Raw genomic sequence first — 55,420 nt, forward strand, 5'->3', positions numbered from 1 at the left:
GGCCAGGGCCCGGCGGTCGGTGAAGCGGTCTTCAACGGCCTCGAACTGAGCGGCAACCACGAGGACATCCGGAACAACACGACCACGTTCGACCTCGTCATCAACTAGCGGAAGGGAGCGGGCCCCGCCGAGGCGACTCGGCGGGGCCTCTTCGTGCGGCTAGTGCGCGCGCGGGCGCTCGACGACGGCGTTGCCGAAGGGGGCGAGGTCGACCGTCTCGCCGCCGGCCTCGACGCTGACCGCGGCCGGGGTGAAGTTGAGCACGAACACGAAGTCCGTGGTCCCGTCGGTGCGGACCTGCGCGGTGACGCCGGGCGGGAGGTCGGCGTCGAGCGCGCGCTCCACGCCGGTCTCGGCGACCAGGCGGCCGTAGAAGTCCGCGAGGAAGTCGTCCCCGGTGCGGGCGGCGATGAAGTACGCCCTGCCCTCGCCGCGGCGGTTCACCGTGAGCGCCGGGCGGCCGGCGTAGAAGTCGGACCCGTAGGCGCCCAGGGTCTCCGCGGTCTCGGCGTGGATCAGTTCGCACAGCTCCACGGCCTCGTACGCGGTGCCGTCCCACTCGATCGCGTTGCGGTCCTCGGGGTAGAGCGCGTCGATCTCCTCGGCCCAGATCCCGAGCGTCTCGCGGAGCGGGCCGGGGAAGCCGCCGAGGAACGTGCGGTCGTGCTCGTCCACGTAGCCGGTGGCGTACGTGGCGACGAAGGTGCCGCCGCGCCGCACGAACGCGTCGATCGCCTCGGCCACGCCGGGGCGGAGCATGTAGAGCATCGGGGCGACCAGGACCTTGTAGCGGTCGAGGTGGCCGGGCGAGGCGATGAGGGAGGAGTCGATGACGTCGGTGGGGACGCCCTGCTCCCAGAACGCGCGGTAGTGCGCCACGACCGCGCCCTCGTAGTCGGTGCGTCCCTGGAGCATGCCCTTCTGGTCCTCCAGGGCCCAGCGCAGGTGCCAGTCGTAGACCACGGCCACCTCGGCGGGGGTGTCGGTGCCGACGACCCCGTCGAGTTCGGCGAGGCGGGCGCCGACCTCGGCCACGTCCTGGAAGACGCGGGTCCGCTCGGTGCCCTCGTGGTCGACGACGGCGCCGTGGAACTTCTCGGAGCCGCCGCGGCCCTTGCGGAACTGGAAGTACTGCACGGTGTCCGAGCCGTGCGCGACGGCCTGGAGGGACTGGAGCAGGTGCACGCCGGGCCGGTGGAGCTTGGCGACCGGGCGCCAGTTGGTGGCCGAGGGCGAGGACTCCATGAGCATGAACGGCTTGCCCTTGAGGCTGCGCGTCAGGTCGTGGAGGAAGGAGGCGCGGGCGCCCTTGGCGGCGTCCTTCTCGGTGCCGGTCCACTCGGGGTAGGAGTCCCAGGAGACGACGTCGAGGGCCTGCGCGAGCCGGAAGTAGTCGATGCCCGGGTAGGTGCCCATGAGGTTGGTCGTGCGCGGCACGTCCGGGGTGATCGCCTTGAGCGGCGCGGTCTCGTGCTCGTAGAAGTCCACGAACTGCTCGGTGGTGAAGCGCATCCACTCCAGTTGGAGGCCGTGGATGTCCTGCTCGCCGCGCCCGTGCTCGGACGGGGACTCGATGTGCGACCAGTCGCCGTAGGTCTTGGCCCAGAACGCGGTCCACCACGCCTCGTTCAGCTCCTCGAGGGAGGCGAAGCGGGTCTTGAGGTACTCGCGGAAGCGCTCCTGGCACAGGTCGCAGTGGCACTCGCCGCCGTACTCGTTGGAGAGGTGCCACAGGCCCAGCGCGGGGTGGTCCTTGTAGCGCTCGGCCAGCGCGGTGTTGACCGCGGTGGTCTTCTCGCGGTACACCGGCGAAGTGAGGCAGTGGTTGTGCCGGCCGCCGTGGCGGTTCCTCGTGCGGTCGCGGTTGACGCGCAGGACCTCGGGGTAGGCGCGGCTCATCCAGCCGGGGCGGGCGCCGGTGGGGGTGGCGAGGACGGCGGTGATCTCGTTCTCGGCCATGAGGTCGAGGATCTCGTCGAGCCAGCCGAACTCGTAGCGGCCCTCCTCGGGTTCGAGTGCGGCCCAGGCGAAGATGCCGACGGAGAGGGTGTTGATCCCGGCGAGGCGGGCGAGGCGCATGTCCTCCTTCCAGGTGGTCTCCTTGGAGGCGCGCCACTGGTCGGGGTTGTAGTCGCCGCCGTGCAGCAGGTGCGGGACGCCGGGGACGATTGGCGCGTGGCGGACGATCGGTCGGTTCACGGGTGGGTGCTCCTTGGGCCTGGTCGGCTTTACCGGTATAACGCTTGCCAGTACAAGCTAGGTCGCGTCAGGCGGCATGTCAATGCGATCCCAGGGTCCGGACCGGCGCCCCGGGTCGGGGCGCCGGTCGCGGGGCACCGGTCGGGGGGATTCAGTCGAGGCCGGGGCGCGGGGCGTCCGCGAACTCGCCGGGGCGGGCGCCGCGGCGGTTCGGGGGCTCGACCTCGGCGGCGTCGAGGAACGCGCGGGCGAGGACGCGGCCCTCGTCGTCGGCGAGCCACACGAGCAGGCGCGCGGGCCCGTCGACCGCGGGCACGGTCAGCGGGACGGCGGGCGAGAGCCGGAACGGCTCGGCCTTGACCGGGTCGGTCGTCGCGGCGGGCGCGGGGACGGCGGTGCCGTGCGGGGTCCCGGCGGGGACCCAGGCGGCCTGGACGGTGCCGGAGGCCGCGGTGGGGCCGTGGTGCGAGACGTGGACGTCGACGGTGAAGGGCGCGGCGGGCGGCTCGATGTCGGCGCCCGCGGCGAGCGGCACGAGGTCGAGCACGAGCACGGTGTCGGCGTTGACGTCGGCGGGGACGGCCCCGCCCCAGTCCTTGGGGCGCCGGTCGGCGTCGAGGAGGCCGGCGGCCTCGTGCTCGACGTCGGCGAACTCGGTGTAGACGTACCCGGCGAAGCGGTCGTGGCGGCGCAGCTCCTGGGTCTCCCAGCGCAGATGCCAGGCCCGTTCGAGGCTGGTGAAGCCCTCGCCGTACTCGCTGTTGACGATGGGGACGCCGAAGCGCGGGAACGCGGGGTCGCCGTAGAGGGACTTGTCGACGGTGAAGTCGGGGCCGAGGCGGACCGGGAACGCCTCCTGCTCGCCGGAGGCGAGGCGGGCGACGGCGTCCTTCCACTCCCCCAGGTGCGGTTCGTAGTAGTGCCAGTCGAGGAGGTCGGTGCGCACGTGGGACCAGCCGGAGTTCTCCACGATGGGGCGGGTGGCGTCGAGTTCGCGCAGGCGCTCGTAGGCGTGGACGGCGGCCTCGGCGCGGGCGGCGCTGCCGGGGATGTCCCAGTCGAGGCCCCACTCCTCGTTGTACAGGCCCCAGATCACGATGCCGGGGTGGTTGCCGTCGCGTTCGACCATGGCGGGGAGCTGGGCCTCGAACGCGGCGGCGGCCTCGGGCGAGAAGCGGCTGGGGCAGGCGGGCTCGGCCCACACGAGCATCCCGGTGCGGTCGGCCTCGTGGAGCCACAGGGGCTCCTCGAACTTGAGGTGCTTGCGGACCAGGTTGTAGCCGAGGCCGCGGGCGAGGTCGAGGTCGCGCAGGAGCGCGGCGGCGTCGGGGGCGGTGAGGCCGGTGTCGGGCCAGTAGCCCTGGTCGAGGACGCCGCGCAGGTAGATCCGCTCGCCGTTGAGGTACAGCTCCTCGCCGCGGGCCTCGAAGCGGCGCAGGCCGGTCGTGGCGGTGACGAGGTCGGCGCCGTCCCCGTCGCCGGTGCGGACCTCGACGCGGTACAGGTGCGGGCGCTCGGGGCTCCACAGGACGGGGTCGGCGATGTCGATGCGGCCCTTGGCGACGCCGTCGGCGTCGGCGGTCACGGTGACGGTCTCGCCGGTGTCGGCGGTGGCCGTGACCCGGGTTCCGGCGGGGGCGTCGCCGGCGAGGACGGCGGTGACGTCGATGCCGGTGAGGGAGTCGCCGCGCAAGGCCACGGAGGCGGCGTGGGTGCGGCCGCGGGCCTCGATCCACACTGTCTGCCAGATCCCGGAGGTGGGCGTGAAGGACACGCCGTCGTAGTCGTCGCGCGGGAGGGACCGCTGCTTGCCGTGGGCGATGGCGCGCTTGTCGGCGGGGGCGCGGACCTCCACTTCGAGGGCGGCGGGGACGCCGGGGGCGAGGGCGCCGGTCACGTCGAACTCGAAGGACTCGTAGCCGCCGGTGTGCTCGCCGACCACGGCGCCGTCGATGCGCACGACCGCGTGGTGGTGGACGGCGCCGAAGCTGAGCACGACCCGCGATCCGGCCCACGCGGCGGGCGCGGTGACGGTGCGCCGGTAGGTGCCGTGCTCCAGCCAGGTGCGGTGCACGCCCGAGGCCCGGCTCTCCCACGCGAACGGGACCGTGATGGGGCCCTCGTAGCCGTCGGCGGCGAAGTCCCAGGCGCCGTTGAGGTTCAGCCAGCGCGCGGAGCGGTCCCGGTCGGGGCGGGGGTACTCGGCTCGCGGAGGCAGGGCCTCGGGGCGAGGCGTCTCGGGTGGGAGGGTCATGCGTCAGCCTTTCACGCTGCCGGCGAGGATGCCGTTGATGAAGTGCCGCTGGAGCAGGATGAACAGCACCAGCAGCGGGACGAGTGCGACGGAGCTCGCCGCGAGCAGTTCGCCTGTGACGGTGGCGTAGTCGGCGCCGATCCGGTTGCCGGTGATGTTCTGCGCGAGAGTGGAGAGCACGACCTGGAGGGTCGCCATGCGCTCGGAGCTCGCGGCCACCACGGGCCAGACGAAGTCGTTGTAGATGTTCATGACGGTGAGCACCCCGAGGCCGGCGAGGCCGGGGCGGATGACGGGGACGACGACGCGCCAGAAGATGGCGAACTCGCCGCAGCCGTCGACGCGGGCGGCGTCGAGGAGTTCGTCGGGGACGGCGCTGATGACCTGCCGCATCCAGAAGATCGCGAAGGCGTCGACCGCGCCGGGGAGGATGAGCGCCTGGTAGGTGTTCACCCAGCCGAGCTCCTTCATCTCCAGCAGCAGCGGGATGATGAGGACGATCGTCGGGAGCATGAGCGTGACGAGCACGGCCCCGAAGACGAGGTTCTTGCCGATCCACTGGTACTTCGCGAAGGCGAAGGCCGCGAGCGGGGCGAGGAACATCGTGGCGGCGCCCTTGAACAGGAGCACCACGGCGGTGTTGACGAAGCCCTGTCCGATGGGGACGTCCTGGAACATCGCGGTGTAGTTGTCGAGCGTGAACGCGGAGAGGTCGAAGGTCAGCGGGGACCTGACGATGTCGTCGGCGGGTTTGAATGACGAGAGCAGCGCCCAGGCGACGGGGAAGAGGAAGGCCGCCAGCAGGAGCATCAGGAACAGGTGCGAGCCGATGCGGGGCCGGGTGCGCTCGGGGGCGCGTTGGATCGTGGCGGCCATCGTCAGTCCTTCGCTCGCAGCAGGCGGACGAACAGGAGCGAGAGCGCCATGACGAGGACGACCAGGAGGAAGGAGTTGGCCGCGCCGGTGCCCAGGTCCGCCCGGGTGATGTGGTTGTAGAGGTAGTAGCCCGCGGTGGTGGTCGAGTTGTACGGCCCGCCCTGGGTGACCACGAACGGCTCGGCGAACATCTGGAACACCGCGAGGGTCTGGAGGACCACGGCGAACCCGATGGTGCGCCGCAGGAGCGGCACCGTGATGCTCCAGAGCTGGCGTCCCTTGGAGGCGCCGTCGAGGTCGGCGGCCTCGTAGATCGAGGCGTTGATCGACTGGAGGCCCGAGAGCAGGATGATGACGATGAACCCGGTGGTCTTCCACAGGAACAGGAGCGCGAGGGTCGGCTTGGCCCAGGCGCTGGTGGTGAGCCAGCCGGTCTCGGGGAGCCCGAAGAGGCCGAGGAACGCGTTCACGGCGCCGTAGCGCTGGTCGAACAGGACGACCCAGATCTGGGCGACGGCCACGAGCGGGGTCACGAACGGGACGATGAACGCGACCCGGTAGAGCCCGCGCAGCCGCAGCTTCGCGTTGTCGAGCAGGACCGCGACGAGGACGCCGAGGACCATCTGGACCGGGACGATGAGGAGCCACAGGACCGCGGAGTTCCCCAGGGAGGACCAGAACGCGGGGTTGGTGAGCAGGTAGGTGTAGTTGTCCCAGCCGACCCAGGTGGCCGCGCCCGTGCCGCGCCAGTCGGTGAAGGACAGGCGGGCGGTGAAGAACAGCGGGTAGACGCTGAAGGCGGCGAAGACCGCGACGAAGGGCAGCACGAACACGTAGGGCGCGAGGCGCCGGCGCATGCGGGGCCCGCGCCCGGCGCGAGGGGCGCGCCGGGTCGCGGGCGGTGCGGCGAGGGCCGTCACTGGCGGTCGACCAGGTTCGTCTGGATGTCCTCGCTGGACTGGGCGAGGACCTCCTGCGGGGTCATGTCGCCGTCGAGCATCCGCTGGACGTTGTTGCCGAGGTAGTCGACGGCGCCGGTCCACCAGGCGGGGGTGGGCGTGCCGCCGGGGATCTGGGCGCCGGCCTCGGTGGCGACGGTCCACAGGTCCTGGCCGCCGAGGGCGGTGATCTCGCTGTAGAGGGGCTTGGCGGGGTCGGCGGCGGGGCCGTAACTGGGGATGGAGGTGGCGAGGCCCTCGGGGTAGACGTCGCCGGGACCCCAGACGGCGGCGTAGCCGGCCTCGTCGAACATGAGGAACTCGTAGAAGAGCCAGGCGAGGTCGGCGTTCGGGCCGTCCTTGGGGAGGACGAACGAGGAGCCGCCCATGGCGCCGGAGCGGGCGCCGCCGGCGTCCCAGGCCGGGAGCTGGGTGGCGCGCCAGTCGCCGCTGGTGGCGGTGAGGACCTGCTGGGGCGCGAAGGAGAACCAGATGGCCCAGGGGTAGAAGACCTGGTTGCCGTTGTCGAGTTCGGCGATGTCGGTGGGCGTCAGGTACTCGGCGCGGGTGCCGAGCCCTTCGGTGCGGACGGTGTCGAGGAACGTGAGGATGCGCTCGAACTCGGGGGTGTCGAGGCGGAGGTTCCCGTCGGCGTCGGCGATGGAGGTGCCGAGCTGGCTCGCGTACATGTCCAGCTGGAGCTGGCCGAGGAACGCGGACTGCTCCAGGTGGATGGGCGCGGCGCCGGGGACGGCGGCCTGGTAGTCGCGGGCGGCCTGGAGGAGGTCGTCGTAGGTGGCGATGGCGGCCACGTCGATCCCGGCGGCGTCGAGGGCGGTCGCGTTGTAGAACAGCAGGCCGGGGTCGAGGTCGAAGGGGACGCCGTAGACGCCGCCGGCGACGGTGTTGACGTCGAGCTTCTGGGGGGCGATGTCCGCGGCGTAAGGGGCGAGCACGTCGCTGAGGTCCCACAGGTAGTCGGTGAAGCCGCCGACCTTGGCGTCGTCGAGGAAGACGCCGTCGGGCACGTCGGCCCCGGTGATGAGGGTGTTCTGGAGCTTGGCGTCGATGTCGACGGCGACGTGGTCGACCTTGATGTCGGGGTACTTGGCGTTGAAGTCGGCGATGACGCCTTCGAAGACCTCGAAGAGGTCCCCGGAGCGGTCCCAGATCGTGATCTCGCCTTCGGTGCGGTCGGGGGCCTTGAGCAGGCGCGACGCGTCGGACCCCTCCTCGTCGGAGGCGATGTCGGGTCCGCAGGCGGCGAGGGCGGGTGCCGCGGCGGCGAGCCCGGCCGACGCGAGCAGGGCGCGTCGCCGGAGGAGATGGCGGTGCATGGAACACTCCCTTGTGTGATTTTCCAACGTGTGCAAAACCTAGCACCCCTTTGCCGACGTTGCAAACGGTAGGATGGGCCGTATGCCGGCAACACTTCGCGACGTCGCCGAACTGGCGCAGGTCTCCGTCCGCACCGTCTCCAATGTCGTGAGCGGGTACGCCCACGTCAGCGAGCGCATGCGCCAGCGCGTGCTCGCCGCGATAGAGGAGCTCGACTACCGCGCGAACCCCGTCGCGCGCACCCTCCGCACCGGACGCACGGGGATGCTCGCGCTCGTGGTGCCCGAGATCGACGTACCGTACTTCAGCGAACTGGCCCGGGACGTGATCGACGCGGCCGCCGAGTTCGGTTACCGCGTGATGATCGACCAGACCGGGCACGACCACGAGCGCGAGCGGCGCCTGCTCATGGGCGACGACCGCACGATGCTGTTCGACGGCATCCTCTTCAGCCCCCTCGTGACCAAGTCCGAGCTGCTCGACATGCACCGCTCCGAGCACATGCCGCTGGTGCTGCTGGGCGAGCACGAGTTCGACGGGCGCTTCGACCACGTGGCGATCGACAACGTGCGGGCCGCGCGGGACGCGGTGGCGCACCTGGCGGCGTCCGGGCGGACCAGGATCGCCGCGATCGGGGCGCAGCCGCTGGAGGAGTACTCCACGCCGCTGCTGCGCACCGCCGGATACGAAGCGGCCCTTGAGGAGGCGGGGCTGGAGGCGCCGCCGGAGTACGCGACGCCGGCGCCGCACTACAGCCGCACTGACGGGTACGGGGCGGCGACGGCGCTCCTGGCGCTCTCGCCGCGGCCGGACGCGATCTTCTGCTTCTCGGACCTGCTGGCGGTGGGGGCGATGCGGGCGGTGTTCGACGCCGGGCTCAGCGTCCCCGAGGACGTGGCGGTGATCGGGATCGACGACATCGAGGAGGGCCGGTTCGCGCGGCCGTCGCTGTCGACGGTCTCGCTGGACACGCCGTTCATCGCGCGCGAGGCGGTCCGGCGGATCGCGGCGCGGATCGACGACCCGTCGGCCCCGGCCGAGGAGGTCGTGGCGCCGCACCGGCTCGTGGTCCGCGAGAGCACGGCGGCCGTGTAGCGGGCACCGGGACGACCGGGAGCACGCCCCGCATCGAAGAACGTCGACGCCCCCGCCCGCCTGGGCCGGGGGCGTTTTGTCATGGAAACCGCCTCTTGCAACGTAGGCAAATTCCTGGCATGGTGTTTGCAACGTCTGCAAAGCAGCAGGCGCTCCATCTCCACAGGAGGCAACCCCCATGACGGTGACAAGACAGTGGGCCGCCAAGGCCCGCCGCTGGGCCGCCCTGCTCGCGGTCGCGGTGCTCGCCGCGGCCGGGGCGCAGGCCCTCATCGCCGCCCCGGCCGGGGCCGCGTACCCGGGCACGGTGCTCTACTCCCCCAACCTGGGGACCTACCCGAGCGGCACCGCCGGCTACCCGCGGGCCATCGGCCTCGAACACGACGGCTCCGCCAACGAGACCATGCTCGCCACGTTCGCCAAGGGCGGGCACAACGCCCCCACGAACCTGCCGATCTACCGCAGCACCAACGGCGGGACGAGCTGGACCCAGATCAGCACCATCAACTCGAACACGCCCGGCTGGGACCTGGAGGCGCCCACGCTGTTCGAGGTGCCGCGCAACATCTCCGGCCTGAATGCGGGCGACCTGCTCGCGGCCGGCACCGCCTGGGACGTCGGGAACTACTCGGCGCAGAAGGTGGAGGTCTTCAAGAGCACCAACGGCGGCACCACCTGGACGTTCCTGTCGAACTGCACCCAGACCTCGGGCGAGCCGAACACGTGGGGCCACGGCATCTGGGAGCCCACGTTCCTGGTGGCCGACAACGGCACCCTCGCGTGCTTCATCTCCGACGAGCGCCCTTCCAACGGCGCCACCAACAACCAGAAGATCGCGCACTACACCTCCACCAACGGCGGCGCGACCTGGAGCTCCGGCATCCAGGACGACGTGGTCTTCCCGGCCGACAACCTGCTGCGCCCGGGCATGCAGACCTTCGCCGAGCTGCCCGACGGGCGCTTCGTCATGAGCTACGAGCTGTGCCGCGACGCCACCAACGCCGACCACGCGTGCGAGGTCTACATCAAGTACTCCGACGACGGTCTGAACTGGGGCGCCGCGGGCGACCGCGGCACCCTGGTGCAGACCTCCGACGACCGGGAGCTGCTGCACACCCCGTACGTCTCGTGGACGCCCGCGGGCGGTCCGAACGGGACGCTGCTCATCTCGGGCCAGCGCGTGGTCGCGGGCCCGACCGGGAACAAGGCCGTCCTCGCCGAGTCCGGGACCGTGCTGTTCGCCAACCGGAACCTCGGCGCGGGCGACTGGTTCGAGGCGACCACGCCGGTCACCGTGAACCCCACGGGCGGCTACGCCTCCGGCGTGCCCTCGTGCCCCGGCTACTCGACGCCGGCGATCCCGCGCGAGAACGGCACCAGCTACCTGTACCTGGCCGCGACCTGGCTGGGGCAGAACAACCAGTGCGAGGTGCGGTTCGGCATCGGCACGGTGCCCGGCGCGACGGGCGCGGTGGTGAACCCGCAGACGGGCAAGTGCCTCGACGTGGACACCAACACCGCGGCGAACGGGAACGCGGCGCAGATCTACGCGTGCGGGGTGGCCTCGGGCCAGGACTGGTCGCGGTACGCCGACGGCTCGCTCCGCGCGTTCGGCAAGTGCCTCGACGTCGACGCGCAGGGCACGGCGAACGGCACCAAGGTCCAGCTCTGGGAGTGCAACGGCTCGGGGGCCCAGATATGGACGCCGCAGTCGAACGGCTCGCTGCTCAACCCGCAGTCGGGCCGCTGCCTGGACATCTCGGCGGGCGGCACCGCCGACGGCACGAAGCTCCAGATCTACGACTGCAACGGCCTCTGGACGCAGGTGTGGAACCTGCCCGCGTAGGAGGGTGAACTGAAGGGCGGGCCGCATCCGCGGCCCGCCCTTCAGTGTCGATCAGCGGGCGCCGGTCTGGGTCAGGTGCATGTGGGCGTAGCGGCCGTCGGCGTCGAGGAGCTCGGTGTGGGAGCCCTGCTCGGCGATGCGGCCGCGGTCGAGGACGACGATGACGTCGGCCTGGCGGATGGTCGAGAGCCGGTGTGCCACCACCAGGGTGGTGCGGCCCCGCATGAGCCGGCCCAGGGCCTCCTTGACCAGCTCCTCGGCCTCGGGGTCGAGCGCGGAGGTGGCCTCGTCGAGGAGGAGGACGCGCGGGTCGCGCACCAGCGCGCGGGCGATGGCGAGGCGCTGGCGCTGGCCGCCGGACAGCCGCGCGCCCCGCTCGCCCACGACGGTGTCGAGGCCGTCGGGCAGGTGGCGCACGAACTCCCAAGCGTTGGCGTCCTTGAGGGCCGCGACGATGCGGTCCTCGCCGGCGTCGGGCATCCCGTAGCCGACGTTCTCGCGGATGGTGCCCTCGAAGAGGACCGACTCCTGCGGCACCACCGAGGTGAAGCGGCGGGCGGTGCGCAGGTCGAGCTCCTGCATGTCGGTGCCGTCGAGGAGGATGCGGCCCGAGGTGGGCCGCACGAACCCGAGGACCAGGTTGAGCAGGGTGGACTTGCCCGAGCCGGAGGAGCCGACGAACGCGACCGTGGTGCCGGCCGGGATGTCAAGCGAGACGTCCTGCACCGCTTCGGTGTCGGCGCCCTCGTAGCGGTGCGAGACGTGTTCGAGGACCAGGCGGCCCTCGACGGCGGCGACGGGGCGCTTGCCCTCGTTCTGCTCGATGTCGGGGTCCTGGAGCACCTCGGCGATGGACCGCACGGACTCCATGCCGCGGGCGCCGATCGGGATGAGCATGAGCAGGTTCGTCAGGCCCTGGGTGAGCAGCGCGAAGTAGGTCGACAGGAGCACGACCTCGCCGGGGCTGATGGGGAGGAACCCGGTGAGGGCGAAGACCGCGGCGAGGCCGAGGCAGCCGACGCCGAGGACCTGCATGGTGACCCACGAGATCGAGGCGACGTGCCCGTTGAGCATGTCGAGGTGGAGCCCGGCGCGGCGGACGCCGTCGGCGCCGCTGGCGACGCGCGAGACCGCGGTCTGCTCCAGGCCGTGCGCGCGCGTGACGGGGATGAGCGAGGCCATCTCGCCGACCTGGGCGGCGAAGCCCTCCATCTCGCGGCGGAACCGCTCGTTGCGGGCGCGCGAGCGGCGCTTGAGGGCCGCGCGCAGGCCGATCGCGATCGGGACGGTGAGCGCGTAGATCGGCAGGAACTGCGGGACGGCGATGGCGGTCATGGTGATCGCGCCGGTCAGGACCATGACGGACGACAGCAGCGGGTGGGTCATCTGCTGGAGCATCTGCTCGATGTTCTCGACGTCGCGCACGACCTTGTTCTGGACGATCGAGGCGCTGGTGCGCGTGTAGTAGCCGATCGACAGGCTCTGGAGGCGCGCGGCGAGGGCGTTGCGGAGGTCCGCGCCGGTGTCGCGCACGACGGTCATGAAGTTGCGGGTGTACACGATGTGGTTGGGGTAGTTCTGGATCAGCAGGACCACGGCCACGGCCAGCCAGCCGAGGACCGCGGTGACCGAGCCCCCGGTGGAGACGAGGTCGATGATCGCGGCGGTGACCACCGGGAGGAACCACAGCGGGACCTCCTTGACGGCGAACGCGGCGAACGCCGCGGTCAGCCGCCAGGGGCGGCGGCGGAGGAGGCGGAGGACCGATCGCGCCGGACGGGCGCCTTCGAGCATTTCTGCCCGGTATGCAGCACTATGAGCAAGCGCTTTCTTATGCATGGCTCGATCGTACGTACCTGCCGCCCGGCTGGCAATCGCGGAAACCCACCGCTACGCGGCCCCTTCGATGTCGATGACGACCTTGACCTCGCCGGACCCGGCGTGGAACGCGTCCTGGTACTCCCCGAGCGGGACCCGCTTCGTGATGAGGCCCTTGAGGAAGTCGCGGTCGGACTCCGCGAGCGCCGTCGCGGCGCGCGCGCAGTGGTCGAGGTTGGCGTTGACCGAGCCCACGACCACGTCGTTCTCCAGGACGATGTCGCGGTTGAGGCTGCCCGCGTCGATGTTCATGCGCCGGCCCGCGGGCGAGACCCCCGTCAGGCAGGTGACCCCGAACGCGCCGTTCGCGGCCATCGCGTCGAACACCAGCGCCTCCGAGCCCGTGGCCTCGATGACGATGTCGGGCACCACCTGCTCGAGCGCCTTCGGCAGGCCCTCGTAGTGGTAGGTCGCCCCGAGCGCGCCCACCAGCTCGGGCTTGTGCCCGTCGGGCGCGCGGTCGAGGACGTGGACGTCGAGCCCGCGCTGGGCGCCGATGAGCGCCGCGAGGAGCCCGATCGGGCCCGCGCCGGTCACCAGGACCGACTTCGGGTCGAACCAGGACCGGCCGCCGACCTTGTCGATCTGCTCCCACGCCTTGACGAGCACGCTCATCGGCTCCAGGAGCACCCCGACGTCCGCGAGCGAGGGGTCGAGCCGGACCGCGTACTCGGCCTCGACCGTCCACACCTCGCTCGCGTAGCCGTGGATCTCCTTGATGCCGCGCTCGGTGTAGTTCCCGTTGCGGCAGTTGTCGAACAGGCCGCGCGCGCACGCGCCACACGGCTCGGGGTCGGGGCGCCGGACCACGCCGACGACGAGGTCGCCGGGCGCGAACCCGCTCCCTTCGGGGGCCTCGCGCACGCGCCCGAGCGACTCGTGCCCGATGATGAGGCGGTCCGCGCCCGGCGGCGCCCAGCCGTAGTCGCCGTCGGCGAGCTCGCGGTCGGTGCCGCACACGCCCAGCGCGACGGCGTCGACCAGCAGCTCCCCCGGACCGGCCACCGGCTCGTCGACTTCCTGCAGCGACAGCGAACCCTTGACGCCCGGCTCGACGGTCAACGCGCGCATGGCATCCACCTCCCCATTCAGCCCCGAAACCACCCCAGTATGCGTGCTCGGGGCGGATCTATCCGGCGCTTGGGGAAGTAGCCGCCGGCGCGGGGCCTATTCGCTTCCGGACGGACGGGCCGCGAAGTAGTGGCCCTGCTCCAGGTCCTCCAGCAGGCCCGGACCGGTCGGCTTCCAGTCGAGGACCCGGCGGGTGGCGGTGCTCGACGCGGCGCGGTCGCTGCCGGCGAAGGCGGCGAGCCATCCGAAGTGGGCGCCCGCGTCCTCGGGGGCGATGGAGGCGGTGGGGACGCCGAGGCGGCGACCGATCACGGCGGCGATGTCGCGGACCGGGACCCCTTCGTCGTCCACGGCGTGGAGCGTCGTGCCCGCGGGGGCGCGCTCGATCGCGAGCCGCACGAGAGCGGCGGCGTCGGAGCGGTGCACGGCGGCCCAGCGGTTGGCGCCCTCGCCGAGGTGGCCGGAGAGGCCGCGCTCGCGGGCGACGGCGACGAAGGCGGCGACGAAGCCGTAGTCGCCCTCGCCGTGCACGGTGGGCGGGAAGCGGAGCACCATCGAGCGGACATCGCGCTCGGCGAGGCCCAGGACGTACTCGGCCACGGCGAAGCGGGCGTGCGGGCCGGTGGCGCCGGGGTCGGTCTCGTGGCCGTCGGCCTCGGTGAGGACCGCGCCGTCGGACACGGGCGCGCCCGAGGCGGCGGCGAACGCCTTGCCGGTGCCGGCGAGCGCTTCGCCGATCGCCTCGACGGCGGCGCGGTCGGCGGCCACGGCCTCGTCGAAGCGGCCGGTGAACGCGATGTCGTGCTTGAAGGCGAGGTGGACGACCGCGTCGGCGGCGAGCGCGGCGTCGCGCAGGACGTCGAGGTCGTCGAGGGTGCCGCGCCGGACCTCGGCGCCGGCCGCGGCGAGCGCGGCGGCGGAGGCGTCGGAGCGGGCGAGGGCCGTGACGCGGTGCCCGGCGCCGAGCAGTTCGGGGAGCACCGCGGAGCCGATCCAGCCGGACGCGCCGGTGATGAAGACGTGCATGAGGAGACCTCCTGGTAGGGCCGGGCGGACCCGGCCTGATGTCAGTTCCTGACATGAACCTTGCGACTTGAACCGTAGCACGGTGACGTCAGTGTCTGACATCGGTAGGATCGGCGGCATGGGACGGTGGGAGCCGAACGCGCGCGGACGCCTCGAGGAGGCGGCTCTGGCGCTGTTCACCGAGCGCGGATTCGAACAGGTCACCGTCGCCGAGATCGCCGGGCGGGCCGGGCTCACCGAGCGGACCTTCTACCGGCACTTCGCCGACAAGCGCGAGGTGCTGTTCCCCGACGCGAACCCGCTGGTGACCGGCTTCGACAAGGCCCTGGAGGAGGCGCCGGACACCGCGGAGCCGATGGCGACCGTGTCCGTGGTCCTCGACGCCGTCGCCGCGTTCTTCGAGGGCAGGCACGACTACTCGCGGCGCCGCCACGCGGTGGTCGCCGCCAACGCCGAGCTGCGCGAACGCGAGTCGATCAAGCTGTCGACACTGGCCGAGTCGCTGGCCGAGGGCCTGCGCAAGCGCGGCGTGGCCGAGCCCGCCGCGAGCCTCGCGGCCGAGTCGGGCGTGGCGGTCTTCAAGGTCGCGCACGCCCAGTGGCTCGCCGAGTCCGAGCCCCGCGACCTCGGGGTCCTCATGCGCGAGGCGCTGGCCGCGCTGCGGGACGTGACCGGCGCCGGATAGGCGTCAGAGCCCGAGCACCTCGTCGAGGCGCGCGGCGCGGGCGTCCATGTCGTCGAGCGCGAGCGGTTCTGCCAGGTCGGGGGCGACCTTCGCCACGGCCTCGCGGGCGGCGTCGGTGAAGTGGACGGTGCCGTCGGCGTCGACGCGCGCGACCCCGTCGCCCTCGGCCAGCCGCTCGTTGAACGCCACCGCGTCCTTGAGGGACTGCCCGCGCGGGAGGTCGAGTTCCACCGCGCCGCTCTGGATGCGCACCGGGTAGCCGCCGGGGAGGCCGTTCGGCGCGGGCACGGACCAGCGCAGCACCTTGGACTCCGGCAGCAGCGCTTCGAGGACGGGCAGCGTGGCGGCGGCGGTGAGGAAGTTCCAGCGCAGGCCCGGGTCGATCCCGGGGCCGCGGTAGGCGGCCCCGTCGTCGCGGCGGCCCTCCTCGCCGAGGAAGACGCGGCAGCGGCCCTCCTCGCCGGGGTCCTCGGAGGTCATGACGCCGGTGAGCTGCGAGTGGTGGCCGACGACGCGCACCAGCGGCGGGATGACGCCGTTCGCCTCCTCGCGGAGGACGGCGCGCACGCGGCGGAGCATCATGCCGGCGTTCCCGAGGCCGAGCGCGGGCGCGAGCCCGATGCGCTCCAGGACCGGGCCGGTGACGTCGGGGAAGGACAGGTTCGCGACCGGCGCGGCGAGTCCGGTCTCGCGGACCGCGCGCATCACGTTGCGCACCACGGGGACCTGGTAGGGCAGGCGGATGCCGAGCCCCGCGGCCACGACCGCCGCCGCGGCCGGGTCGGCGCGGTCGGCGAGCCCCCACGGGCTGCGCAGCGAGGCGCACTGGACGACGAGGTCGGGGCGGGTGCGCTCCAGGAGCGCGGCCACGTCCTCGAAGCGGGTCGCGTCCAGCGGCGCGGCCTCCACGAGGGTGTCGGACGCGCTCGCGACGACCGCGGCGACCTGCCGCAGGTTCGCCTCGGAGCGGCTGGCGACGACCACCCGCCCGACGAACCCGCTCGCGGCGAGACCGGCCGCGACCCGGTCCCCCATGTCGCCCAACCCGATGACCAGCGCAGTGCTCATGAGGACGATCCTAAAGCACCACTCACGTCGCGCGCCGGGATCGGCCGCGGCAGTGCCTCAGTCGATGACGGCCCAGCCCAGGGGGCCGAGGAAGAGCTTCAGCTCCTCCTCGCCGAACGCGATGGCGAACGCGCGGGGGCGGCGGTCGAGGTTGGCGACGGCGATGCGGACGCGCGAGCCGGTGCGCGAACCGAGGGCCCAGATCAGCTCGTCGGGGGTCTCGGCCCACAGCAGCTCCCCCGCCGACATCTCGTCCAGGGTCTCCAGGACGGCCGCGACCGGGTACGCGTCGCCCGCGGCCGAGCGGACGCCGCGCGGGCCCCACTCCTCGTACCAGGCGAGGCCGCCGACGCCGGGCACGGCGAGGGCCGCGGCTGCGGCGATCGTCCAGGCGGTGAGGGGGTCGTCGGCCTGGCGCGGGTCGGCGGCGCCGGTGAACTCGGCGCCGTAGCCGTCGGCGAGGTCGGCGCGGGTGGACATGAGCGGCGCGCCCGCCGCGGCGCGGGGCCGCAGCGTGACCGGTCCGATGAGGACGAGGCGCCCGCCCGCCGCGGCGACGGCCTGCCGGGCGGCCAGGCGCTGCACCGGGACCGATTCGAGCAGGTGCTCCGTGCCGGCGTCGCAGGTCAGGGGCGCGACGCTGAAGGCGACGGCCTCGGCGTCGTCGGGTACCGCGTCCGGGTGGCGGAGCAGGTCGGCGAGGTCCCCGCGGGTGCCGGCGACGAGCGGCGGGCGGAGCCCGGCCTGGTCCAGGGCCGCGCGGAGGGCGGCGAAGACGGCGGGGTTCGCGGTGCGGGTGTCGGGGTCGAACGCGGCGATACGCGCGATCGCATGGGGCGCGAGGAAATCGGTGAGGATCGTGAGGTCCGAGCCGGACCAGGGGACGGTGACGCGCACGTCCAGGGGCAGCCCGGCGCTCGCGGCGCGTTCGAGCGCGGCGGGCCAGTTCGGGGTGCGGAGGTCGAGTTCGACGAGGACGGTGCCGCCGAGGAGCGGCAGTCCGGGCGCCGGGTCGGCCTCGGAGGACGGTGCGGTGGCGGCACCGAGGGCGATCTCGGGGAACAGGCCGCCGGGGACGAGCACGATGCGGGGCTCGGCACCGGTCGCGGCGGCGGGGCCGCGTGCGGTCGCGGTGAGCGTGAGGGTCTGGCGGAGGCGGTCGCCCGGGGCGAGGTCGTGCGGTTCGGACCGCGGACCGGTGGCGAAGGCGGCGCCGGTCCACTGGCGACGGTCCTCCATGGCGAACGCGGCGCCGGTGCACGAGAGGTCGACGGCGAGGCCGTCGTGCTCCCAGGCGAGGGCGGCGATGTCGGTGATCCGATCGGTGACGATGCCGGCGGGGAACCCGGTGTCCGCGGTGGTGCCGTCGGGGCGGCGGACGCGCAGTGCGGTTCCGGCCAGCCGTGCGGGGTGGAGGGCGGTCAGGCCGGTGCCCTCGGTGGTGCAGGGCGCCTCGGCTTCAGGGTCCGGCGCGAGATCGAGGGTGATCGCGAGCGCGTCGCCTTCCGGTGCGGCCGTGAGCGTGCCGGCGAGCGGGGCGCCGTCGCATCGCACGGAGAGGCGGAGCCGGTCGGTGTCGTCCAGGACCTCGGTCTGCCAGGTGAGGTGGTTGCCGTCGCGGTCGCGGCCGGTGAGGCCGACGGCGCGGAGGACGCGGCGGTCGTCGTACCCGATGTCGGCGAGTTCCCCGCCGCGCCGCTCGATCGACCAGGGGCCGTGGCGCCAGGGCGCGGATTCGGTCTGCCAGGTGCGCATGCCAGAGGGTAGCCGTCCGGTGCCGATCGGTTGACGGGGTGTCGCGGTGCGCGGCGGGTCCGGTCACAGTGCGTGCCTCCGGTCGCGTTGGGCGGCTTGTGAACGCGCCAGGGGGGCTTGCGGTCACGCATATACGTATATTATGTTTATACGCAGAAAGGCACCGCACTTCGTCCCCAAGAGGAGACCCCCGTGACCGACACCGTCCCCTACGGCATCCCGCTCGACCGCGAGTCCCGCTACGACCCGCCCGCCGCCCTCATGGCCCTCCACCGCGAGGCGCCCCTGCGGCGCCTGCGCTACTTCCCCGACGGCACCCTCGGCTGGATCGTCACCGACCACCGCCTGGGCCGCAAGGTCCTCGCCGACACCCGCTTCAAGTCCCGGCTGACGGCCCCGATCAAGGTCCCGATCCCGATGCCGCAGGTCGAGGCCATAGGCGACTACGAGGGCCCGCTGCCGGTCACGCCCGGCATGTTCATCGAGATGGACGGCGCGGACCACACCCGCCTGCGCCGCAAGCTCACCGGCGTCTTCACCGTCCGCCGCATGCGGCTGCTGGAGCCGCGCGTCGCCGAGATCGTGGAGGAGCGCCTCGACGCGCTGGAGGCGGCCGGCGGCGGGGCGGACCTCGTGGCCGAGTTCGCGCTCCCCGTGCCGGCCCTGGTGATCTCCGAACTCCTCGGGGTGCCCCGCGCCGACCAGGAGCGCTTCACCACCGACGCCGCCACGGTCATGACCATGACCGTCTCGGCCGAGGAGAAGGCCGAGGCGAGCATGCGCATCATGGGCTTCATCGCCGAGCTCGCCGCCGCGAAGCGGGCCGAGCCGCAGGACGACCTCCTGTCCGACCTCGCCGCCGATGCGGAGCTGAGCGACGAGGAGGTCATCGGCATGGCGATGCTCCTGCTCGTCGCCGGGCACGAGACCACCGCCAAGATGATCGGGCTCGGCACCATGGCGCTGCTGGAGAACCGCGACCAGTGGGACCTCCTGCGCGAGCGGCCCGAGCTGATGGCGAACGCCGTGGAGGAGCTGCTGCGGTACGTCGGCGTCATCCACACCGGCATCATCCGCCAGGCCGGGGAGGACTTCGAGTTCGAGGGCGAGCGGATCGCCGCCGGGGAGTTCATGACCGTCTCGGTGCAGACCGCCAACCGCGACGGCGCGCACTTCGACGAACCTGACGTGTTCGACGTGGCCGGAGACGCCAAGGGCCACATGACCTTCGGCCACGGCGTCCACCAGTGCCTCGGGCAGCAGCTGGCCCGGGTCGAGATGCGCATCGCCTTCGAGCACCTGATCCGGCGCCTGCCGGGCCTGCGCCTGGCCGTGCCCGCCGCGCAGGTGCCGCTGCGGACCGACCAGAACTTCTACGGCGTCGGCGAGCTCCCGGTGACCTGGTAAATCCACTTGGTCCGGTCCCCGGCCCGGGCCTAGCCTGGAGCCGATGAAGACCGCATACACCGGCGAGGAGGCCGCGCAGGCGATGCGCGGCCTGCTCGGACCGGTCACCGAATGGACGCCTCTGACCGGAGGCGAGGTCTCGCAGGCGTTCGCCTTCCGCGCCGACGGCCGCGACCTGGTCCTGCGGCTCGCCCCGCGCCGCGACGGCTTCGACCGGGACGCCTGGGCCGCGGCGCGGCTGCGCGACACGCCCGTCCCGGTCCCCGAGGTCGTGCACGTCGGGCCGGTCGGCGAGGACTCGGCCGGCGACAGCACGGAAAGACACGGCACCTTCGCCTGCGTCTCCGAGCGGGTCGCGGGCGAGCACCTCACCGGCGCCGATCCGGAGGTGCAGCGGCGCATGGCGCCCGCGGTGCGGGCCCTCGTCGAGGACATCGCCGCGGTGGACCTCGACGGCACCGCGGGGTTCGGGTCCTTCGACCCCGCCACCGGGCGCGCGCCGCACGGGACGTGGGCCGCGCAGCTGCGCGCGCTCCTCCCCGAAAGCTGGGACGGCCTCGGCCACCCCGAGGACGCCGCCATGGCCGCGGAGCTCGCCGACACCGCCCACGGCATCGCCGCCGGGCTCCCCGAGGTCCGCAAGCTCATCCACGGCGACCTCGGCCCCGACAACTTCCTGGTCCGAGACGACCGCATCGCCGGGGTCTTCGACTGGGAGGCCGCGATGTTCGGCGACCCGCTGTGGGAGCTCGCCAGGTACGTCCTGTGGGCGCCGGCCATGCCGAGCACCCGCGTCCAGGCCGACCACGACCTCGACCTCCTCGCGGGCGAGCCCGGGATCGAGGAGCGGCTGCGCTGCCTGGTGATCGTCAACGGGCTCTGGGCCCTGGAGTTCTACCGCGCCTCGGGCCAGGCGGGGCCGATGGAGTTCATGCTCAACCGCCTCAACGGCTTCCGCGGTCCGACGCTCCCGGTCGACACCGGCCGGCAGGACTACTGGATGCGCATCGGCAGGCGCCGCTGACCGGCGACGCGCCCGCGTTGCGCGGAGCCGGCGTCCCTGCGCTGCCCCCTAGGGCCGCAGGCGGAATCCCTGCGGCGTGGCGTGGAACCCGGCCCCGCGCAGGGCGGGCGCGAGCGGCGATCCCGGCGCGAAGGCGTCGTTGACGCGTTCGATGTGGAGGGTCCCGGCGCGCCCGGCCCGAACCGTTTCGGCGAGGGCCGTGGTGGCGGCGTTCAGGCGCGGGTCGTCCTCGATCTGCCCTGCGGGCCAGGCGAGGAGGCTCTTGCCGCCGCGTTCGAGGTAGAGGGCGAGCTCGCCGCCGACGAGGACCACGAGCGCCCCGGCCTTGCGGCCCGGCCGGTGCCCGGTGGCCGACTCGGGCCAGGGCAGGGCGGCGCCGTAGGCGTTCGCGGGGTCGGCCGCGGCCAGGACCACCGCGGGGCCGAGGCCGCCGCGGTCGCGGTCGGCGGCGGTGGCGCGCAGGCGGTCCACGGCCCCTTCGACCGCGAACTGGGCCGCGCCGAGGCCGTCGACCACGTAGCCGCGGCGGGCCTTCCCGGACTCCTCGAACGCCGAGAGCACCCGGTAGACCTTTGCGAAGCCGCCCTCGACGCCCTCGGCCGCGACGGCGCCGCGGGTGACCACGCCGTGCCGGTCGAGGAGCGTGTGGGCCAGCGCGTGGGCGCGGACCGTGGGGTCGGGTTCGGGCGCGGGCAGGAGCGACCAGCGGCCCGCGACCGTGGGGCCGCCCGCGGTGGCCTGCTGGTTCAGGCCGCGCCAGCCGCCGCCGTAGCGGGCGCGCGGGGCCGCGCGGCGGGTCCGGTGGGAGGTCGACCCGGGGGTGCGTCCGGCGCCGAGGAGGGCGCGCAGGGGCGCGAGCGTGTCGTTGGTGAGGCGCCCGGACCAGGTCAGGTCCCACAGGGCCGCGGTGAGGTCGGCCTCGGTCGCGTCCTGGTGGCCGTCTGCGCGGACGCGGTCGGCGAGCTGGCGGAAGAAGAGGCCGTGGCCGCCGTCGAGGGCGGCGAGGAGGGCGCCGTGGAGGCCGGTGGCCTCGCGCTCCTGGGGCGGCGGGAGGAGGAGCGGGGCGGTCTCGGCGAGGGCGAGCGCGATCCAGCCGTCCTGCCCGGGCAGTGCACCCGCGCCGGCCCACACGACTTCGCCCGCGGCGGTGAGCTCGTCGAGCATCGCGGGGCGGTAGTCCTCGACGCGGGCGGGGAGGATGAGTTGCTCCAGGGCCGAGGCGGGGACGGCGGCGCCTTGCAGCTGCTCGACGGCGCGGGCGAGGCCGTCGACGCCTTCGAGGCGCGCGTCGGCGCCGGTCTCCTTGTCCCCCAAGTGCTGCCAGTGGGGCAGGAACTCGGCGAGCGCGGCGGGCGGGACGGGTTCGAGCTCCTTGCGCAGGGCCGCGAGGGAGCGGCGGCGCAGGCGCCGCAGGACGGCGGCGTCGCACCATTCGAGGTGGTCGCCGCCGGGCCGGAACTCGCCTTCGACGAGCTTGTCGGGGGCGAGGCGGCGGAGGGCGGATTCGGCGACGGCGGGGCCGAGGCCGAAGCGGGCGGCGGCTTCGGCGGTGGTGAAGGGGCCGTGGGTGCGGGCGTAGCGGGCGAGGAGGTCGCCGAGGGGGTCGTCCACGGGTTCGGTGAACGCGGCGGGGAGGTCGGGGATCGCGGTGCCGAGGGCGTCGCGCAGGCGCGCGGCGTCCTCCACCGCGGCCCAGTGGGTCCGTCCGGCGATGTCGGCGCGGAAGGCGCGGCCGGCGTCGGCGAGGGCGATGGCCCAGGCGGGATCGGCGCCGCGTGCGACGAGTTCGTCATCGGTGAGGGGGCCGAGGACGCGGAGGAGGTCGGCGACGCCCTCGGCGTCGCGGGCGCGGCGGTCCTCGGTGCGCCACTGGAGTTCGGCCTCGACCTGGGCGAGGACGTCGGGGTCGAGGAGGTCGCGGAGCTCGACCTGGCCGAGGAGGTCGGCGAGGAGGCGGGAGTCGAGGGAGAGGGCGGCGGCGCGGCGTTCGGCGAGCGGGGTGTCGCCTTCGTACATGAACTGGGCGACGTAGCCGAAGAGGAGGGAGCGGGCGAACGGCGAGGGCTCGGCGGTGGTGACCTCGGCGATGCGGATCTCACGGGACTGGAGTCCGGCCATGAGCTCGGTCAGGCCGGGGACGTCGTAGACGTCCTGGAGGACTTCGCGGACGGCCTCCAGGATGATCGGGAACGTCGGGTACTGCCCGGCGACCTCCAGGAGCTGGGAGGAGCGCAGGCGCTGCTGCCACAGGGGCTGGCGCTTGCCGGGCTGGCGGTGCGGTAGGAGCAGGGCGCGGGCGGCGGCCTCGCGGAAGCGGGAGGCGAACAGGGAGGTGCCGGAGACGGCGGTGGTGACGAGCCCGGCGACCGCGTGGTGGTCGAACAGGAGGTCGTCGGCGCCCAGGGGGGCCTCGGCGGCGTCGGTCTCGGGCAGGCGCAGGACGATGCCGTCGTCGTGGTGCATGAGCTGGGGGTCGACGCCGTGGCGGGCGCGCAGGCGCTCGCCGAGGGCGAGGGCCCACGGGGCGTGGACCTGGGCGCCGAACGGGGAGTGGACGACCACGCGCCAGTCGCCCATCTCGTCGCGGAAGCGCTCGACGACGATCGTGCGGTCGTCGGGCACGAGGCCGGTGGCCTCGCGCTGCTCGGCGAGGTAGGCGATGGCGTTGCGGGCGGCCCAGTCGTCGAGTCCGGCGGCGGCCAGGCGCTCGTGCGCGGCGCGGTCGTCCATGCCGGCGAGTTCGCGGACGAACGCGCCGAGGCCGCGGCCGAGTTCGAGGGGGCGGCCGAGGCCGTCGCCGTGCCAGAACGGGAGGCGGCCGGGCACGCCGGGCGCCGGGGTGACCATGACGCGGTCGCGGGTGATGTCCTCGATGCGCCAGGAGGAGGTGCCGAGGGTGAAGACGTCGCCGACGCGGGACTCGTAGACCATCTCCTCGTCGAGTTCGCCGACCCGGCCGCCGCCACGCCCGGTGGCGGCGCCCGCCAGGAAGACGCCGAAGAGGCCGCGGTCGGGGATGGTGCCGCCGGAGGTGACGGCGAGGCGCTGGGCGCCGGGGCGGCCGGCGACCGTTCCGGCGGTGCGGTCCCACACGACGCGGGGGCGCAGTTCGGCGAAGGCGTCGGAGGGGTAGCGGCCGGCGAGCATGTCGAGGACCGCGGCGAACGCGGAGTCGGGGAGGGTCGCGAAGGGGGCGGCGCGGCGGACGAGTCCGAGGAGGTCGCCGACGTCCCACTCGTCCATGGCGGCCATCGCGACGATCTGCTGGGCGAGGACGTCGAGGGGGTTGGCGGGGACGCGCAGGGCCTCGATGCGGCCGTCGCGCATCCGCTCGGCGACGACGGCGGACTGGATGAGGTCGGAGCGGACCTTCGGGAAGAAGACGCCGCGCGAGACCGCGCCGACCTGGTGCCCGGCGCGGCCCACGCGCTGGAGGCCGGAGGCGACCGAGGGCGGGGCCTCGACCTGGACGACGAGGTCGACCGCGCCCATGTCGATCCCGAGTTCGAGGCTGGAGGTGGCGACGACGGCGGGCAGGCGCCCGGCCTTGAGGTCGCCTTCCACCTCGGCGCGCTGCTCCTTGGAGATCGAGCCGTGGTGGGTGCGGGAGAGCACGGGCGGGGCGCCCGCGGCGGCGCCCGAGCCGCCCATGGTCGCGGCCGGGCCGTGGTCCTCCGGGAGCGGGGCGCCGTGGCGGCGCTCGTACTCGATCTCGTTGAGGCGGTTGGAGAGGCGTTCGGCCACGCGTCGGGCGTTGGCGAAGACGATGGTGGAGCGGTGGGCCTCCACCAGGTCGACGATGCGCTCCTCGACGTGGGGCCAGATCGAGCCGGTCCGGCGCGGGTCGGGCGAGGAGGGCGCGGCGGGGGCGTCGCCGAGTGCGGACATGTCCTCGACCGGGACGACCACGCGCAGGTCCCAGCGCTTCTCGGAGGGCGGCTGGACGACCGCGACGTCGCGGCGCGGGGAGAGGAAGCGCGCGACCTCGTCGACGGGCCGGACCGTCGCGGACAGCCCGATGCGGCGGGCGGGCTGATCGAGGCGGGCGTCGAGCCGTTCGAGGGACAGCGCGAGGTGCGCGCCGCGCTTGGTCCCGGCGACGGCGTGGACCTCGTCGAGGATGACCGTGGTGACGCCGGCGAGGGCGTCGCGGGCGCCCGAGGTGAGCATGAGGAACAGCGACTCGGGCGTGGTGATGAGGATGTCGGGCGGCCGGTTGGCGATCGAGCGGCGCTCGTTCTGGGGCGTGTCGCCCGAGCGGATGGCGACGCGGATCTCGGGGAAGTCCAGGCCGAGGCGGCGGGCCTCGGCGCGGATGCCCTCCAATGGCGCGGCGAGGTTGCGTTCGACGTCGACGCCGAGGGCCTTGAGGGGCGAGAGGTAGAGCACGCGGCAGCGGCGCTTGGGCTCGTCCGGGACCGGCGCCGTCGCGAGCGCGTCGAGCGCCGACAGGAACGCGGCGAGGGTCTTGCCCGAGCCGGTGGGGGCGACGACGAGCACGTCCCGGTCCTCCCCCAGGGCCGCCCACGCCCCCTGCTGGGCGGTGGTGGGGGCGCCGAAGGCGCCGGTGAACCAGGAGGCCGTGGCCGGGGAGAACCGGGCGAGCGAGGCGTGGGGCTGGGCTGCGCGCGGCGCTCGTTCGGACATGGGCTCAATGGTGCCCCTGGGGACCGACAAGAGTCCCGGGTTCGCGCCGAGAACCCTCGGGACGGCGTGTCAAGAGGCCGTATGGATCGCCGGGGCGGGTGTCAAGAACGCGTATGGATTCCCGTAAATACGGCCAGGACAGGGCATTCCGCCGCGGGATCGCGCTAGCGTGCGGCACGAAAGGAGCTCACGTGACCGCTCAAACCAGCGAGGACACGCTCGACCGCGCACCGGTCGGAGCGCCCCCGCGGCACCCCCGAAAAGGCGGCCCGCTGCGCCTCGCCCTGCTGGTCGGCGCGCTCGGCGTCGTCTACGGCGACATCGGCACCAGCCCCATCTACGCCCTCCAGACGATCTTCAACCCCGCCGACCCGCACCCGGTCCCGGTGAACACCGCGAACGTGTACGGCATCGTCTCGCTCATCTTCTGGTCGGTCACGATCATCGTCACCGTCTTCTACGTCGGCATCGCCATGCGCGCCGACAACGACGGCGAGGGCGGCATCATGGCCCTCATCACGCTGATCCGCCGCCACGCCTCCGGCCGCGGCCGCAAGGCCGCGCTCACCCTCGCGGCCCTGGGCATCTTCGGCGCGGCCCTGTTCCTCGGCGACTCGATGATCACGCCCGCGATCTCGGTGCTCTCCGCGGTCGAGGGGATCAAGACCGTCAGCTCCGGCCTCGACGCCGTCATCATCCCCGCGACCGCGGTCATCATCGTCATGCTCTTCGCGCTCCAGAAGCGCGGCACGCACGTCATCGGCCGCTGGTTCGGCCCGATCATGGGCGTCTGGTTCGCCGCGCTCGCGCTCCTGGGCATCGGCGGGATCGCCGGCAACCCCGCGATCCTCAGGGCGCTCTCGCCGACGTACGCGATCGACTTCGTGTTCGGGAACTTCGGCGTCGCGTTCTTCGCCCTCGCGGCGGTCATCCTCACCTTCACCGGCGCCGAGGCCCTGTACGCCGACATGGGCCACTTCGGGCGAAAGCCGATCTCCAAGGCGTGGATCGGGATCGTCTTCCCCGCGGTCATGCTCAACTACATGGGCCAGGGCGCGCTCATCCTGGAGGACACCGGGAACATCTCCGGCTCGTTCTTCCTGCTCGCGCCCGAAGCGCTGCGCATCCCGCTGCTGGTGCTCACCACCGTCGCCACCGTCATCGCCGCGCAGGCGGTCATCTCCGGCGCGTTCTCGGTGGCGTCGCAGGCGTCCGAACTGGGCTACCTGCCGCGCCTGCGCATCGCCCACACCTCCGAGCACCAGTACGGGCAGATCTACGTGCCGTGGATCAACTGGCTGCTCATGGTGTCCGTGCTGGTCCTGGTGTTCGCGTTCCGGACCTCCGAGGCGCTGGCGTTCGCGTACGGCATGGCGGTGATCGGGACGATCGTCATCGTCGTGCTCCTGTTCCTGTACGTCGCCCGCGCCCGCTGGGGCGCGCCGAAGTGGCTCCTGGCGACCGGCGGCGGGCTCCTCATCGCGATCACGACGGCGTTCCTGGCCGCCAGCTCGACGAAGATCGTCCACGGCGCGTGGCTGCCGCTGCTCATCGGCCTGCTCGCGTTCACCGTCATGATCACCTGGCAGAAGGGCCGCGAGGTCGTCACCGGCGAGCGCGGGCGCCGCGAGGGGTCGCTCCGCGAGTTCGTCGACCACCTGCGCGAGGGCGAGCCGAAGGCCGCCCGGGTGCCCGGGACGGCGGTGTTCCTCGACCGCGGCAAGCAGAGCGCGCCGCTGGCGCTGCGCGCCAACCTGGAGCAGAACCACGCCCGGCACGCCCAGATCGTCGTCCTCTCGGTCGAGACGCAGCCGGTGCCGAGGGTCGCCGAGGCCGACCGGCTGTGCGTCGACCAGCTCGGCGACGACCGCGACGCGGTCATCCACGTGACCGCCCGCTTCGGGTACATGGAGACCCCGGACGTGCCGCGCGCGCTGGAGGCGATCGACCCCGAGCAGGCCGAGGGGCGGCGCCTCAACCTCGACCGGGCCACGTACTTCCTGTCGACGATCCAGCTCAAGCCGGGCCGCCAGAAGACGATGGCGACCTGGCGCAAGCACCTGTTCATCGCCACCTCGCACATCACCGCGGACGCGGCCGAGCACTTCCGGCTGCCGCGCGACCGCACGATGATCATCGGCTCGCACATCGAGGTCTGACCGGGACCGGACGGCCGGGCGTCCCCTGCGGGGGGCGCCCGGTCGTCGCGTTCACGCGGGCTCGTGGCCGGGGGCGTACTGCTCGGCGTACTCCTCGCTGGGCGGGATGACGGTGATGACGTCGACCATGACGCCGTCGGGAGCCGCGACGATGAAGTGGCGCTGGCCGAAGTCCTCGGTGCGCAGAGCGAGCAGTTCGGGCAGCCCGGCCGCGCCGACGAGGCGGGCGTGCTCGGCGTCGACGTCGTCGACCTCGAAGTTGAGGAGGAGGCCGCCTCGCAGGCGTTCGCGGTGGCCCGCGGGGATCGTCGGGTGGGAGGCGTCGAGGACCGCGAGTTCGTAGTGCGGCGCGTCGGGGCGGCGCAGGCTGACGTACCAGTCGGCGGTGAAGACCGCCTCGAAGCCGAAGTGGCGGATGTAGAAGTCGCTGGTGGCGGCGACGTCGCCGGTGGCGAGCACCGGGTAGAAGCCGGTGAGCTTGACGGTCATGGCAGGGTCCCTTCCGATCGGTTTCACATACCCTGGGTATGTGGAATTCGATGTTAACATACCCCGGGTATGCGAGAGGGAGGCCGAATGACGAGGGTCGAGCAGCGGGAGGCGACGCGGCGCGCGCTCCTGGCGGAGGGCCGGCGCCGGTTCGCCGCCGACGGGTACCACGACGTGGTCCTCAGCGAGGTCGCACAGGGCGCGGGCGTCACCAAGGGCGCGGCGTACCACCACTTCGGGAGCAAGCTCGGGCTGTTCCGGGCCGTGGTCGCCGAGGTCCAGGAGGAGCTGGGCGAGCGCGTCGCGGCCGAAGCGGACGCGCGGGCGGACCTCTGGGAGCAGCTGCGGGCGGGCTGCCGGGCGTTCCTGGCGGCCGGGACCGACCCGTCGGTGAGCCGGATCCTGCTGGTCGACGGTCCTACGGTGCTGGGCTGGGACGAGTGGCGGGCCATGGACGAGGCGTCCTCGGGACGGCACCTGGAGGAGGCACTGGCGTCGCTGGTCGGGGCCGGGGTCATCGAGGAGCAGCCGGTCGAGCCGCTGGCGCGGCTCCTGTCGGGGGCGATGAACGAGACCGCGCTGTGGCTGGCGCGGACCGGGGACGAGGAGACGCTGGAGCAGGCCGCCCTCGCTTTGGACCGGGTCCTGGGCGGCCTGCGGACCGGGGACCGCCCGGAGGCGGTCCCCGGAACCCCTTAGGCGGGCATGAGGACGGTGTCGATGATGTACACGGTCGCGTTCGCGGTCTGGACGTTGCCGCAGACCACGGCGGCCTCGCCGTTGACGGTGAACTCCTCGCCCGAGCCCTCGACGTTGAGCGTGCCGCCCTGGAGGGTGGTGTGCTCGCCCGCGAGCGCGTCGGGCGCCAGCTGGCCGGGCACGACGTGGTAGGTGAGGATGCTGGTGAGCGTCTCCTGGTCGGCGAGGACGGCGTTGAGGTCGGCCTCGGGGATCTTGGCGAAGGCGTCGTTGGTGGGCGCGAAGACGGTGATGTCCTCGGCCGAGTTGAGCGTGTCGACCAGGTCGGCCTCGCCCACCGCGGTGACGAGCGTGGACAGGACCGGGTTGTTGGACGCGGCGGTGGCGACCGGGTCGTCGGCCATGCCGGTGAAGGAGCCCTCCCCGTCGGCCGGGACCGCCGAGCACGCCGCACCGAACTCCCCGGCCGGCGCCATCTCCCCAGTCGTCTCCTCCTGCATGGTCTCCTCGCTCGACGTCATGTCCTCGCTGGAGGAGTCGTCGCCGCCGTCGGAGCACGCGGTGAAGACGAAGGCGCAGCCCGCGGCGGCGAGCACGGCGCCCGCTCGGTTCAGCAGTCGGTTTCTCATGGTCTTGCCTCTCTGTTCCAGTCCTCGCAGGGCGGCTGCGCTGCGGTTCATTCGGCGTTCAGGACGATCGAGTGCCATCCGGTGGCACCGTCGGGGAAGGGCGTGACCCGCTCCCCGGTCTGGACGGCGCCGTCCCCGTCGGTGGCGCGGACCTCCAACTTGCGGCGGCCGGGTTCGGCCTCCCAGGTCCACTTCCACTGCCGCCAGGTGTCGTTGCCGATCACCGGCGCGAGTTCGGCCTCGTTCCAGGGGCCTTCGTCGACCCGGACCTCGACGCGGGCGATGCCGCGCTGCTGGGCCCAGGCCACCCCGGCGACCGCGGTGGGTCCGGCCGGGACGGTCTTGAGGGGTTTGGGGGTGTCGATGCGCGAGAAGGTCTTGATCGGGGCCTCGGCCTTCCAGTCGCGGCGCACCCAGTAGGCGTCGTAGTCGTCGAAGGAGGACAGCTCGATCTCGGTGAGCCACTTGGTGGCCGAGACGTAGCCGTACAGGCCGGGGACGATCATGCGGACCGGGAAGCCGTGTTCGAGGGGCAGCGGCTCGCCGTTCATGCCGACGGCCACGAGGGCGTCGCGCCCGTCGGTGCACACGGCGGTGGGGGTCCCGGCGGTCCAGCCGTCGGCGGAGTGCGACACCACTTGGTCGGCGCCGGGTTCGGGCCCGGCCTCGGCGATGAGCTCGCCGAGGGGGACGCCGAGCCAGCGCGCGTTCCCGGCGAGGGTGCCGCCGACCTCGTTGGAGACGCAGGAGATCGTGATCTCGCGTTCGGCGAGGTCGCGGTCGAGGAGGTCCTGGTAGGTGAGCTCCATGGGGTTGGCGACCCGGCCGGTGATGCGCAGCCGGTAGTCGGCGGGGGCGACGCGCGGCAGGACCAGCGCGGTGTCGACGCGGTAGAAGTCGGCGTTGCGGGTGAGGTAGGGGGTGATGCCCTCGATGTCGAGGCCGGTGCCGGCGGGACCGACGGAGGCGGGCTCGGGGAGGGTGACGGCGCTGCGGGCGTCCTCGATGCCGCCGGTGCCGCCGAGGCGCCACCCCGCCGCGCCGGCGACGCCGGCGCCCGCGAGGGCGATGAGCACGCCCCTGCGGTCGACGGACCGGCCGGGCGCGGCGGGGCTCCCATCGGCGCGGTCCGGGCGTCCGCGGAGCAGCAGCGCGAGGACGACCGCGCCGCAGGCGGCGCCGGCGAGTGACGGCACGGCCCACGAGGGGGAGGCGGCGGGGCGGGTGAGGGCGGCTGCCGCACCCGCCCCGCCGAGGAGGGCCAGGACGGCGTAGCCGACCCAGAGGCGTCGGCGGGCGACGACGCCGGTCGCCGCGGCGAGCACGGCGAGGGTCGCGCCGATCCCGGCCAGGAGCACGAGCTTGTCGTTGGCCCCGAAGGTGCGGATCGCGAACTCCTTGACGGGTTCGGGGACCGCGTCGACCACCGCGGCGCCGATCGCGGCGATCGGCGCGCTGCCGGGTGCCACGGCGGCGGCCGCGAGCTGCGCGGTCGCGACGGCGACTGCGGCGCAGGCGATGCCGGCGGATGCGGCGGCGGTGGTCGGTCTCATGCCATTGATTCGGGGGCGGGCGGCCCGCGGATGGGTCGGCGCCGGAACTTTCTTGGATTTTTTCCGTGTTCGGGCATGAAACACCAGGCGGGCCCGGCTTTTCGGCCGGGCCCGCGAGGGGAAGAGGGGGCTACCCCTGGAGCGAGACGCCCGCGACGAGCGGGGAGGTCGGCACCTCGGAGCCGCCCGCGGGCTCCTCGGTCACGCCGACGAGTTCGGCGTCGCCGAGGCCGGAGACGAGCATGGTCGCCGAGCGCTCGCCCGGGTCCATGACGCCCGCGGAGACCTGCCCGTCGGGTTCGACCATCCACACCTGGTAGGAGCGGTCCTGGCCGATGGCGGCGAGGCCGGAGACGACCACGACGGCCTGGTCCATGGCCTCGGAGCGGACCACGGTGACGTCGCCGCCGCCTTCGGCGGTGACGGTCCCGACCTCGGCGTCGCCGGCCTGGAGCACCGCGGCGATCCGGTCGGCGTCGGTGGCCCCGGGCTCCTGGGACCGCATGACCGACCAGGTGACGAGGCCGCCGACGACGGCCATGACGGCCGCGAGCGCCCCGGCGGCGAGGGCGAGCCGCAGTCGCGGCAGCCCGCGGTGGCGGCGGAGCCGCTTCGGCTCCGGTCGGCGCTCGGGCTCGGGTTCGGGCACGGGGGCCGACTGGCGGGTGCGGGAGGCGGCGTGGAGGACGCGGGCGCGCAGGCGCGGCGGCGGGTCGGCGATGGTGGCGTCGGAGAGGCGCCACACCGCCTCGCGCAGTTCGGCGGCCTCCTGGGCGCACGAGTCGCACTCGGCGAGGTGTCGTTCGACCATGGCCCGCTCGTCGTCGTCGACGGCGTCGACGGCCCAGGGGCCGATGAGGGCGTGCACATCGGCGGTCATCGCGCCACCTCCAGGCAGTCGCGGAGTTTGAGCAGTCCGTCGCGGATGCGCGACTTGACCGTGGGCACGGCGGTGCCCAGGAGGGAGGCGACCTGCCGGTAGGTGTGGCCGCCGTAGTAGGCCAGGGTGACGGCCTGCCGCTGGAGTTCGGTGAGGGTCTGGAGGCAGCGCCGGACCTGGCGGTGCTCCAGGCGGACGGCGGCGGTCTCGGCGACCGCGTCGTACCCGGCCTCCTCGCCGTAGGCGGTGCGGCGCTCGCGCTCGCCGGACGCCTGGACGGACCGGACCCGGTCGACGGCGCGGCGGTGGGCGATGGTGGTGATCCAGGCGCCGGCGGAGCCGCGGCGGGCGTCGAAGCGGGTGGCGTTGCGCCAGATCTCGACCAGGACCTCCTGGGCGACCTCCTCGGCCTGGGCCGGGTCGCGCAGGACCCGCAGGCAGAGGCCGTACACGCGCGGCGCGGCCTCGTCGTAGAGGGTCGCGAACGCCTGCTCGTCGCCCAGCGCGGTGCTGTGCAGGAGCTGCTCCAGCGCGGGCATCCCCACCTCCTCGACCGCCGTGAGGCGGGGTCTGCCTGTGCTCCAGGCCCTCGGATCCCCCTGTGTGGACATCATCACGCTCCAGGCCGTTTGTCAACTCCGGTCGCCTGGGATTCGGAGCCGGGGCGGGTGCGGATGGGTCCCCGCGCGGGAATTCTCGGCGCGGGCGACAATGGCCGGGACGCACCCCGCCCCCAGATCCGATAGGCCCCGCATGAGCACCAAGCGCCAGTTCCCCCGCCCGCACGACATTCTCCCGTTGATACGTTTCAAGAAGCCGGATTTCAACGCGAAGCGGCGGCGCCTGAACGCCGCGCTCACCATCGCCGACCTGCGCGCGATCGCGAAGCAGCGGACGCCGCGGGCGGCGTTCGACTACACCGAGGGCGCGGCCGAGGGCGAGCTGTCGCTCGCGCGGGCGCGGCAGGCGTTCGAGGACGTCGAGTTCCACCCCGCGATCCTGCGGGACGTCTCGAAGGTGGACACCGGCTGGGACGTGCTCGGGAAGCGCTCGGCGCTGCCGTTCGGCATCGCGCCGACCGGGTTCACGCGGATGATGCACACCGAGGGCGAGACGGCGGGCGCCGGCGCGGCGGCCGCGGCGGGCATCCCGTTCGCGCTCTCGACGATGGGGACCACGCCGATCGAGGAGGTCGCCGCGGTCGGCGGTCCCGAGGGGCGCCACTGGTTCCAGCTGTACATGTGGAAGGACCGCGACCGGTCGATGGCCCTGGTCGAGCGGGCCGCGGCGGCCGGGTTCGACACGCTCCTGGTGACGGTGGACGTGCCCGTGGCCGGGGCGCGGCTGCGAGACAAGCGGAACGGGTTCGCGATCCCGCCCGCGATCACCGCGCGCACGTTCTTCGACATGGCGCGCAAGCCGCACTGGTGGTTCGACATGCTCACCACCGAACCGCTCTCGTTCGCCTCGCTCAACCGCTGGTCGGGGACGGTGGCCGAACTCCTCGACACCATGTTCGACCCGACCGTGGACTACGCGGACCTCGCGTGGATCAAGGAGCAGTGGCCCGGGAAGCTCGTCGTCAAGGGCGTCCAGACCGTCGCCGACGCGAAGGCGTGCGCCGACCTCGGCGTGGACGCGGTGACGCTCTCCAACCACGGCGGGCGCCAGCTCGACCGGGCGCCGGTGCCCTTCCACCTCCTCCCCCGCGTGGTGAAGGAGGTCGGCGAGGACATCGAGGTGCACCTGGACACCGGGATCATGTCCGGCGCCGACGTGGTCGCGTCGGTCGCCCTGGGCGCCAGGTACACCATGATCGGCCGCGCGTACCTCTACGGGCTCATGGCCGGGGGCCGCGACGGCGTCGACCGGACCATCGCGATCCTCCGCGAGGAGGTCGAGCGGACCATGCGCCTCCTCGGCGTCGCCGCCTTGGAGGAGCTGGAGCCGGGCCACGTCACGCAGTTGCAGCGGCTGGTGCCGCGGGTCGCTTGAGCGCGAGGGACATCACCGCGGCGAGCGCGCACAGCGCTCCCGCGGTGAACCACGCGGGGTCGTAGTTCCCGGTGGCGTCGCGGACGAAGCCCGCGCCCCAGGCGATGAGGGCCGCGCCGAACTGGTGCGAGGCGAGGACCCAGCCGAAGACGACCGCGCCGTCCTCGCCGAAGTGCTCGCGGCACAGCGCGATCGTCGGCGGGACCGTGGCGACCCAGTCGAGGCCGTAGAACACGATGAAGAACAGCATGGGCGGCTTGACGTCGTCGGCGAACAGGGTCGGCAGCGCGAGCAGCGAGACGCCGCGCAGCGCGTAGTAGACCGCGAGCAGGTGCCGCGGGTCGAACCGGTCGGTGAGCCAGCCGGAGAAGACGGTGCCGATCATGTCGACGATCCCGATGACCGCCAGGAGCGACGCGGCCGCCGTCAGGGGCATGCCGTGGTCGTGGGCGGCGGGGACGAAGTGGGCGCCGACGAGTCCGTTGGTGGAGGCGCCGCAGATCGCGAAGGTCCCGGCCAGGAGCCAGAACGCGCGCGACCCGCTCGCCCGCCACAGGCTTCCCAGGGCGCGGCGGGCCGCGCCGGAGCCGGAGACGGCCGGGGTCGTGTAGTCGGGGCCGGCGCCGAAGGGGCGCAGGCCCACGTCCTCGGGCCGGTCGCGCACGACCAGGAGCACCAGCGGGACCATCGCCAGCGCGGTGAGGGAGACCAGGATCGAGGCCGAGCGCCAGCCCGGGCCCTCGACCATGAGGCCCACCAGGGGCAGGAACACGAGCTGGCCGGCGGCGCCGCCCGCGGTGAGGATGCCGCTGACGAGGCCGCGGCGGGCGATGAACCAGCGGTTGGTGATCGTGGCGACGAACGCCATCGCCATGGAGCCCGTGCCGATGCCGACGATGAAGCCCCAGCACAGGACCAGCTGCCAGGAGGCGGTCATGAAGACCGTGGCGCCGCTGCCTGCGGCGATGAGGGCGAGTGCGATCGAGACGACCCGGCGGATGCCGTAGCGCTCCTGGAGCGCTGAGGCGAAGGGCGAGAACAGGCCGTAGAGCAGGATGTTCACCGAGATCGCGGCGGAGATCGTGCCGTGGGACCAGCCGAACTCGTCGTGGAGCGGCTCGATGAAGACGCTCGGGGTGGCGCGGAAGGCGGCGGCGCCGACGAGGGCGACGAAGCTGACGGCGGCGACCCACCAGGCGCGGTGGACGCGGCGGGTGCGGCGCTCGGGTGCCGGGTTCGGGGCGGCGGCCTTGGCGGAGGCGTCTGGGGCTGCGATGGGCATTGCACCAGCTTCGTCTCTCCACGCGGGATCGGACAGTGGCCGGGAGGCCAACATGTGCGAGGATCGGGCCATGAGCGTGTTCGAGCATCCCGGGCGCCACCGGGTCGCCGTCCTGGTCCGCCACGGCCTCCTGCCGGTCGAGCTGGGCATCCCGCATCGGGTGTTCGGGTCGGCGCGGTCGGGCGGGCGGGCGCTGTACGAGGTCGTCACGTGCGCCGTCGAGCCGGGCGAGGTGCGCACCGACGCCGACGTGACGGTGAACGTCAGGCACGGGCCGGAGGCGCTGGCCGAGGCCGACACGGTCGTGGTCCCCTCCGAGCACGAGTCGGAGGAGTCGTGGACGGACGGGAGCCTGCCGGGGCCGGTGGCCGAGGCGCTGGCGTCGATCCGGCCCGAGGCGCGGATCGCGTCGATCTGCACCGGCTCGTTCGCGCTCGCGGCGGCCGGGTTCCTGGACGGGCGGCGGGCCACGACCCACTGGGACGCGGCCGAGCGGTTCCGGCGGCTGTTCCCGAGGGTGCGGCTGGAGCCGGACGTGCTGTACACCGAGGACGGCCGGGTGCTGACCTCGGCGGGGGTGGCGTCGGGGTTCGACCTGTGCCTGCACATGGCGCGCATGGACTTCGGGGTGGCCGTGGCGAACCGGGTGGCGAGGCGGTCGGTGGTGCCGCCGCACCGCGACGGCGGGCAGGCGCAGTACATCGAGCGGCCGGTGCCCGAGCCGGGCGCGGCGGCGACGGGGCGGGCGCGGGAGTGGGCGCTGGCGCGGCTGCACGAGCCGCTGACGCTGCGGCAGCTGGCCGAGCGGGAGGCGATGAGCGTCCGCACGTTCACGCGCCGGTTCCGCGAGGAGGTGGGCACCTCGCCGCAGCGGTGGCTGCTGCACCAGCGGCTGGAGCGGGCGCGGCACCTGCTGGAGCGCTCGGACGGGTCGATCGACCGGGTGGCGGCCGACGCCGGGTTCGGGTCGGCCGCCTCGCTGCGGATGCACTTCCAGGCGGCCCTGGGGGTCTCGCCGAGCGCGTACCGGCGGACCTTCGCGGGCCAGGGGGTGTAGGGCCGGTCCTAGTCGCGCGCGATCGCGGTCACGCGGATCTCGACGCGCATCCCGGGGGCGCCGAGGGCGGCGACGCCGAGCTCGGTCCAGATCGGCTCGCGGCCGTCCATGCGCTTGCGGAACTGCTCGGCCATGATGCGGCCGGGCCGCTCGCCGATGTAGGCGGGGTCGTCGGGCAGGTGGTAGGAGTCGACGCTGACGACGTCGGGCCAGCCCGCCCCGGCGGCGGCGAGGACGCGTTCGACGTTGTCGAAGGCTTGGACGATCTCCTCCTCCAGGTCCTCGGGGAACTCGATGTCGTCGTTCCAGCCGCCCTGGCCGGAGATCTCGACGCGGTCGCCGATGCGCACGGCCTGGCTGTAGCCGAGCAGGGCGTGGAGCTTCTCCCCGGCGCCGGGGGTGACGAAGAACTGCGGCTCGCTCATGGCGGGTCCCTTCGATTGACTTCAAGCGTGAAGTCAAAGATAGCACGAATGACTTCAAGCGTGAAGTGACTCCCGGTCGGTAGACTGCCGCCATGTCCACGACCGCGAACGACCAGGGCCGCGACGAGCCGGTGCGCTGGCTCGACCCCGCCGAGAAGGAGGCGTGGACCGGCCTCGTCTCCCTCGTCTACCTGCTCCCCGAGCGCCTGGAGGCGCCGCTCCAGCGCGAGTGCGGGATGAGCCTGTTCGAGTACCTCGTCCTCAGCCACGTCTCCGAGGCCCCCGAGCGGCGCCTGCGCATGAGCGAGCTGGCGTTCCTGGCGAACGGCTCGCTCTCGCGGCTCTCCAACGTGGTCAAGCGCTTCGAGCGGCGCGGCTGGATGGAGCGCTCGCCCGACCCCGCCGACGGCCGCTACACCCTCGCCGCGCTCACCGGGGACGGGTACGCGGCGGTGGTCGCCGCCGCGCCCGTCCACGTGCGCGCGGTCCGGGAGGCCGCCCTCGACCGGCTCGACGCCGAAGACCGGGCGGCCCTCGCGCGGGTGGCCGAGAAGCTGCGCGTGCGGCCGGTGGACCTGGCCTGACCGCCGTCCTCTAGTTCAGGACGTAGGTCCGGATGCTCTGCGCCGGGAGCTGGGAGCCGAAGGCGCCGTTGGTCATCGGGACCGCGTTGGAGGCCGCGAGGGTCTGGCCCGAGGTCGTCACCCAGGTCGCGAACGACCCGGTGCCGCCGCCTTCGAGCGTGAACGGGAGGTACACCGCCGAGGCGTTCTTGTTCACGGCGACCATGACGATCCTGGACCCGCTCTTGAACGCCGAGATGTACACGCCCGACTGGGGGTTCGCCGTCGCGGTGATCCGCTGGAAGCCCGGGCGCACCCACTTCGCGAAGTGGGCGAGGTTCGCGCCGCGCTTGCTGATCTGGCCGTCCTCGCGCATCGGGCCGTAGCCGCGGCGGATGTACCACCAGATGTACGCCTGGAAGCGGCCGTTGACGAGCGCGCGGTGCACGTGCTCGCCGACGTCGAGCGCGCCGGGCCACAGGTCGGCCGAGTCGCTGGAGTTGGGGTAGTAGACCTCGGTCATCCACAGCTCCTTGCCGGCCCCCCGCTGCTGGAACAGCGGGTAGGCGAAGTCGGCGGGCTGGGTGCCGTAGAGGTGGGCGCCGAGGATGTCCATGTTGGCGAGGGCGGCGGCGTCGTTCAGGATCGGGTCGGAGAGGTTCTTGCGGTACTGGAACGACTCCGGGGCGATGACCCTGGTGCTGATGGCGCCGGAGTTCTCCTTGAGGAACCGGACGATCTCGGCGGCGGTCCACGCGGTCCACTCGCTGGCGTAGTCGGGCTCGTTCTGGACCGAGACCGCGTAGAGGTTCACGCCGTTGTTCCGCATGAACACCGTGAAGTCGTTGAGGTGCTGGGCGTACGCGCCGTACTGGTCGTAGCGCAGGCGCCTGCCGCCGGAGAAGGACTCGACCATCGAGGCGGGCGGGTTCCACGGCGAGGCGATGACCCTGGCGCCCAGCGCGACCGCGCGCTGCGCGGTGGCGACCTCGCGGCTCCAGTTGCTCCGGTCCTCGTGCACGGGGATGCGCAGGATCGAGAACCCGAGCTGCCCGGTGCCGTTGCCGAAGGCCGTGTCGCGCTGGGCGGCGGTGAGGTCGCTGATCCACACCGTGTGGTTCATGCCGCCGAAGCCCTGGATGGTCTGCTGGACCACCGAGGGCTGGATGAGGACGGTGGTCTGCGCCGACGCGGGCGAGGGAGCCGCCAGGACCGGGAGGGCGGCTCCCATCGCCAGGATCGACCTGCGGCGCAGGGCTCTCGATCGGTCGTGGGCTTCGTTCGGACGGGACGCCATCGCTCCTCCAGAGGTTCGGAAGTTTCCGAGAGTTTCAGAATGCCTGTGAGAGAAGCCTAGAAGTGACATCGATGCACGTCAATACGAGTGCGCGCGCGAATAGTTTCCGACCGTGGAGCCGCGCGCGTTCGCGGCAAGCGCTGCTACGGTCGCTCCATGGCCACCGGTGCGGGCCCGCGGCGCTCCCGCGGTGAGATCGAAAGGCTCCCCAGCGGATCGCTGCGGGTGCGGGTCTACGACGGGCTCGACCCGCTCACGCGCCGGCGCCGGTACCTCGTGGAGACCGTCGCGGCCGGTCCCGGCGCCGAGGACGAGGCCGAGCGGGTGCGCACCGGGCTCCTCGCCCGCGCCGAGGAGCGGCGGGGAGTCGCGGACGAGAAGCCCCTGACGGTGGCCGCCGTGGCGCGGCTGGCCGGGGTCTCGGCGCCCACGGTCTCGAAGGTCCTCAACGGACGCGCGGGCGTCGCCCCCGAGACCCGGCGCCGCGTCGAGCGGCTGCTGCGCGAGCAGGGCTACCGGCGCCCCGAGAAGGCCGCGCGGGCCGCGAGCCTCGAAGTGCTCTTCTACGGACTCCAGGCGCACGTCGGGGTCGACCTCATGCGCGGCGTCAAGCGCGTCGCCGCCGAGCACGGGCTCGCCGTGGCGTTCACCGATGCGCTGCAAGAGGAGTCGACGGGCCGCGACTGGGCGCGGGAGATCCTGGACCGGCGCCCGGCCGGGGTCGTGGTGGCGCACATGGGGTTCACGCCCGAGCAGCACGCGCTCCTCGGCGCCAGCGGCATCCCGCTCGTGGCCGTCGACCCGCCGAGCGAGCCGCTGCACCCCGTCCCCGCCGTGGCCGCCGCGAACCGCCAGGGCGGCGCCGACGCCGCCCGGCACCTGCTGGACCTGGGCCACCGCCGCGTCGGCGTCGTCACGGGCCCGCTGGAGCGGTTGTGCTCGCGCGACCGACTCGACGGCGCCCGCACCGCCCTCGCCGCCGCGGGCGCGCCGCTCGACGAGCGGCTGGTGCGCACCGGCATGTGGTTCTCGTACGAGGAGGGGCTGGCGCACGGGCGGGACCTGCTGGGCCTGGCCGACCCGCCAACGGCCGTCCTGTGCGGCAACGACCTCCAGGCGCTGGGCGTCTACGAGGCCGCCCGGCAGGCCGGCGCCGCCGTCCCCGCGGACCTCAGTGTCGTGGGCTTCGACGACATCTCGTACACGCGCTGGTGCGGGCCGCCCATGACCACCGTCCGCCAGCCGTTCGCCGAACTCGGGGCCGCCGCCGCGGGGATGGTCCTGGCGCTCGCCGCGGGCGAGGCGGTCGCGCAGGCGCGCGTGGAGCTGCCGGTGTCGCTCACGGTGCGCGCGAGCACCGCCGCGCCCCGGGCGGCTACTTCGGAGCGGTGAGGAGCCGTTCGCGCAGCTCCTCCAGCGTGCCCTTGAGCAGGCGCGAGACGTGCATCTGCGAGATCCCGATCTCCTCGCCGATCTGCGCCTGGGTCTTCTCGTCGAAGAACCGCAGCGCGAGGATGCGCTGCTCGCGCTCGGGCAGGCCCTGGATGAGCGGCACCAGCGCTTCGTGGTTCTCCACCAGCTCCAGCGCCAGGTCCTCGCCGCCGATCGTCTCGCGCAGCGGCGCGCGGTCCTCGGCGAAGGCGGGCGCGTCGAGCGAGACCGACCGGAACGCCTGCCGGGCCTCCAGGCCCTCCGCGACCTCGTCCTCGGTGAGGTCGAGGTGCCCGGCGAGGTCGGCGCAGGTCGCGGGGCGCCCGAGCTCCTGCGCGAGGTCGGCGGTCGCCTGGTTGATCGCCAGGCGCAGCTCCTGGAGGCGGCGCGGGACGCGCATCGGCCAGGCCGTGTCGCGGAAGCAGCGGCGCACCTCGCCCATCATGGTCGGCACCGCGTACGACAGGAAGTCCGAGCCCAGATCGGGGTCGAAGCGGTCGACGGCGTGGATGAGGCCGACTGAGGCGACCTGGAGCAGGTCCTCCTTGACGATCCCCTTGCCGGAGTACCGCTGCGCGATGTGCTCGGCGAGCGGGAGGTGCCCGGTGATGAGCCGCTCTCGGACCTCGGCCCGGCGCGGGTCGTCCGCCTCCAGGCCCGCCAGTTCGGCGAACAGCGGTGCGAGCGCCTTGTAGTCGTCCCGTTCGTGCCCCATGGATGCCCACCCGCCGTGATCGGTCGTCCACCGAGCGTATAACGGGGCGCGCCGCGTGTCCGGGGCTCGCGCCGATGCCCGGTTCGTCCCGCTCAGCGCCTGATGAGGCCGCGCCGGACCGCCTCGGCGACGGCCGCGGTGCGGGAGTCGACGCCGAGCTTCGCGAAGAGGTGGACCAGGTGGGTCTTGACGGTGGCCTCGGTGACGAACAGGCGCTGCGCGATCTGCCGGTTGCCCAGGCCCTCGGCCAGGAGGGCGACGATCTCGGACTCGCGGGCGGTGAGCGCGGGGCGCCCGGAGCGGGCCCGGTCCATGACCCGCGCGGCCACCGCCGGGGACAGCGAGGACTCGCCGCGCGCGGCGGCGCGGATCGCGGCGAACAGCTCCTCGGGCGGGCACGCCTTGAGGAGGTAGCCGGTGGCGCCGGCCTCGACGGCGCGGCGCACGTCGGCGTCGGACTCGTACGTGGTGAGGACGAGGACCCGCGGCGGATCGTCGAGGGCCGCGACCTCCTCGGCCACCGCGAACCCGTCGGGGCCGCCGCCGAGCTGGAGGTCCATGAGGACCACGTCGGGTGCGGAGCCGCGGATGCCGCGCAGCGCCGAGGCGGCGTCGGCGGCCTCGCCGACCACCTCCATGTCCGGTTCGCCGTCCACGAGCGCGGCGAGGCCCGCGCGGACCACCGGGTGGTCGTCGACCAGGAACAGGCGCATCAGGACTCCTCACCGAGCGGGGCGGTGCCGTTGGGAGCGACGGTGGCACCGAGCGGGACGGTCGCCGCGAGCGCGGTGCCTGCGCCGGGCTGGGACTCGACGGCGAGTGTGCCGCCGACCCGCGCGAGCCGCTCTCGCATGCCGGGGAGCCCGAACCCGCGGCCGCGCGCGGTGCCGACGGGGTCGAAGCCCCGGCCGTCGTCGCGCACGTCGAGGCTCACGGCGTCGCCGAGGTGCGAGAGGGTGACGACCGCTTCGGAGGCGTCCGCGTGCTCGACCGCGTTGGCGAGGGCCCCCTGGGCGACGCGCAGGAGGGCCGCCGCGGCGGCCTCCCCGGTCGCGGCGGCCTCGCCCGCCTCGCGGAAGACCGTGCGCAGCCCGGTGCGGCGCTCGGTGTCGGCGCACAGGTCGCGGAGTGCGTCGGCGAGGCCGCGGCCGTCGAGTCGGGCCGGGCTCAGGTCGTGGACGAAGCGGCGGGCCTCGGCCAGGTTCTCGTCGGCGACCGCGGCGGCCTGCGCGGCGAGGGCCCGGGACCGGTCGGTGCCCCAGGACCGGTCGGCGGCCTGGAGCAGCATGCTGATGCTGGAGAGCCCCTGCGCGAGCGTGTCGTGGATCTCGCGGGCGAGGCGGGCGCGCTCCTCGAGGGCCCCGGCGCGGAGCTGGGAGGCGGCGAGGGAGTCGCGGGCGGCCACGAGGTCGTCGATGAGCCGCTGGCGGCGCAGGATCTCGTGCTGGAGGGCCCAGAACACGGCGGTGATCATGGCGGCGATGCCGATCGGTGCGAGCACCAGGCTCGGCTCGGCGACCTCGGCGATGCGCAGCTGCCCGGCGATGACGGCGGCGGTGAGGACCGCGGCCGCGGCGAGGACCGCCGGGGCCGGCAGGAGCCGCAGGCACAGGAAGTAGAGCGGGACCGCGCACCACGCGAACGAGGGCGCGAGGAGCACGAGGGCCACCGTGACGCCCAGGACCAGGCCGAGCCACACCGGCAGGGCCCGGCCGAGGCGGCGCCACAGGACCACCCCGGCGCCGTAGAAGACGGCGAGGATCGCGGCGACCGCCAGTGCGGCCACGGTGAGGCGGTCGGTGAGCTCGTGGCGGGCGGCCACGCGCGCCGCCGAGGCCGCGAGCAGCAGGAAGAACCCCGCGTGCATCGCCCCGTTGAGCCAGGACCGCTCCCCCACCCGCGCCTCCGTGTTCGTTCCCGGGGGCTCAGCGTAGGCCCGCGCCCGCGCGCCCGAGGGCGCTTCCGGCCCCAAGCGTGCCCGCCCCGGGCGCGGCCCGCATCCATCGAAGGATGGAGGCCGGACCAGTCCGGCGTTCGATGGCGGGGCCCGCGGACCGGCGGAGTGTTGGCGTCGTGCACCGGCAGAGCGCCGGTCCGGAACCGAAGGAGCACCAATGAACGCGATCCACCTCCGCAAGCGCCTCGCCGTCGGGGCCGTCGCCGGGCTCGCCGTCGTCGGCGGCGTCGTGGGCCTGAGCGCCTACGCCGCCCCGGGGACCGAGGCCGAGCCGATCGACGCCGTCACGGTCGCCGAGGTCCAGGAGGGCGGGGTGCGCGGGGCGAGCGCCCTCACCCATGAGGCGGCGCTCGCCGTGCTCGACGCCGCGCAGGACAAGGCCGCCGAACTCGACCAGCGCGTCACCGTCGCGATCGTCGACCGCAGCGGGAACACCGTCGCGATGGTGCAGGGCGACGGCGCGGGCCCGCAGAGCCCCGACTCGGCCGAGGCCAAGGCTTACACGGCGGTGTCGTGGGGCCGGGCGACGAGCGACCTGACCGAGGCGGCCGAGGGCGAGGGCGCGACCATCGCCGACATCCCGGGGACGCTATTCCTCGCGGGCGGCGTGCCGGTGGTCTACGACGGCGCCCCGATCGCGGGCATCGGCGTCGGCGGCGCCCCCAGCGGCGACATCGACGAGGAGATCGCCCTGGCCGGACTCGCCGCGCTCGAGAACCTGGACGGCTAGTGCAGGCGCGCAAGGGGATCGGGCGCCGGGCGGCACTCGCGGCCGGGCTCGGCCTGCTCGCCGCCTGCGCCCCGGTCCCCGAGCCGCGGCACCGCGTCCAGGAGGGGCCGCGGCTGGGTGCCGACGGGCCGCGGCCGGGCATGGTCGAAGGCACGGTAAAAGGCACGGTCGAGGAGTGGAACGGGTCGCTCCTGGCGGCGGCCGGCGCCGGGGACGCCGAGGAGGCGGCCCGGCTGCTCGGGCGCGGCGCGCAGGTGGAGGTGCGGGACGGCGAGGGCCGCAGTCCGCTCATGCTCGCGGCGCTGGCCGACCGGGTCGCGGCGGCGCGGGCCCTGGTGTCCTGGGGCGCCGACCCGGACGCGCTGGACGACCTCGGGGACACGCCGTGGGTGACCTGCGGGGTCACCGGGTCGGTGGCGATGATGGAGGCGCTGCTGCCGGCCGGGCCGGACCTGTCGGTGCCGAACCGGCGCGGCGGCAGCCCGCTGCACCCGGCCGCCGAGCGGGGCCACGCCGACTACGTGCGGGAGGTGCTGGCGGCCACCGGGATCGAGGCCGTGATCGACCGCGTCAACTACAACGGGTGGACGGCGCTGCTGGAGGCCGTGGCACTCGGCGACGGCGGCGGGCCCTACCAGGAGGTCGTGGCGCTGCTCCTGGACGCGGGCGCCGACGCCTCGATCCGGGACCGGAACGGGCGCACCGCTATCGAGCACGCGCGGACCCGCGGCCACACGGTGATCGCGGAGCTGCTGGAAGGTGTCAGGTGAGTCCTTCGGCTTTGGCGATCCCGGCGATGTCGGCGGGGGTGCCGGACATGATGGTGCGGGCGTGGGCGGTGACGAGTTCCACCGGCCAGTCCCACCAGGCGGCGGCCAGGAGCTGTTCGATCTCGGCGTCGCCGAAGCGCTTGCGGATCGGCTTGGCGGGGTTGCCGCCGACGATCGTGTAAGGGGCGACGTCGGCGGTGACGACTGCGCCGGAGGCGATGATCGCGCCGTCGCCGATGGTCACGCCGGGCATGATCGTGGTGTTGTAGCCGGTCCACACGTCGTTGCCGACGGTGGTGTCGCCGCGGCTGGTCACGTTCATGACGATGTCGAGGGTGCTCTCGGCCCAGTCGCCGCCGAAGATCGCGAACGGGAACGTCGAGACCCCGACCATGGGATGGTCGGCCCCGGCCATGATGAACCTGGTGCCGGTGGCGAGCGCGCAGTACCTGCCGATGCGCAGCTTCTCGGGCCCGTATCCGTACAGGACGTTCCTGGTCTCGAACTCGGTGGCCGCGTCGGGGTCGTCGTAGTAGGTGTACTCGCCGACCTCGATCTTCTCCGAGGTGATGAGCGGTCTGAGGAACACCACCCGCGGCTGGCCCGGCATCGGATGCAGAACAGTGGGATCGGGGATCACGTGGTGCCCTTTCGTTCCGGGGTGTGCGGCTGCGGCACCAACCTACCGCCGCCGCCCCGGGAGGGCAGCCCTTTTATCGGGGGCGCAGTTCAGGGCGCGGTTCCGGCGCGCCGCGCCCGGTGGACGTGCCGTCGCCCGGGGCCCGCGGCCTGTCGACCGCGGGCCCCGGGTGCAAGCGGGGGTCCCGGAGCGGAACCGGTACTAGATGACCTGGCCGGTCTGCGACTGGAAGGAGTCGCCCTCGGGGGTGGCCTCGGTGGCGACCGAGTCGAGGAAGCCGTCGCCGTCCGTGTCGACCAGCGCGGTGTCGGTGACGCCGTCGGCGTCGGAGTCCACCAGGATCTCGTCGACGAGGCCGTCGGCGTTGTAGTCGGTGGCCACGACGTCGGCGAGGCCGTCCGCGTTGGTGTCGGTGGTGACCTGGTCGACGTAGCCGTCGGCGTTGGTGTCGTAGGAGACCTGGTCCACCAGGCCGTCGCCGTCGGTGTCGGACTCGTAGGTGTCGACCAGGCCGTCGCCGTCGGTGTCGGAGACCGCGGTCTCGAAGGAGCCGTCGCCGTCGGCGTCGATCAGGAGCTCGTCGGAGATCCCGTCGCCGTCCACGTCGTAGGCGACCCCGTCGGCCTGGCCGTCGCCGTCCGAGTCGACGTAGGTGGCGCCGTCGGCGGTGATGGTGCTGTCGGCGTAGCCGTCGCCGTCGAGGTCGAAGGTCTCCTCGACGGTGACGCCGGGGACGCCGGTGCTGTAGGACTCGTCCTCGGCCGTCACGTCCTCGGTGGCGGGGTCGGTCTCGTCGTAGGTGGTCTCGTCGTACTCGCTCATGGTGTCCTCCGCTTGAGAAGTGCTTGGGTTGATGAAGACGACTCTACGAGCACCGTGGCCCTCCCAGAATCCCCAGAGTGTGCCAACCGCCCCAGCGATCAGGCGGCGGCGCGCTGGAGCCGGAGCTGGCCGATCTCGGCGGCGTTCTTCATCAGCTCGGCGTTGACCCAGGCGGCGAGGTGGGCGGTGGTGAGCCCGGCGTCGGCGGGCCACGGGTAGGCCGAGGGGCGGTCGAGGTCGGCGGCGGTGAGGCCGTCGAGGATCGCGGCCCATTCCTCGCGCAGGCCGCGGAGCCAGGCGATCGTGAGGGCGCCGGGGCCTGGCCAGGCCACGTCGGCGCGCTCGCGCGGGGTGCGTCCGGCGAGGTGGTCGGCCGCGGTGGACCACCACCAGCCGAGGTGCCAGGTCAGCCAGGCGATCGTCGGCACGGGGACGGGTTCGGGCTCGGTGTCGGCCCAGTCGGGCTCCCATCCGCCCGCCGCGGTCGGGTGGAGCGTCCAGTGGACGGGCGCCGGAGCGTGGAGGAAGTCCTCGTCTTCGAGGCGGTCGAGGTGGTAGTCGAACAGGGCCCAGGTGAGGTCGAACTGCCAGCGCAGGAGGGCGGCGGGTGCGGCGGTGTCGGCGTCGATGTCGTTGTCGTTGTCGGCGTGCGGCATCCGCGCATCCTCGCACGGTGCGCGGGTAGGAGTCGACGGGTTTGAGGCAGAGAGCGCGGGGGCGCCGGCCGTGCCGGCGCCCCCGGGGCCGGGTCAGGCGGTGCCGGTGACGGTGCCGCCGGACTCGGTGATCGTGTAGGTCGCGGTCGCGCCGCTGTAGAAGTGGAAGGTGAGGGTGACCGGCTGCCCGTCGGTGACGGCGGCCAGGAACTCCGGTGTCAGGATGAGCGTTCCGGCGGCGTAGTCGGGCCGGAAGTTCGACCAGAACTCCTGGTACGGGGTCCAGGTGGCGGTGCCGGCGTTGGTGCCGTCGGCGTAGCGGGCCTCCATGGTGGCGAGGGTGTCGCCCTTGAACCGGGTGGGGATCGCGAAGGAGGCGGAGGGCCCGGTCGCGTTCGACAGGACCGGCGTGTCGGCGGTGACGATCTTGATGCGCCAGGGGACGCCCGCGGAGAAGCGGGCTTCGAGCTGCGCGTTGACGCCGTACGCGCGGTTCCCGGCGAGGCGGGTGAGCGCGGCGGCGGTGAAGGTGAGCGTGTCGCCGGAGACGGTGTAGTCGGCGCCTTCGGTGAGCCGGGTGCCGCCGTGCCACAGGCCGGTGAACTGGAGGCCGTTGCGGTTGAGGGTGAGCGACTTCGCGGTGATGGCGCCGCTGCCGGGCAGGTGCACCGAGTCGAAGGAGGCGGTGCCCGATCGGGTGGTGACGCCGGAGGCGAAGTACTCGTACATGTGCTGGTCGCGCCATTGCAGCGTACTGCGGTCGAGGAACTGGCCCGCGTCCCACAGCATCGTGGTGACGTCCTTGTCGCGGGCCTGGTACTCGGCGGCCTCGAAGAACTTGAGGAGTTCGCCGCTCTGGTGCACGCCGGGGCGGTTGTGGTCGTAGTTGAGGACGGCCCACTCCCCCATGATCACCGGGATTCCCGCGTCGACGAACGTGTCGTCGACGCGCTGGAAGGTGCCGACGAGGTCGGCCTCCACTTCGGCGTTGTAGCTGGTGCACCCGGCGATGTTGACGCTGAAGGGCCAGAAGCCGTAGAAGTGGATCGTGGCGGCGAGCATCGGGTCGTCGAGGCCGTCGATGGTGGCCTTGAGCGCGTCGAGGCGGGGCTGGTCGGCGTTGGTGACGAGGGTGGGCAGCACGAGCAGCCGGTCGTCGTTGCCGCCGCCGGAGCTGCGGACGATCTCGTGGAACACGAGGTTGAGCTCTTCGGTGAGGGCGTCGCCCGCGGCGCCCTCGGCGCCGGTGAACTGGGGCTCGTTGACGCTCTCGAAGGCGAGCCCGGCCGGGTGGTCCTTGAAGCGGTCGGCGATCTGGGTCCACAGCGCCTCGTACTTGGCGAGGACGGCGTCGTGGTCGGTGCCGAGCTCGTCGAGCCACATCCAGGAGTCGTGGTGGACGTTGAGGAGCACTTGGAGGTCGTGTTCGAGCGCCCAGTCGACGACCTGCGCGACCCGTTCCATGCGCGCGGGGTCGACGGTGTAGTCGGGGCCGGGGCCCATGTACTCCTCCCACGTGACGGGGAGGCGGATCGAGTTGAAGCCCTGGGACTTGACGTGGGCCAGCAGCTGCTCGGTGATGAGCGGGTTGCCCCAGGCGGTCTCGCCGCCGAGCGCGTCGAGGGTGTTGCCGACGTTCCAGCCCGGCTGCATGGCGGCGACCTGCTCCATCGCGGTGGCGCCTCCGGTCGGGGGCGGGGTGGTGGTGGGTTCGCCGATAGTGCCGTCGCAGGTGCGGCCGTTGAGCTCGAAGGCGGCGGGCACGGGGTTGGATCCGGACCAGGAGCCGTTGAATCCGAAGGAGACGGACCCGCCGGTGGCGACGGCGGCGTTGTAGCCCAGGTTCTTCGCGGTGACGGCGTCGCCGTTCGCGGTGGTCTCGGCGTTCCATGCCTGCGTGACGCGCTGGCCGGCGCCGAAGGTCCACTTCAGGGACCAGCCGTTCACGGGGTCGCCGAGGTTCTTGACGGTGGCGTCGGCGGTGAATCCGCCTGGCCACTGCGCGGTGACCCGGTAGTCGACCCGGCAGCCCTGGGCCGCCTGGGCGCCGACGGCGCCCGTGAGGCCGGCCGCGAGGATCGCGAGGACGGCGGCCGCGACGGCGACCAGCCGCAGGCGCGCTCTTCGGAGTGGTTGCGGGTGCACGTGACTCTCCTTGCCGGGCGGGGGGTATCGGGGCGCACGAACGTTCGCATCGACGATACTAAATATGGCAGTCGAGTGTCAATTAGTGTCCGCAGCAGGGGCGGGACACCGCTGGCTAGAATGCGCGGATGCCCCCTGAAGCCGAACGCGCGCTGCGCGCCGACGCCGCACGCAACGTCAAGCGGCTCTTGGACGCCGCGCGCGCCGTGTTCGCCGAGCAGGGTCCCGGCGCGCCCCTGGAGGCGATCGCCGAACGCGCCGGCGTGGGCACCCGGACCCTGTACCGCCACTTCCCGCACAAGGAGGCCCTGGTGCGCACGGCACTGCGCCAGACCGTGACCGAGCGCCTGCCCCCGATCCTCTACCGCACCCCGGACTTCGACCCGCGGGCCGCGATCCTCGTGGTCATGGAGGCGGTGCTCGTCATCGTCGAGCGCGAGCGCACCACCCTCGCGGCGGCGGCGAACCCCGCGGCGCTCACCGCCGAGGTCATCGAGCCCGCGCGCGGGGCGCTCGCGGATCTCACCGAGCGGGCCAAGGCCGAGGGCACCATGCGCGCCGACGTGACCGGCGACGACGTCGCCCACGTCCTGGGCCTGCTCGCGAACGTCCAATGGGTCGTGCCCGAAGGGGACGGCGGCTGGCGGCGCTACCTCGCGCTCGTCTTCGACGCCTTCGACCCCGCGGCGTCCACCCCCCTCCCGCCCGCCCCGTGAGGGGCGACGCGAACCGGCGCGAGCCGCGGCGCCTCCCACCCCTTCCCGCAGGCTCCGTGAAGGCCCCTACGGCTCCAGATCGCCCACCCCCTTCCCGGTGGGGAGGTCGAACGGGACGGAGACCTGGTCGTGCGCGATCAGCCACACACCGCCGGTCCGCTTGAGACCGAACGTGGCCCGGACCCACATGCCCGGCGTCGCGGCCCCGTTCCGCAGCGTCCCGGACAGGCGCCCGAACCCGTGCGCGAAGGCGACCGATCCGTCCGCGGTGACGCGCAGGCCCCGCAGTTCGTAGTCCACTTCGGCGAACGCCGCGAACACGCGCTCCCAGTTCTCCAGCTTCGCGGCCACGCCAACATGCTGGAGCGGCGGCTCGACGTCGAAGGAGACGACGTCCTCCTCGTAGCGGCGCGCCAGCGCGCCGAGGTCCTTGGCGCGGATCGCCTCCACTACCCCCGCGAGGAGGTCCCGGATCGCGGCCTCGTCAGACTCGTGCTCGGTCATGGTTCCCGTCCCTTCCATGGGTGTTCGGCCTCGCTGACTAGACGGGACAGCAGCCGCGAATGTGACCGCAGCGGAGCGTGACGGTCCGCACTCACCCGATCGGGGCAACCCCGGCCAGCGCCGCGTCTCAGCCCAGGGTGACGGCGAAGATGCGGTCGTCGTCGTCGGCGGGGTCGCCGCGGCCGTCGGTGTTGCTGGTGGCGAACCACAGGCGGCCGTCCGGGGCGGCGGTGACGGCGCGGAGGCGGCCGTACTCGCCCGCGTAGTACTCGGTGGACTCGCCCGGATCGGCGACCGGGACGGCCCGGAGGACCGCGCCGCGCAGGTTCGCGATGTAGACGGTGCCCTCGGCGATGGCGATGCCGCTGGGGCTCGCGTCGTCGGGGTTCCACTGCTGCACGGGGTCGATGTAGTCGCCGTCCCCTTCGATGCCCTCGACCTCGGGCCAGCCGTAGTTGCCGCCGGGGGTGATGACGTTGAGCTCGTCCCAGGTGTCCTGCCCGAACTCGGCGGCGAACATGGTGCCGTCGGCGGCCCAGGCGAGGCCCTGGGGGTTGCGGTGGCCGTAGCTGTAGACGAGGGAGCCGGGGAAGGGGTTGTCGGCGGGCACGGCGCCGTCGAGGGTCATGCGCAGGATCTTCCCGCCGAGGCTGTCGAGATCCTGGGCGTCGTCGCGGTCCCCGGCGTCGCCGGTGGTCGCGTAGAGCATCCCGTCGGGGCCGATCCCGAGGCGCCCGCCGTCGTGGTTGGAGGCGGCCGGGATGCCGACGAGGAGGGTCTCCCTGGCGCCGAGGGCGAGCGAGCCGGGCGCGCCAGTGAGGGTGTAGCGCTCGATGCGGTTGCCGTCGGAGCCGGTGGAGTAGGCGTACAGGCGGTCCTGGTCGTCCACGGCGAGGCCGAGGAGCCCGGACTCGCCGTCGTGGACGACGCCGGCGACCGTCCCGATGACGCGGGTGCCGCCGTTCGGGAGCAGTTCGAGGACGTCGCCGTCGTCGCGGTCGCTGACGAGCGCGGTCTCGTCGAGGAACGCCACCGACCAGGGCGTGTCGAGGTCGGCGGCGACCACTTCGGGGTCGCCGGTCGGCAGGAGCGCCGTCGGCGGGGCCGCGGCGGTCGCGGACGCCGACGGGGTCGGCGGCTCCGGGGACTCGGTGACCAGCGGCTTCGGTTCCGCAGTGCCGCAAGCGGTCAGCGCGACGCCGAGCGCCAGCGCGAGCGGTGGGAGGGTCCGGTGCCTCATGCGGTGCTCCTCGGTGCTGTCGCCGGGCCGTGCCCGGACAGTGCGGCGCCCCAGCATCCCATCAGGGGGCCGGGGCGCTCGGGTCGAGGTCCGCGGAGGCGGGTTACGGCGTCTGCTCGGTGTTGATCCTCCCCGGCCCGGCGTCGGCCGAGTCGGCGAGGCCGGCGCCGATGCCGGCGGCCGCGAGTGCCAGGGCGGCGGCCGCGATGAGGCGGCGGCGGTACGGGTGGCGCATCTTGAACGAGTGCTCAGGACGGTTGGACATGTCGGTGGGTTCCCTCGTCGATGGCTCGCCTGGCGACGGGTCCGGTGGGGACGGGTCGCGGGCGCTGCGTGGAACGGACTCTTCGGGCCCGCAGGAGTGGCGGGGATGGCCGGGCGGCGGGTGAGCGCGCGTCCGGCTAGCGCATCAGAGGTCGACAGAGGGCGCTCGCGGCGCGCATCTGATCGATTTCGCGCCGCCGGGTGAGTGTCGCGGCGGTTCGCATGAGGTCGACCTTACCAGGAACCCTATGTCTTCCATAGGACATCTTGGATGGTGGGACGTATGCGGACATCCGCCGCAAGTCATGCCAGGTGGTCGCGGCTGGTGCGGGACGGGACGACGGAGCGTGTCCGGGCCGCGACTCGACCCCTGACTTTCGTCAGGGGTGGTTCCGGACTTTGTGGGGAGGTCGCGGCTTCGCCGCACCAATAGCGTTCACGGGGAACCAAGAGAACGGAGCCACCCAGTGAACACCAAGGTCCCCAGACTCCTCGGCGCGGCGCTCGCCGTCGCGGCGGCCGTGGTACTGCCCGCCGTCCCGGCGCAGGCCGAGACCGTCCCCTCCCCTGAGGCGTTCGACGACTACCTGACCGGGCTGGTCGGCACTACCGGTGTGCCGGGCCTGTCGGCGGTCGTGACGCACGGTGCCGACACGGTCTTCGCGGCCGGGTACGGCACCGACTCGAACGGCGACCCGGTCACCGAGCACACCCCGATGCGGGTGGCCTCGGTGTCGAAGTCCTTCACCGCCATGGCGGTCATGATCCTGGTCGAGGAGGGCGCGATCGACCTCGACGGCACGGTCGCCGCGCAGCTCCCCGAGTTCGCGATGGCCGACCCGCGGGCCGGGGAGGTGACGGTCCGCCAGCTCCTCGACCAGACCTCCGGGTTGAACGACACCACGATCGACGTGGTCGAACTCGAGGACGCGACCTCGCTGGAGGACTACGTGTCGCGCCTGGGCGACGACGGCCTCGCCGCCGACCCCGGCACCGACTGGGCGTACTGCAACGTGAACTTCAACGTCGCCGCCCGCCTGGTCGAGACCGCCTCCGGGCAGCCGTTCGCGGACTTCATGCGCGAGCGCGTGTTCGCGCCGCTCGGCATGGAGGACAGCGCGACCCGCGACGAGGACGTGCTGCCCGGCCTCGGATCGAACTCGCTGTTCGGGCTGTGGATCGACCGGGAGGAGGTCCCCGGCTTCCTCGACGACTCCGGCAGCGGCGGGATCATCACCAGCGCCGCCGACATGGGCCGCTGGCTCGCGAGCCAGAACGGCGAGGGCCCGCAGCTGGTGAGCGCGGCCGGCCTGGAGGCGATGCACGCGCCCTCGGAGGTCCAGGACTACGGCATGGGCTGGGGGATCGAGTCGGACGGGTCCTTGGCCCACTCGGGGAACCTCATGACCTACAACGCGGTCGAGTGGATCGATCCCGAGACCGGCTACGGGGTCGCGGTCATGAGCACCGGGGCCGGGCTGACCGACGTCACGTGGGCGGCCATGGAGGGCCTGACCGCGATCGCCGCGGGCGAGGACCCGGCCGAGCCGGGACGCGACCGGCAGCTCATCGAACTGGCCCTGGGCGTCGTGGCGCTGGCCGCGGCCGGGCTCGGGGTGCTCGGGGTGGTCCGCTCGCGCCGCTGGGCGGGGAAGCGGGCCGGGCGCCGGGCGTGGCGGACCGCGCTGCGGATGGTGCCGGTGCTCCTGCCCGCGGTGCTCTTCGCGGCCTACCCGGCCGGGGTGTCGTTCATCTCCGGCGGGCGCACGGTCCCGTGGCCGCAGATGTTCTACTTCGCGCTGCCGCTGACGGTGACCTTGATGGTCGCGGCGGCCGCGGGGCTCGCGGTGGCGGTGGCACGCGTGGTGCGGCTGCGCTCGGCCGGGCGCGCGCCGGCGGAGTCGGTAGGCTCGGCGGCGTGATCATGGGGGCGGTACTGGCGGCGATCGCGCTGGCGGCGGTGGTGAACGGGCTCGACACCGAGGCCCTGCCGATGTGGCGGCAGCTCCTGTTCCCGGTGCTGGCCGTGCTCGCCTACGTGCACGGCCGCCGCTGGGCGGGCCGCTGGGGGGCGTGGGTGCTGCTCGCCTCGGCGCTGGTCCCGGCGGGGATCGCCTTCGTCAGCTTCAACGACGCGGTGAGCGCCTTCCTGGTGCTGGCACTGTTCGTGATGCTGCCGTGGCTCGCCGGCCGGTACCGCCGCCAGCAGGTGGAGCTGTACGAGGCGGCCACCGAGCGGGCCGCGCGGCTCGAACGCGAACGCGAGCTGGTGGCCCAGCGGGTGCAGGCGCAGGAGCGGGCGCGGATCGCGGCCGACCTGCACGACTCGGTCGGGCACGACCTGGCGCTCATCGCCCTCCGGGCGGGCGCGCTGGAGCTGGCGCCGGGCCTGCCGGAGGCGAACCGCGGGGCCGCGGCGGCGCTGCGCGCCAACGCGGTCGAGGCCACCGACCGACTCCGGCAGGCCCTGGGCCTGCTGCGCGACGAGGCCGCGCCGGTGGCGCCGTTCGACGAGCCGGTGCGCGACCTCGTGGAACGCGCGGCAGAGGCGGGGCTGGACGTGCGGTTGGAGGCGGAGGCCGAACCGGTCGGCGCGGTCGTGGACCGGGCGGTGTACCGGATCGTGCAGGAGGCGCTCACCAACGCCGCCAGGCACGCGCCGGGGAGCGCGGTGACGGTCCGGGTCGAACGCGAGGACCGGTCGGTCCAGGTGGCGGTGGTCAACGACGCGCCACCGGCCCGGCCGGCGCCGATCGATGCGGCGTGGCCGAGGACGGCGCGCCCGGAGTCGGTTGCCGCGCCCGGGAGGTCGGCCAGGTTCGGAGCGGTCTCGGGCGCCGACGGGCCGGGTCTCGCGGGCCCTGCGGGCTCGGCACTTGCGGGCTCGGGCCTGGCGGGATTGGCGGAGCGGGTGCGGCTGCTCGACGGGAGGTTCGAGGCCGGGCCGAAGGACGGCGGGTTCTCGGTGAAGGCCGAGATCCCGTTGCGGGGGAAGGCGTGAAGATGATGCCGGATGCAGAGGTTTCGGGACGGGGCGACAGACGATGGGGCCGGAGTCGCAGGTCGCGGCACGAGGGGCGCCAGAAGACTGGAGGCCGGGACACCGGGGCGGGGGAACGTATGACGAAGGCATCGGAAACCGGGGACCGGTTGCGGGGGTGCGCATGATCCGGGTGCTGCTGGCCGACGACGAGGCCATGATCCGGGCAGGGGTGGCCGCGATCCTGGCCTCCGACGAGGAGATCGAGGTGGTCGCCGAGGCGCCGGACGGGGCCGAGGCGGTCGCGCTGGCGCAGGCGCACCGGCCCGATGTGGCGCTGCTCGACATCCGGATGCCCCGGATGGACGGGCTCGCGGCGGCGGCCGAGATCCGCCGCACGGTGCCCGGGACGGCCGTGTCGATGCTGACGACGTTCGACGAGGACGAGTACGTGATGCGGGCGCTCGCGGAGGGCGCCAACGGGTTCATGCTCAAGGCCGCTGATCCGCGCGAGTTCGTGATCGGGGTGCGGGCCCTCGCGGAGGGCGCCGCGTTCCTCTCCCCCCGGATCGCGCAGCGGGTCATCGCGAAGATGGGCGCCGCGGGCCTCACCCGCCGCACCCCCGGCCTCGACAGGATCGGAGTGCTGACGCCCCGCGAGCAGGAGGTCCTCGGGCTCCTCGGCGAAGGGCTCTCGAACCACGACATCGCGGGACGGCTGTTCCTGTCCGAGGGCACCGTCAAGGGCTACGTGAGCGCGATCCTCACCCGGCTGGGTCTCCAGAACCGGGTCCAGGCCGCGATCCTCGCCTACGAGTCGGGCCTGGTCACGCGGCCTTAGCGGGGGCCGGCGGCGCGAATGCGGTCGCGCCACCGGATCGCGGTACGCGACCGGGAGCGCGGCCGCCGTCGACACGCGACCGTCGCCGGCTCAGGCGGCGGGGCGCTCCAGTTCGGCCTCGATGGCCTTGCGGATCGCCGGGTCGTCGGGGGTGACGCCGGGGGCGAAGCGGGCCACGACGGCGCCCTCGCGGTCGAGGAGGAACTTCTCGAAGTTCCACTGGACCTCGTCGGCGGCCTCGCCGTCGATGTCGGGCCTGCTGCGCACCAGCTCGGTGTAGAGCGGGTGGCGGGTCTCGCCCGCGACGCTGATCTTGGCCATGAGCGGGAAGGTCACCGCGTAGTTGACCGAGCAGAACTCGGCGATCTCCTCGTCGGTGCCCGGCTCCTGGCCCATGAAGTCATTGGCGGGGAAGCCGAGGACCGTGAAGCCCCGCTCGCGGTACTCGTCGTAGGCCGCCTGGAGGCCCGCGTACTGCGGGGTCAGCCCGCATTTCGACGCGGTGTTGACGACCAGGAGCACCTGCCCGCGGTAGTCCGCCAGGCTCGCCTCCCCGCCGTCGTTCCGGTTGAAGCCGATCGCCGTCAGCGCCTGGTCGCTCATCTGGTCCCTCTCCTCGGTCCGGTTCCTCCGGCAAACCTACCCGCGGGCGCCGACCGGAGGGCGGCCCCGCCCGGTGGCGGGGCCGCCCTCCTCCGCACCCGCTAAGCGCGGGCGATGGCGATGTTCGTGCTGGAACGGGCGCCCGCCTCGTAGAACATGTACATGCGGCCGTTCTCCTCGGCGAAGCTCGGCGCGGCGGCCCGGGTGGCGACCGGGTCCTTGTAGAGGACGCCCAGGTGCTCCTCGCGGTCGAAGCCCGTGCCGACCCGGG

Annotated in this window: 49 protein-coding genes (2 of these 49 only partly in view); 18 read left to right on the forward strand and 31 right to left on the reverse strand. The window is 73.4% G+C overall.

Annotated features, from left to right (window positions below):
• Positions 1–108, forward strand: partial view of a discoidin domain-containing protein gene (locus BLS99_RS07805; protein WP_425432607.1) — the 3' end only. The gene continues 3,207 nt to the left of window position 1, outside the view; 108 of the gene's 3,315 nt are visible here — the last part of the coding sequence; its start codon lies beyond the left edge, outside the window; the stop codon is at positions 106–108.
• Between the two features lie 51 nt (positions 109–159).
• Here the strand turns inward: BLS99_RS07805 and BLS99_RS07810 are convergent, their stop codons facing one another.
• From BLS99_RS07810 to BLS99_RS07830, 5 genes are all read right to left on the reverse strand, one after another.
• A complete protein-coding gene (locus BLS99_RS07810; RefSeq protein ID WP_218126344.1) occupies positions 160–2,199 on the reverse strand; it encodes a beta-galactosidase in 2,040 nt (679 codons plus the stop codon).
• Positions 2,200–2,350: 151 nt separating this feature from the next.
• Entirely contained in the window at positions 2,351–4,453 is a 2,103-nt protein-coding gene (locus BLS99_RS07815) for a glycoside hydrolase family 2 protein (RefSeq protein WP_091046411.1), read from the reverse strand.
• Between the two features lie 3 nt (positions 4,454–4,456).
• The gene (locus BLS99_RS07820) at positions 4,457–5,329 is read right to left on the reverse strand and encodes a carbohydrate ABC transporter permease (protein WP_091046414.1); all 873 of its coding nucleotides are present in this window, start codon (positions 5,327–5,329) and stop codon (positions 4,457–4,459) included.
• A gap of 2 nt (positions 5,330–5,331) precedes the next feature.
• The gene (locus BLS99_RS07825) at positions 5,332–6,186 is read right to left on the reverse strand and encodes a carbohydrate ABC transporter permease (RefSeq protein ID WP_091047817.1); all 855 of its coding nucleotides are present in this window, start codon (positions 6,184–6,186) and stop codon (positions 5,332–5,334) included.
• Between the two features lie 59 nt (positions 6,187–6,245).
• A complete protein-coding gene (locus BLS99_RS07830) occupies positions 6,246–7,604 on the reverse strand; it encodes an ABC transporter substrate-binding protein (RefSeq protein WP_091046417.1) in 1,359 nt (452 codons plus the stop codon).
• 82 nt (positions 7,605–7,686) lie between these two features.
• Between BLS99_RS07830 and BLS99_RS07835 the strand changes: the two genes are divergently transcribed.
• Positions 7,687–8,700 (forward strand): LacI family DNA-binding transcriptional regulator, encoded by a 1,014-nt coding sequence (locus tag BLS99_RS07835; RefSeq protein WP_091046420.1) that lies wholly within the window; start codon positions 7,687–7,689, stop codon positions 8,698–8,700.
• A gap of 178 nt (positions 8,701–8,878) precedes the next feature.
• Positions 8,879–10,546: a sialidase family protein gene (locus BLS99_RS07840; protein ID WP_091046422.1), complete on the forward strand. Its 1,668-nt coding sequence runs from the start codon at positions 8,879–8,881 to the stop codon at positions 10,544–10,546.
• Between the two features lie 51 nt (positions 10,547–10,597).
• Here BLS99_RS07840 and BLS99_RS07845 read toward each other — a convergent pair whose 3' ends face one another.
• The 3 genes from BLS99_RS07845 to BLS99_RS07855 form a co-directional block, all read right to left on the reverse strand.
• Positions 10,598–12,385 (reverse strand): ABC transporter ATP-binding protein, encoded by a 1,788-nt coding sequence (locus BLS99_RS07845; protein ID WP_091046425.1) that lies wholly within the window; start codon positions 12,383–12,385, stop codon positions 10,598–10,600.
• Positions 12,386–12,436: 51 nt separating this feature from the next.
• Positions 12,437–13,495: a glucose 1-dehydrogenase gene (locus BLS99_RS07850; protein WP_091046430.1), complete on the reverse strand. Its 1,059-nt coding sequence runs from the start codon at positions 13,493–13,495 to the stop codon at positions 12,437–12,439.
• Between the two features lie 96 nt (positions 13,496–13,591).
• Positions 13,592–14,521, reverse strand: coding sequence for an NAD-dependent epimerase/dehydratase family protein (locus tag BLS99_RS07855; protein WP_091046432.1), 930 nt, complete (start codon positions 14,519–14,521; stop codon positions 13,592–13,594).
• A gap of 118 nt (positions 14,522–14,639) precedes the next feature.
• On the opposite strand from BLS99_RS07855, the gene BLS99_RS07860 reads away from it, so the two are divergent.
• Complete coding sequence (locus BLS99_RS07860; protein WP_091046435.1) at positions 14,640–15,206, forward strand: TetR family transcriptional regulator; 567 nt, start codon at positions 14,640–14,642, stop codon at positions 15,204–15,206.
• Positions 15,207–15,209: 3 nt separating this feature from the next.
• On the opposite strand, the gene BLS99_RS07865 is transcribed toward BLS99_RS07860, so the two are convergent.
• Both BLS99_RS07865 and BLS99_RS07870 read right to left on the reverse strand, forming a co-directional pair.
• Positions 15,210–16,274: a saccharopine dehydrogenase NADP-binding domain-containing protein gene (locus BLS99_RS07865; protein WP_091046441.1), complete on the reverse strand. Its 1,065-nt coding sequence runs from the start codon at positions 16,272–16,274 to the stop codon at positions 15,210–15,212.
• Between the two features lie 57 nt (positions 16,275–16,331).
• The gene (locus BLS99_RS07870; protein ID WP_091046444.1) at positions 16,332–18,029 is read right to left on the reverse strand and encodes a D-apionate lactonase family protein; all 1,698 of its coding nucleotides are present in this window, start codon (positions 18,027–18,029) and stop codon (positions 16,332–16,334) included.
• A gap of 192 nt (positions 18,030–18,221) precedes the next feature.
• Between BLS99_RS07870 and BLS99_RS07875 the strand changes: the two genes are divergently transcribed.
• Positions 18,222–19,436 carry a cytochrome P450 gene (locus BLS99_RS07875; RefSeq protein WP_245712183.1) on the forward strand — a complete coding sequence of 405 codons (1,215 nt, stop codon included), beginning with the start codon at positions 18,222–18,224 and terminating at the stop codon, positions 19,434–19,436.
• A 43-nt stretch (positions 19,437–19,479) separates the two neighbouring features.
• Positions 19,480–20,460: a phosphotransferase family protein gene (locus BLS99_RS07880; protein ID WP_091046450.1), complete on the forward strand. Its 981-nt coding sequence runs from the start codon at positions 19,480–19,482 to the stop codon at positions 20,458–20,460.
• A gap of 48 nt (positions 20,461–20,508) precedes the next feature.
• Here the strand turns inward: BLS99_RS07880 and BLS99_RS07885 are convergent, their stop codons facing one another.
• On the reverse strand, positions 20,509–25,107 hold the full coding sequence (locus BLS99_RS07885; protein WP_091046454.1) for an ATP-dependent helicase: 4,599 nt from the start codon (positions 25,105–25,107) through the stop codon (positions 20,509–20,511).
• A gap of 191 nt (positions 25,108–25,298) precedes the next feature.
• Here BLS99_RS07885 and BLS99_RS07890 point away from each other — a divergent pair, with 191 nt between their 5' ends.
• Positions 25,299–27,266 carry a potassium transporter Kup gene (locus BLS99_RS07890; protein ID WP_218126346.1) on the forward strand — a complete coding sequence of 656 codons (1,968 nt, stop codon included), beginning with the start codon at positions 25,299–25,301 and terminating at the stop codon, positions 27,264–27,266.
• Positions 27,267–27,317: 51 nt separating this feature from the next.
• On the opposite strand, the gene BLS99_RS07895 is transcribed toward BLS99_RS07890, so the two are convergent.
• Positions 27,318–27,755, reverse strand: a complete 438-nt coding sequence (locus BLS99_RS07895; protein ID WP_091046461.1) for a VOC family protein — start codon at positions 27,753–27,755, stop codon at positions 27,318–27,320.
• Positions 27,756–27,842: 87 nt separating this feature from the next.
• On the opposite strand from BLS99_RS07895, the gene BLS99_RS07900 reads away from it, so the two are divergent.
• Positions 27,843–28,454 (forward strand): TetR/AcrR family transcriptional regulator, encoded by a 612-nt coding sequence (locus BLS99_RS07900; RefSeq protein WP_091046465.1) that lies wholly within the window; start codon positions 27,843–27,845, stop codon positions 28,452–28,454.
• On the opposite strand, the gene BLS99_RS07905 is transcribed toward BLS99_RS07900, so the two are convergent.
• The 4 genes from BLS99_RS07905 to sigK form a co-directional block, all read right to left on the reverse strand.
• Positions 28,451–29,083 (reverse strand): fasciclin domain-containing protein, encoded by a 633-nt coding sequence (locus tag BLS99_RS07905; protein WP_091046469.1) that lies wholly within the window; start codon positions 29,081–29,083, stop codon positions 28,451–28,453. The genes BLS99_RS07900 and BLS99_RS07905 overlap by 4 nt on opposite strands.
• Positions 29,084–29,130: 47 nt before the next feature.
• Complete coding sequence (locus tag BLS99_RS07910) at positions 29,131–30,636, reverse strand: molybdopterin-dependent oxidoreductase (RefSeq protein WP_091046473.1); 1,506 nt, start codon at positions 30,634–30,636, stop codon at positions 29,131–29,133.
• Between the two features lie 130 nt (positions 30,637–30,766).
• Entirely contained in the window at positions 30,767–31,516 is a 750-nt protein-coding gene (locus BLS99_RS07915) for an anti-sigma factor (protein WP_091046476.1), read from the reverse strand.
• Positions 31,513–32,055, reverse strand: a complete 543-nt coding sequence (gene sigK, locus BLS99_RS07920) for an ECF RNA polymerase sigma factor SigK (protein ID WP_091046478.1) — start codon at positions 32,053–32,055, stop codon at positions 31,513–31,515. The genes BLS99_RS07915 and sigK overlap by 4 nt, the downstream gene beginning before the upstream one ends.
• A gap of 214 nt (positions 32,056–32,269) precedes the next feature.
• Here sigK and BLS99_RS07925 point away from each other — a divergent pair, with 214 nt between their 5' ends.
• Positions 32,270–33,511 (forward strand): alpha-hydroxy acid oxidase, encoded by a 1,242-nt coding sequence (locus BLS99_RS07925; protein WP_091046481.1) that lies wholly within the window; start codon positions 32,270–32,272, stop codon positions 33,509–33,511.
• Here the strand turns inward: BLS99_RS07925 and BLS99_RS07930 are convergent.
• Positions 33,474–34,793 (reverse strand): MFS transporter, encoded by a 1,320-nt coding sequence (locus tag BLS99_RS07930; RefSeq protein ID WP_218126348.1) that lies wholly within the window; start codon positions 34,791–34,793, stop codon positions 33,474–33,476. The genes BLS99_RS07925 and BLS99_RS07930 overlap by 38 nt on opposite strands.
• A 70-nt stretch (positions 34,794–34,863) precedes the next feature.
• Between BLS99_RS07930 and BLS99_RS07935 the strand changes: the two genes are divergently transcribed.
• On the forward strand, positions 34,864–35,850 hold the full coding sequence (locus BLS99_RS07935) for a GlxA family transcriptional regulator (protein WP_091046488.1): 987 nt from the start codon (positions 34,864–34,866) through the stop codon (positions 35,848–35,850).
• Between the two features lie 8 nt (positions 35,851–35,858).
• Here BLS99_RS07935 and BLS99_RS07940 read toward each other — a convergent pair whose 3' ends face one another.
• A complete protein-coding gene (locus BLS99_RS07940) occupies positions 35,859–36,275 on the reverse strand; it encodes a RidA family protein (protein WP_091046492.1) in 417 nt (138 codons plus the stop codon).
• Between the two features lie 92 nt (positions 36,276–36,367).
• Here BLS99_RS07940 and BLS99_RS07945 point away from each other — a divergent pair, with 92 nt between their 5' ends.
• Entirely contained in the window at positions 36,368–36,859 is a 492-nt protein-coding gene (locus BLS99_RS07945) for a MarR family winged helix-turn-helix transcriptional regulator (protein ID WP_091046495.1), read from the forward strand.
• Between the two features lie 10 nt (positions 36,860–36,869).
• Here the strand turns inward: BLS99_RS07945 and xynC are convergent, their stop codons facing one another.
• Positions 36,870–38,135, reverse strand: a complete 1,266-nt coding sequence (gene xynC, locus BLS99_RS07950) for a glucuronoarabinoxylan endo-1,4-beta-xylanase XynC (protein WP_091046499.1) — start codon at positions 38,133–38,135, stop codon at positions 36,870–36,872.
• A gap of 156 nt (positions 38,136–38,291) precedes the next feature.
• Here xynC and BLS99_RS07955 point away from each other — a divergent pair, with 156 nt between their 5' ends.
• Entirely contained in the window at positions 38,292–39,527 is a 1,236-nt protein-coding gene (locus BLS99_RS07955; RefSeq protein ID WP_091046502.1) for a LacI family DNA-binding transcriptional regulator, read from the forward strand.
• Here BLS99_RS07955 and BLS99_RS07960 read toward each other — a convergent pair.
• The 3 genes from BLS99_RS07960 to BLS99_RS07970 all read right to left on the reverse strand — a co-directional run bounded on the left by BLS99_RS07960 (position 39,511) and on the right by BLS99_RS07970 (position 42,178).
• The gene (locus BLS99_RS07960) at positions 39,511–40,281 is read right to left on the reverse strand and encodes a SigB/SigF/SigG family RNA polymerase sigma factor (protein WP_091046505.1); all 771 of its coding nucleotides are present in this window, start codon (positions 40,279–40,281) and stop codon (positions 39,511–39,513) included. The two genes, BLS99_RS07955 and BLS99_RS07960, sit on opposite strands and share 17 nt — an antisense overlap.
• 92 nt (positions 40,282–40,373) lie before the next feature.
• Positions 40,374–40,994: a response regulator gene (locus BLS99_RS07965; RefSeq protein WP_176953250.1), complete on the reverse strand. Its 621-nt coding sequence runs from the start codon at positions 40,992–40,994 to the stop codon at positions 40,374–40,376.
• Positions 40,994–42,178, reverse strand: a complete 1,185-nt coding sequence (locus BLS99_RS07970) for a sensor histidine kinase (RefSeq protein ID WP_091046514.1) — start codon at positions 42,176–42,178, stop codon at positions 40,994–40,996. The genes BLS99_RS07965 and BLS99_RS07970 overlap by 1 nt, the downstream gene beginning before the upstream one ends.
• 217 nt (positions 42,179–42,395) lie before the next feature.
• On the opposite strand from BLS99_RS07970, the gene BLS99_RS07975 reads away from it, so the two are divergent.
• The gene (locus tag BLS99_RS07975) at positions 42,396–42,968 is read left to right on the forward strand and encodes a GlcG/HbpS family heme-binding protein (RefSeq protein WP_091046516.1); all 573 of its coding nucleotides are present in this window, start codon (positions 42,396–42,398) and stop codon (positions 42,966–42,968) included.
• A complete protein-coding gene (locus BLS99_RS07980; protein WP_245712184.1) occupies positions 42,968–43,738 on the forward strand; it encodes an ankyrin repeat domain-containing protein in 771 nt (256 codons plus the stop codon). Before BLS99_RS07975 ends, BLS99_RS07980 begins: the two co-directional genes overlap by 1 nt.
• Here BLS99_RS07980 and BLS99_RS27355 read toward each other — a convergent pair.
• The 4 genes from BLS99_RS27355 to BLS99_RS08000 all read right to left on the reverse strand — a co-directional run bounded on the left by BLS99_RS27355 (position 43,731) and on the right by BLS99_RS08000 (position 48,001).
• Positions 43,731–44,348 (reverse strand): CatB-related O-acetyltransferase, encoded by a 618-nt coding sequence (locus tag BLS99_RS27355; RefSeq protein ID WP_143034715.1) that lies wholly within the window; start codon positions 44,346–44,348, stop codon positions 43,731–43,733. The genes BLS99_RS07980 and BLS99_RS27355 overlap by 8 nt on opposite strands.
• Before the next feature lie 231 nt (positions 44,349–44,579).
• Positions 44,580–45,200 (reverse strand): hypothetical protein, encoded by a 621-nt coding sequence (locus tag BLS99_RS26110; protein ID WP_176953251.1) that lies wholly within the window; start codon positions 45,198–45,200, stop codon positions 44,580–44,582.
• A gap of 98 nt (positions 45,201–45,298) precedes the next feature.
• Positions 45,299–45,856, reverse strand: a complete 558-nt coding sequence (locus BLS99_RS07995) for a DinB family protein (RefSeq protein ID WP_091046525.1) — start codon at positions 45,854–45,856, stop codon at positions 45,299–45,301.
• Positions 45,857–45,949: 93 nt separating this feature from the next.
• A complete protein-coding gene (locus BLS99_RS08000) occupies positions 45,950–48,001 on the reverse strand; it encodes a cellulase family glycosylhydrolase (RefSeq protein WP_091046528.1) in 2,052 nt (683 codons plus the stop codon).
• A gap of 128 nt (positions 48,002–48,129) precedes the next feature.
• Between BLS99_RS08000 and BLS99_RS08005 the strand changes: the two genes are divergently transcribed.
• Positions 48,130–48,717 (forward strand): TetR/AcrR family transcriptional regulator, encoded by a 588-nt coding sequence (locus BLS99_RS08005; protein ID WP_091046532.1) that lies wholly within the window; start codon positions 48,130–48,132, stop codon positions 48,715–48,717.
• A gap of 66 nt (positions 48,718–48,783) precedes the next feature.
• Here BLS99_RS08005 and BLS99_RS08010 read toward each other — a convergent pair whose 3' ends face one another.
• From BLS99_RS08010 to BLS99_RS26115, 3 genes are all read right to left on the reverse strand, one after another.
• Entirely contained in the window at positions 48,784–49,221 is a 438-nt protein-coding gene (locus tag BLS99_RS08010) for a YybH family protein (RefSeq protein ID WP_091046535.1), read from the reverse strand.
• A gap of 127 nt (positions 49,222–49,348) precedes the next feature.
• Entirely contained in the window at positions 49,349–50,461 is a 1,113-nt protein-coding gene (locus BLS99_RS08015) for a PQQ-dependent sugar dehydrogenase (protein ID WP_091046537.1), read from the reverse strand.
• A 103-nt stretch (positions 50,462–50,564) separates the two neighbouring features.
• The gene (locus tag BLS99_RS26115) at positions 50,565–50,726 is read right to left on the reverse strand and encodes a hypothetical protein (RefSeq protein WP_176953252.1); all 162 of its coding nucleotides are present in this window, start codon (positions 50,724–50,726) and stop codon (positions 50,565–50,567) included.
• Positions 50,727–51,192: 466 nt separating this feature from the next.
• Between BLS99_RS26115 and BLS99_RS08020 the strand changes: the two genes are divergently transcribed.
• From BLS99_RS08020 to BLS99_RS08030, 3 genes are all read left to right on the forward strand, one after another.
• Entirely contained in the window at positions 51,193–52,647 is a 1,455-nt protein-coding gene (locus BLS99_RS08020) for a serine hydrolase domain-containing protein (protein WP_091046540.1), read from the forward strand.
• A 2-nt stretch (positions 52,648–52,649) separates the two neighbouring features.
• Positions 52,650–53,726 carry a sensor histidine kinase gene (locus tag BLS99_RS27360; protein ID WP_091046544.1) on the forward strand — a complete coding sequence of 359 codons (1,077 nt, stop codon included), beginning with the start codon at positions 52,650–52,652 and terminating at the stop codon, positions 53,724–53,726.
• Between the two features lie 163 nt (positions 53,727–53,889).
• The gene (locus tag BLS99_RS08030) at positions 53,890–54,546 is read left to right on the forward strand and encodes a response regulator (protein WP_091046547.1); all 657 of its coding nucleotides are present in this window, start codon (positions 53,890–53,892) and stop codon (positions 54,544–54,546) included.
• Between the two features lie 90 nt (positions 54,547–54,636).
• Here BLS99_RS08030 and BLS99_RS08035 read toward each other — a convergent pair whose 3' ends face one another.
• Entirely contained in the window at positions 54,637–55,149 is a 513-nt protein-coding gene (locus BLS99_RS08035) for a glutathione peroxidase (RefSeq protein ID WP_091046551.1), read from the reverse strand.
• Positions 55,150–55,250: 101 nt separating this feature from the next.
• Positions 55,251–55,420, reverse strand: partial view of a glycoside hydrolase family protein gene (locus BLS99_RS08040; RefSeq protein WP_091046555.1) — the 3' end only. The gene runs 799 nt beyond the window's last position; only the last 170 of its 969 coding nucleotides appear in the window; its start codon lies beyond the right edge, outside the window; its stop codon occupies positions 55,251–55,253.

The sequence above is a fragment of the Glycomyces sambucus genome, assembly GCF_900102815.1.
Taxonomy (GTDB): Bacteria; Actinomycetota; Actinomycetes; order Mycobacteriales; family Micromonosporaceae; genus Glycomyces; species Glycomyces sambucus.

What these genes read in the sequence shown, in the direction of transcription:
- BLS99_RS07975 (WP_091046516.1), top strand. Translation starts at nt 42,396, where the DNA reads ATGAACGCGATCCACCTCCGCAAGCGCCTCGCCGTCGGGGCCGTCGCC.
- xynC (WP_091046499.1), bottom strand. Translation starts at nt 38,135, where the DNA reads ATGGCGTCCCGTCCGAACGAAGCCCACGACCGATCGAGAGCCCTGCGC.
- BLS99_RS08035 (WP_091046551.1), bottom strand. Translation starts at nt 55,149, where the DNA reads ATGAGCGACCAGGCGCTGACGGCGATCGGCTTCAACCGGAACGACGGC.
- BLS99_RS07870 (WP_091046444.1), bottom strand. Translation starts at nt 18,029, where the DNA reads ATGCGCACCTGGCAGACCGAATCCGCGCCCTGGCGCCACGGCCCCTGG.
- BLS99_RS07960 (WP_091046505.1), bottom strand. Translation starts at nt 40,281, where the DNA reads ATGGGGCACGAACGGGACGACTACAAGGCGCTCGCACCGCTGTTCGCC.
- BLS99_RS26115 (WP_176953252.1), bottom strand. Translation starts at nt 50,726, where the DNA reads ATGTCCAACCGTCCTGAGCACTCGTTCAAGATGCGCCACCCGTACCGC.
- BLS99_RS07825 (WP_091047817.1), bottom strand. Translation starts at nt 6,186, where the DNA reads ATGCGCCGGCGCCTCGCGCCCTACGTGTTCGTGCTGCCCTTCGTCGCG.
- BLS99_RS07930 (WP_218126348.1), bottom strand. Translation starts at nt 34,793, where the DNA reads ATGCCCATCGCAGCCCCAGACGCCTCCGCCAAGGCCGCCGCCCCGAAC.
- BLS99_RS07915 (WP_091046476.1), bottom strand. Translation starts at nt 31,516, where the DNA reads ATGACCGCCGATGTGCACGCCCTCATCGGCCCCTGGGCCGTCGACGCC.
- BLS99_RS07835 (WP_091046420.1), top strand. Translation starts at nt 7,687, where the DNA reads ATGCCGGCAACACTTCGCGACGTCGCCGAACTGGCGCAGGTCTCCGTC.
- BLS99_RS07910 (WP_091046473.1), bottom strand. Translation starts at nt 30,636, where the DNA reads ATGAGACCGACCACCGCCGCCGCATCCGCCGGCATCGCCTGCGCCGCA.
- BLS99_RS07955 (WP_091046502.1), top strand. Translation starts at nt 38,292, where the DNA reads ATGGCCACCGGTGCGGGCCCGCGGCGCTCCCGCGGTGAGATCGAAAGG.
- BLS99_RS07925 (WP_091046481.1), top strand. Translation starts at nt 32,270, where the DNA reads ATGAGCACCAAGCGCCAGTTCCCCCGCCCGCACGACATTCTCCCGTTG.
- BLS99_RS07830 (WP_091046417.1), bottom strand. Translation starts at nt 7,604, where the DNA reads ATGCACCGCCATCTCCTCCGGCGACGCGCCCTGCTCGCGTCGGCCGGG.
- BLS99_RS07895 (WP_091046461.1), bottom strand. Translation starts at nt 27,755, where the DNA reads ATGACCGTCAAGCTCACCGGCTTCTACCCGGTGCTCGCCACCGGCGAC.
- BLS99_RS07940 (WP_091046492.1), bottom strand. Translation starts at nt 36,275, where the DNA reads ATGAGCGAGCCGCAGTTCTTCGTCACCCCCGGCGCCGGGGAGAAGCTC.
- BLS99_RS08030 (WP_091046547.1), top strand. Translation starts at nt 53,890, where the DNA reads ATGATCCGGGTGCTGCTGGCCGACGACGAGGCCATGATCCGGGCAGGG.
- BLS99_RS07935 (WP_091046488.1), top strand. Translation starts at nt 34,864, where the DNA reads ATGAGCGTGTTCGAGCATCCCGGGCGCCACCGGGTCGCCGTCCTGGTC.
- BLS99_RS07860 (WP_091046435.1), top strand. Translation starts at nt 14,640, where the DNA reads ATGGGACGGTGGGAGCCGAACGCGCGCGGACGCCTCGAGGAGGCGGCT.
- BLS99_RS07965 (WP_176953250.1), bottom strand. Translation starts at nt 40,994, where the DNA reads ATGCGCCTGTTCCTGGTCGACGACCACCCGGTGGTCCGCGCGGGCCTC.
- BLS99_RS07850 (WP_091046430.1), bottom strand. Translation starts at nt 13,495, where the DNA reads ATGCGCGCGTTGACCGTCGAGCCGGGCGTCAAGGGTTCGCTGTCGCTG.
- BLS99_RS07815 (WP_091046411.1), bottom strand. Translation starts at nt 4,453, where the DNA reads ATGACCCTCCCACCCGAGACGCCTCGCCCCGAGGCCCTGCCTCCGCGA.
- BLS99_RS07845 (WP_091046425.1), bottom strand. Translation starts at nt 12,385, where the DNA reads ATGCATAAGAAAGCGCTTGCTCATAGTGCTGCATACCGGGCAGAAATG.
- BLS99_RS07900 (WP_091046465.1), top strand. Translation starts at nt 27,843, where the DNA reads ATGACGAGGGTCGAGCAGCGGGAGGCGACGCGGCGCGCGCTCCTGGCG.
- BLS99_RS07880 (WP_091046450.1), top strand. Translation starts at nt 19,480, where the DNA reads ATGAAGACCGCATACACCGGCGAGGAGGCCGCGCAGGCGATGCGCGGC.
- BLS99_RS07820 (WP_091046414.1), bottom strand. Translation starts at nt 5,329, where the DNA reads ATGGCCGCCACGATCCAACGCGCCCCCGAGCGCACCCGGCCCCGCATC.
- BLS99_RS08005 (WP_091046532.1), top strand. Translation starts at nt 48,130, where the DNA reads ATGCCCCCTGAAGCCGAACGCGCGCTGCGCGCCGACGCCGCACGCAAC.
- BLS99_RS07840 (WP_091046422.1), top strand. Translation starts at nt 8,879, where the DNA reads ATGACGGTGACAAGACAGTGGGCCGCCAAGGCCCGCCGCTGGGCCGCC.
- BLS99_RS08015 (WP_091046537.1), bottom strand. Translation starts at nt 50,461, where the DNA reads ATGAGGCACCGGACCCTCCCACCGCTCGCGCTGGCGCTCGGCGTCGCG.
- BLS99_RS26110 (WP_176953251.1), bottom strand. Translation starts at nt 45,200, where the DNA reads ATGAGCGAGTACGACGAGACCACCTACGACGAGACCGACCCCGCCACC.
- BLS99_RS27355 (WP_143034715.1), bottom strand. Translation starts at nt 44,348, where the DNA reads ATGCCGGGCCAGCCGCGGGTGGTGTTCCTCAGACCGCTCATCACCTCG.
- BLS99_RS07855 (WP_091046432.1), bottom strand. Translation starts at nt 14,521, where the DNA reads ATGCACGTCTTCATCACCGGCGCGTCCGGCTGGATCGGCTCCGCGGTG.
- BLS99_RS07865 (WP_091046441.1), bottom strand. Translation starts at nt 16,274, where the DNA reads ATGAGCACTGCGCTGGTCATCGGGTTGGGCGACATGGGGGACCGGGTC.
- BLS99_RS07995 (WP_091046525.1), bottom strand. Translation starts at nt 45,856, where the DNA reads ATGCCGCACGCCGACAACGACAACGACATCGACGCCGACACCGCCGCA.
- BLS99_RS07885 (WP_091046454.1), bottom strand. Translation starts at nt 25,107, where the DNA reads ATGTCCGAACGAGCGCCGCGCGCAGCCCAGCCCCACGCCTCGCTCGCC.
- BLS99_RS08010 (WP_091046535.1), bottom strand. Translation starts at nt 49,221, where the DNA reads ATGACCGAGCACGAGTCTGACGAGGCCGCGATCCGGGACCTCCTCGCG.
- sigK (WP_091046478.1), bottom strand. Translation starts at nt 32,055, where the DNA reads ATGCCCGCGCTGGAGCAGCTCCTGCACAGCACCGCGCTGGGCGACGAG.
- BLS99_RS27360 (WP_091046544.1), top strand. Translation starts at nt 52,650, where the DNA reads ATGGGGGCGGTACTGGCGGCGATCGCGCTGGCGGCGGTGGTGAACGGG.
- BLS99_RS07945 (WP_091046495.1), top strand. Translation starts at nt 36,368, where the DNA reads ATGTCCACGACCGCGAACGACCAGGGCCGCGACGAGCCGGTGCGCTGG.
- BLS99_RS07905 (WP_091046469.1), bottom strand. Translation starts at nt 29,083, where the DNA reads ATGAGAAACCGACTGCTGAACCGAGCGGGCGCCGTGCTCGCCGCCGCG.